The sequence below is a fragment of the Methanocorpusculum bavaricum DSM 4179 genome (assembly GCF_000430905.1).
Classification (GTDB): domain Archaea; phylum Halobacteriota; class Methanomicrobia; order Methanomicrobiales; family Methanocorpusculaceae; genus Methanocorpusculum; species Methanocorpusculum parvum.
Map to the genome: position 1 here is coordinate 1 of NZ_AUMX01000002.1, position 57,671 is coordinate 57,671.

Consider the following 57,671-nt stretch of genomic DNA (forward strand, 5'->3'; position numbering starts at 1 on the left):
ATTTCCACCGCGGGACGCTCCGCGCCGAAGTCGCGTCCCCGCACCCCTTAATCAGAAAAAAGGAAAGAGATGTGGGGGAGCATATTTGCCAACTGTCAAATTCAGGTCAAAAACAAAAAAAAGAAGACGGGAAAAATTAGAATTTTGGTTTTGTTTCCACTGCTTTTGCGAGCAGATGGATAGCCGCCTGGAGATCTTTTAAGTCGATGACCTCGACCGGCGAATGGATATATCGTGCCGGAACCGACATCGGAACGCTCGGGATCCCGCCGCGTTCAAAGTTGATAGCGGATGCATCTGTGTTGCCGCCGTCTCCAACCTCGATCTGACAGGGGATGTTATATTTCTTTCCGGTCTTGACAAGCCAGTCGACGATCCGGGGATCAGCGAGATGACCCCGGCCGCTCGCCGACGCCATACCAATGACAGGTCCCTTGCCCATATAGACGGGGGCCTTGCGCCGCTCGACACCCGGCGAGTCTCCCGGGATCGTCACATCCGTGGCGATGGCAACGTCAGGATCGAGAGTGTAGGAACTCGTCTTCGCTCCCTTCAGCCCGACCTCCTCCTGCACCGTGAACACTGCATAGACGGTGTTTGCGGTCTTCATCTCCTTCAAAGCGCCGATCAGCATCGCACACCCGGCGCGGTTGTCCATCGCCTTTCCCGTGACCGTGGTCCCGGCAAGTTTTACATACTCACGGTCCATCGTGACCGAAGTTCCGACCGTAATGCCGAGAGCCTCGACCTCATCGGGCGATCTAGCGCCGACATCGATGAACAGATCGGCCATATCGATCGGCTTCTTCTTATCCTCCTCGGTCATCACATGCGGCGGTTTATTGCCGAGAACGCCGTAGATTGGTCCCTTCTCTCCGTGGAGAATGACTCTTTGTCCGACCATCACCGGATTATACCAGCCGCCGACCGCGACAAATCTGATGAATCCGTGATCGTCCACGAACTGGACCATCAGACCGATCTCATCCATATGGGCGGCGAGCATGATCTTAAAGTCGCCGCCTTTTTTCACCGCGATCAGATTGCCCATCTTATCTGTTTTGATCTCATCCACATAATCTGCGATCTCGGCACGGATGATCTTTGCAATCTCCGATTCTCGGCTGGAAATGCCGTGTGCGTTCGAGAGTTTTTCAAGTAATGTATTGATTTCGGTAAGTTCCATTTATTTCACGACCGTTCGTATTCTGTCAAGAGCGATTCTTATATTTTCCTGGGACGTTGCATAGCTCATACGGGCGTATCCGACACCTTTCGAGCCGAATGCAGCTCCCGGCGTGATGATCACGCCCGCCGCCACGATCTTCATGACCGTGTCGGGTTCAAGTTTCGGGAACGCGTAGAATGCTCCTTCCGGCATATCCACGGAGATCCCCATCTCCCGAAGTCCGCCGATAAGGAGATTCCTGCGTGCTTCATATTCCTTCTTCATTACACCTATCGAGGACTGATCCCCGGTGTATGCCTCGAGCGCCGCATACTGGGCGATCGAGGTGGGGCAGGCAAGCGAGTACTGCTGGATCTTGACCGCCTGATCGATGATCTCCCGTGAAGCCGCCATAAATCCGATCCGCCATCCCGTCATCGCATAGGTCTTGCTTGCTGCGTTGATCGTAACGACGTTGTCGCCGAACGTTCCGGCGCTGACAAACTCCGTATCTCCGTAACAAAACTTCTCGTAGACTTCGTCGGAGAGGACAGTGACCCCGTAGTCCGCTGCGGACTCGACGACCGCTTTTATCGTCTCTTTCGTCTCGACCGCGCCGGTGGGATTTGCCGGGCTGTTCAAGATCATGACTTTGGTATTTTTGTCGGAGAAGTGCTCTTTCAGCGCCTCAACATCCAGATGGAGATCGGGTTTCAGGGCGACCGGGTCGGGAATTCCGCCGGCGAGCGTTGCAAGTGAACCGTAGGATACAAAACCCGGGTTATTGAAGACGACCTTCTGTCCGTTCTCGACGAGTGAGAAGATAGCTGCGTGCAGTGCGCCCGATCCGCCGGCTGTGATCAGGATGTCTGCAGGTTCGTAGGAGAGCCCGTTTTCCGTTTTGAGTTTTCTCGCTACTGCGGCACGGAGCTCATCGATACCTGCATTGTTCGTATATCCTGTTTTGCCTTCGGCAATGGCCTTGACCGCGGCGTTTTTGATATTATCCGGTGTGTCGAAATCCGGCTGGCCGAGACCCATATTGATGGATCCGGGAGCCGCCGACTCGAACATCTTTCTGATACCTGAGATATCTATGGCTTTTACGCGTGATGCAAACTCTGTCATACTACTCGATATTGGTGTGCCGGCGTTTCAGATCGGCTTCTTCGATCTTTTTCATATCCATCAAGGTCGAGATGACGGCGTCCCCGAACATCAGCGAAGAGGTCTCGAAGATGGTTCCAAGCGGGGCAAAGGACCGGTGCTCGCCAAGCATCTGACGGATCTCATACTCATGGGCATCGCAGGTGACCGGATCGCGCTGGGTCTCGATCTCAATAACATAGTCTGCGATATGGCCGATACGCGACTGCGGATTGGATGAGATCAAAGCGACCTTGGCGCCAAGACCTTTTGCGGTCTCGGCGATATCCCCGATGGTTTTTGTGTTTCCCGATCCGGAAAAGGCAACGATCAGATCATCTTCACCGATCGCCGGGGTGATGGTCTCGCCAACGACATAGGCGGTGAATCCTGTGTGCATCAGACGCATCGCAAAGGATTTGGCAACCAGTCCGGATCTTCCTGCTCCCATCACATAGATACGCTCTGCAGTAAGGACCGCATCGAGAAACGCATCCACCTGATCTGAAGAGATCTTCTGAGCGATGGCATCGATGCGTGATGCCATGAGACTCATCATGTTTTGAACGGATACTCCATACTTCATTGTTGAATAGCTATTGGCTGTGAAGATACATGAGCGTGTTGGAATTGGAAAGTATATCCTGCGGCGCTCTGCAGAATAAAAAAAAGAAGGGATGTCTTACCAGATGTCGTAATGGACGTGGCCTTCTGGGTCCATCCTTTCAGGATGAGACTCGGGCGGCATTCCTCTGCCGATCGAAAGGATCGCGACAGGCCGGATATGCGGGGGCAGATCCAGGGCTCCTTTGACCTCCTCTTCGTCGAATGCGCCGATCCAGCAGGTGTGCAGGCGAAGAGCATGGGCTGCAAGCATCATGTAGGTGGCGGCGATCGTGGCATCCTGGACGGCGAAGAGGATGCCTCTGTCAGCATACCTTGACATAGATCTGATGTAATTTGCGCAGACGACAAGAGCCGATCCTGCGTCCGGGATCTGATGCTGGTTTCCGGCAGCGTCTCCGAGAAGTTCGAGCTGGCCGGCGTCCGTGACGATGACGAGGTCCCATGCCTCCAGATTTCCGGCAGACGGGGCGGATGCTGCGGCCTGGAGGAGGTAGTCCTTCTCCTCTTCTGTCAGGCAGCCTGCTTCATACTCGCGGACCGAGTAGCGGGCCGCAAGAAAATTCTGGAATTCAGATAAGTCCATGTTCGTTCAAAACCGCATATGCGCCGGCGGCAACGGTTGTTATCGGGGTCATTGCCTCGCCTGCTTTGTCGGACGCAAGACCGAACTGGTTCGATTCGGCAAGGCCGATGACCGCGAGCAAAACGGCAGCCGCCTGATTGAACTCTTCCGCTCCGGTCATTTTTGCCGCGGCTTCGCAGTCGCTTGCGAGAACATCGGTCAACGCGATCAGAATGGTTTTTGCGCCGGCTTTCTCCTCTTTTTTCAGCGAGGGGATCGTTACGAACTGGTGGGCGATCATCATGATGTCGAGTTTGAGCCGCTCGGCGAGATGATATCGCAGAAGTGCATCTTTTGGCGTAAGGGTCATGATGTATTTGTTTTCCGTGAGGGAATAAATAGCATCTGATTGTGTACGCCGATGATTCGGACCGGATGAAATACTCCATCCGGAAATATCGGAAAAATGCGGTTCAGACAGTGTTTTTCTGCCAAAGTCCGGTGATCCGTTCCGGGTGCGAGTAGACAGTGAACCTGGGCGGCCGGGTGAAGCAGATGAGCGTGATCCCGGATCGTTCGGCAAGAGCCGCTCCGGCGATCGTCGCCGCTGCCCGCGATATGATGATCGGTATGCCGGCATTTGCCGCTTTGGCGACCATCCCCTGCGGCATCCTGCCGGTACATCCGAGAATGCATTCACAAGGCGGCAGCTGATGTATCGTCATATAGCCGATGACTTTGTCGACCGCGTTGTGTCTGCCGATGTCGTTTGCATTGAAGACTATTTTTCCCTGATAATATAAGACTGCACAGTGCAGAGCTCCGGTCTTATCCCACTGTTCGGTGTTGATCGCCTCGCGAACGGCAAATATCTCCGCAGGCGTTATCAGGCCGCCGCCCTTTACGTTGGTCTCGGACTCGCGGGGACAAAAGCCGCCAGCTGACTCCATTTTTCCGCAGACCCGGGCTGTCTCTTCCGCCTCAACAAAAATATCCCTCCCTCTGACCTCAATCGAGCGGATCGTTTTGGTGATCCCTGCGGCGATAAAAAATCCGGCCCCGAGCTCTTCGAGCGACTCGGGTGTTGCCGTATTTTCCAGATATTTTTCTCCATTCAGATACAGGGTGACCATATCCTCGGAGACGACATGGTCGACGGATCGCGTCACCGTGCCGTTATCATACTGCCAGCCGGAAAGAAGGATCCCGTCTTCGCTTTTTTCCGCGGGTTCCGGTTCATCTGCGGGAAATCCGCGGATGCGTTTTGGATGCGAGTACACGGTGAACCGGTTTTCCCGGGTAAAGCCGATGAGGGTCACACCCTCCTCTTTTGCGAGCATCGCTCCAGGATATGTCACCGCGGTCCTTCCGATGATCACGGGGATCCCGGCATTCACTGCCTTCATGACCATGCCTTTCGGGAGTCTCCCGGTGCATCCGAGAACGCATGTTCCGGGCGGGATTTTCTGCAGGGTCATGATGCCGATGAGTTTGTCAACGGCATTGTGCCTTGCGATATCGCTTGCCACGGCGATGATTTTGTGATCATGCCATAATGCGGCGCAGTGGAGACCTCCGGTTTGTCTCCAGACATCCACGTCCATAGCCCCCCGAACAGCGAAGATCTCCGCTGGAGCGAGGAGCAGATCCGAATCGACATGACCTTTTTTTTCCGCAGGAGCAAACCCTTCACGCGGCCCGGTTCCGGGAAAAACTTCGGCTTCCACAAACACGTCTCTATCGGTGACCTCGACCGAGATGATCTTTTTCGCGACCCCGGCTGCGATGAAAAATCCTGCGCCGAATTCTCTCAGCATATCGCGGCTTGCCACGATGTGTAAATACTCGCGGTCGTTGAGATGCAGGACGATCTCCTCTTCCCGCGCTGCCGTGTCGCTGATCTTTGTGATGTTTCCGTCGTTCCAGAGAACTGCGGGCAGCTTTCCGGTCAGGCCGGCGGGATCGTATTCTTTTTCTTCCGGGTTCATGGTGGTTCCTGAGAAGTATGTTTCTCCCTTTTTCAGGGCTGGGTATCCAGTTGTTTGGTGTGAGAGCTAATAGGATTTACGCGCTGGAGATATCCTCTTTTCTGGATTTTGATGTGAGGTAAAGGTGATTTGCCTGTCTGGAAATTCTGTAATGTCAAATATTATATAAAAAAAGAGTGTGGTCAGAGTGCATTGACCAGGGATTTTCTGGTGATGAACCCGATGACCTTTTCGCCTTCAGCGACCGGAATGGTGCTGATATTTTTGGCAAGCATCATATCCACTACTTTGGAGACAGGTGTATTTATCTGCGTAGTAACGAGGGGTGTTGACATGATGTCGCCTGCCGTTACGTTTCGGAGAGCGTTGTCGAAGTGTTTGTCGATCTCGCTTTTCAGTTTTACGAGAACTTTGGCAATATCCGTCTCAGTGACGATGCCGACGGACTTGTTTCCGTCCATCACAATAAACCGGGTCGCGCCGTTGTTTGCCATTCTGCGGTGAAGCTGGACGAGGCGGTCGTCCGGCGTGATACGCGGCGCGATCTCTGTCAATGTATCAAGCGGACCTTCGGGTATCATGTGTCTTAACAGATCGCCTTTGGTGACCTGGCCGATAAGCCGGTGTTCTTCATCCCAAACAATGACGATCTTGTATCTTTGGAGAAGCGGGACGAGCAGTTCGGCGTCCTGATCCTGATAAACCGAGGTGAAGTCCTCTTTCGTAACGCTTGCAACACGGATCTGGGATGCCGGGATATTGCCGGTCTTTTTACTTCCCATCTTTTCTGCGATGGTCCGGCGGGAGGCTGTCCCCACGACAACACGGTCGTTTGTTACAACGATCGGATCAATTCCTTCGCCAAGCATCTTTGAAAGGGCTTCCGGGATCAGTGCAGATTTTGCAATCGAAACGGGCTTGGACATTACGTCTTTTACGGTTAGTTTCTGGTTCATGTTTGCTTCCTCCTCTTTGAAGAGTGTATTCAATCGCGTGGCAGAAAACATCATCTCTCTCCGCAGTCATCCGCCTGCAGAGGATGTTTTCGGGTATCCACCAGATGAATCATCTGCATCTGTTTTCAGACGTCATCCGGTGAAATGGTTTACATCGTTCCAGTCAGCGCTTTTACCAGGTCGAATTCGGTCACAATCCCGCTGAGCCGTCCTCCGTCCATAACGGGGAATGCTCCGATCCCGCGGTTCAGCATCTCTTTTGCTACTGCGTTGATAGGCATGTCGGTCGAGACCGTTCTGATGTCGGCTGCAGTCATGATATCGCGGACGGGGAGGCTGAGGACCTCATCAACGGTCCCTGTCTGCATCTCGGAAAAGACCCTGCCTTTTCCAAGATAGCCCATAATGTCCGTCGCTGTGATCATACCGAGCAGTATCCCGTCTTTAACCACGGGAAGACGCCGGTATCCGTCGTCAACGATCTGTTTTGTAACATGACTGAGAGGCAGATCGGGTGCAACCTTCTTTGGGCATGCGGTCATGATCTCGTCGACCACCAGATCCGATTCTTTCCCGGCAAGCATCCGCATCAGATCGTATTCGGTGACGATCCCTGCGAGTGTTGTGTCGGGGTTGAGAATGGGAAAACCGCCGTGTCCTGTTTCCAGAAGGATGGAGGCTGCTTCTTTGATGGTCGTTGCCGGTGAAAAACCGGTCACACTTTCGGTGGCGATCTCCCGCAGGCTTTCATTCAAGGCGGCCAGAAGATTTCCTTTATGCTTGTTTGCAATAAGGTTGTATCTGCTGCCTCCTCCCATCATGTCGATAACATCAGTGATCGTTACAATCCCAATCAGTTTCTTGGTTCCGGGATCGGTGATCGGCAGGCGACGAAAGTTGTGCCGGCTCATCATCTGGATCCCCTCGATTATCCTCATGGTGGGAGGTACCGAGATGACATTCAGACTTGCGATATCAAGAACGCTGTTCTTTTTTGTTTTGGATTGTTTTGCTGGTGATGTCATGTTTTTACCAACGCTAAGGTGGTATAATGAGTTAATGCTCTGTCATGACTTAATAGGCTTATGATACGAGTATCTTTTTTCCATCGCAGGAAAAATTCGTGAACGGAATGCAGATATTTGTCCATTCCTGATAAATATTTTTCGGAACATCCATTCACAGTAAAGATCTATGAAGGCATTGCAAGGTATAAGGGAGACGGGTCCGGATCCGGCCGTAATGTTCTGTCGATATTTCTCCGGGTCATAGCATGAGGTTTATATCTCAGTAAAGGGGAATATACTACATAATCCAATTTAGGTGTTTTAATGGTAGCATTTCCTCGTCTCAGAAGCTTTTTCGGAAAGCTGTTTGGCAAAAAACGTTCGCGGGTGGGTATCTACGGCCCCCCGAATGCGGGTAAAACCACACTTGCCAACCGTATAGTTCGCGATGTGACCGGTGAAGCTGTCGGTCCTGTCAGTGAGATCCCTCATGAGACCCGTCGTGCAAGAAGAAAGGAGGGCGTTGAGATCAATTCGGGAAGCAGCAAACTGCTCATCGATATCGTTGACACTCCCGGTGTCACAACGAAGATCGATTATCACGAGTTTCTGGAATATGGTATGGATCAGGACGAAGCCGTGGCCCGTGCCCGTGAAGCAACTGAAGGTGTTGCCGAAGCAATGCACTGGCTGCGTGAAGATATCGACGGCGTGATCTATGTCCTCGACAGTACCCAGGACCCGTTCATGCATGTGAACATCATGATGGTGGGTATCATCGAATCGCGGAAACTGCCGGTGATCATCGTTGCAAACAAGATCGATCTGCCGGACGCATCTCCGCAGCGGATCAAGAGCGCGTTCCCCCAGCACCCGGTGGTCCAGATCTCCGGTCTTGAGGGCAACAACATGGAAGAGCTTTACGCGAAGATCTCCGAGGTTTTCAGGTGAGGTAGATGATTCAGGGAGTTCAGATCGATATGCTGTCTGCAGAGCGTCTTTCCAAGATGACGTCGTATGAAAAGATACGGCTGATCCTGGATGATGTCCGTCAGGGCAGTGTCGTCGTCCTCGAGCAGGGTCTCACTCCGGAGGAGCAGGGGAAACTACTCGAGACGACCATGATGGAGATCACCCCCGGCGGCTTTTCCGGGATCGAGATCGAGACATATCCCTCGATGGGCGGTGACAAAGGATTCTTTACGAAGGTATTCGGAAAGAAGAGCAATGCTCCGCGTCTGATGGTCATCGGCCCGGTCGATCAGCTGAAAATGCTATCCCGGGAAAAAGACAGACTTATTGCATGGGCCTCGGCAGCACAGTAATCTATGCCGCATAAATGTACAAAATGTGGACGCGAGTTTCGTGACGGATCGGTCGAGATCCTTCGCGGATGTCCGAGTTGCGGCGGCAAAAAATTCCTCTACGTAAGTGACCGTGTAAAAAATGCGGATGTGTTGGAGGAGAAGTCTATCGAAAAGATCGCTGAGGAAACGAAGCAGGAAGTGCTCGAAGTAAAACACCAGGGTCCGGCCACCCGCCCGACCGATATTTTAGAGCGTGTCGAGAGTGTCAGGATCGTCAGCAAAGGGACATATGAACTGAATCTCGAACGGCTGGCTGAATCTCAGGATATCATTATTGGCATGGGGGATGACGGCAAGTATATGCTGGATCTTCCTTCCATGTCAAAGAGAAAAGCCGATCCTAAAAAGAAATAGGATTCCATATATTTTTTCTCAGATCACTTGAACTGAATTTTTTTACGGCGCAAATCGTTGCCTCATTTTAGACACTGATGTGAAATAATCAGTCGAATTGTATAAAAAAAATCTTAAAAAAACAAAGCGGGCCTAAAGGGATTTGAACCCCTGACCTACGGATTAAGAGTCCGTCGCTATTCCTGACTAAGCTATAGGCCCTTGTTCTTGAGTCGTTTGACCTAATTAGATACGTCATGGGAATATTTATAGATTTTCTTATGATATTTCTGCTGCAGTTCAATCTCCATATCCTTAATAACCAGCCGATACTAATAAGATACGTATGGTTGAGACTGATGGGACTCAGACCGTATCCCAGAAAAATAAAAATAAACAAATAAAATATCTCATTCTGGGATGCGGCAGCATTGGGTATAACGTACTTGAAGAACTCAGCGAGTCAAATGACAACATTCTGATCGTTGATTCTGATGAAAAACGCATCGATGATCTGCGGGACCGCAGGCATCAGGCAACCGTCGGCGACATCAGCGATCCGCTGATCCTTACGAAACTTCCTGAACCGGAAGTCGTATTTGTTCTTTCATCCGACAAGGATGCAAATCTGGCCGCAGTTCAGAACATCAGAAAGGCATATCCGAATGCAAATATCATCGCCCGCGCCGTTGACCTCTTTTCTACCGATCAGCTTGCCGACAACGGCGCCGATGTTGTTCTGTATCCGCAGAAGGTCGTGGCCAAGTCTGCCGTAAACCATATGGCAAATCTCATCGCATCGAGAAATGCCCAGAAACTATACTCTCTTCTTTCTTCATGGTCCGGCACGCTTGGCATCATCACGCATAAAAATCCTGATCCGGACGCGATCTCCAGTGCTATGGCGCTGTCCGTGATCGCTCACGATGCCTCGAAAGGCAAACTTGCGACCCGGATCCTTTACGAGGGAAATATCGGCCATCAGGAAAATCGTGCGTTTGTCAACCTCCTTGAGATCAAAATGGAGCATCTCACCAAAGAGATCCTTGCCGAGTGTGACTACCTGGCGCTCGTGGACTGTGTTGCGCCTGGAATGAACAACGATCTGCCGGCAAACACCAAGATCAATATCATCGTGGATCACCACAGCGCTGAGGGTGTGGTAAGGGAGTATAAACCCGAATTCCTTGAATCGAGGCCCGATGCCGGAGCAACGGCATCCGTTCTCACTCAGTATCTCCAGGAGCTGTATCTCCCGATCGACACGAAAGTGGCGACCGCTCTTTTCTACGGGATCCGCGCAGACACCCACGAGTTCCAGCGAAATATCTCATCTCAGGATCTGTATAATGCGGCCTTCCTTCTTCCTCACGCAGACCGCGCTCTCCTAGAGATCATCATGGCCCCGTCGCTTTCTCAGGAGACGCTCGATGTTTTGGGCAATGCGATACAGAACCGCGAGGTAAAGCACGGGTATCTCTTCTCCAACGTCGGTTATGTCAGAAACAGGGATGCCATCCCGCAGGCTGCAGATATGCTCCTGACGCTCGAAGGGGTCACAACTTCCATGGTGTATGGTATCACCGATACCCACATCACCCTTTCTGCCAGAAACAAAGACATCCGTCTGCATGTCGGCGACGTGATGAAGGATGCTTTTGCCAGGATCCCTGGCGCTTCAGCCGGCGGGCATGCGACAATGGCGGCTCTTTCCATCCCGCTGAACGCGTTTTCCCTAGTCAAAGATAAAGAGGAGCTCCTTTCTATGGTCATCGACCCGATCCTTTCCAATTTCATGAAGATCGTTGGTATATCCGAGGCTGAGGGAGATGAAACCTGAAGACTGGGAACCCTGTTATCTTCGGATCCTTGCATACTTCGGCTTCTCCCGTGAGGATGATGAACGTTCGGCTGAGCTTCTTTCGGCACTTTTGCCAAGGAACGATATTGCACTTCTGAAGGATACGATTCGCGGGAAGGATTGTATCGTCTGCGGAAACGCTCCGTCGCTCCCTCTCGATCTGAAAACTGCGGATCTCACAGGAAAAGTTGTGATTGCGGCAGATGCAGCGGCCCGTGTACTTTTTCTTCGGGGCATCCGGCCGGAGATCATCCTCTCGGATATCGACGGGATGGATGATGATTTTTTGACCATGAACGATGCCGGCACCATTCTGGTTCTGCATGCGCACGGGGACAACATTCCGCTTGTTCAGTCCTGGGTCCCGAAGGTTCGCGGGCCGGTGGTCGGGACAACACAGAGCACGCCCCTTGCCAATGTCTATAACTTCGGCGGATTCTCCGACGGCGACCGGTGTGTGTTTGCGGCGCATGAGCTTGGAGCTGCGTCCGTTGAGCTTATCGGCTTTGATCTTGATGATGCCAATGTCGATCCGGTGAAACACGGAAAACTGATGATCGCCCGCAAACTTCTCAAACTGGCTGGTCATGATGTCTGATGCGGTGATCATAGACGGGTATGTGGATGAACCTGCATGCCTGGGCGTTCCCCCGTATATCTCTCCCTACATCAGGACAACTGCGGGTGTATTGAAGGAGCACGGCTACTCTGTCAGGTATGTGACGATCGACGAACTGCGCAAAGATCCTCTGTCTGTTCCAAAACTGCGGGAGGCATCCGTTGTTGTGATGATCGCAGGTGTCACTGTCCCGGGGAAGTATCTGTCCGGAACGCCGGCCACGCTTTCCGAGCTCCAGCAGATCGGCTTCATGCTGCGCGGCCGGTCGGTCTCTCTTCTTGGCGGCCCGATCGGGTTTGGCTACTCGCCGCAGGGGGGGGCGCGGGCAGTAAAAGAGGCTGTTTCCGGATGGACGGCAATGCTGAAGGGGGAACCTTCTGCTGCTCTCGATGCATATCTCTCGGGCGGAGAGCCGGATGGTATCCTTTCGTATCCTGAGTATGACAGATGGGCAGTCCTCGGCGCTGATATCATTAGCCAGCATCCGTTTTTCCCCCATGTCATGTGCGAACTTGAGACAGCCAAGGGGTGTTTCCGGTGCATAACGGGCGGCTGTTCCTTTTGTACTGAACCGCTGTACGGGATGCCGCGTATGCGCGAGGCTGCCGGAGTATGGCGTGAAGTATCTGCACTTGCACGGGCGGGAGCCCGGCATTTCCGGCTTGGCCGTCAGCCCGATCTGCTTGCATACGGGACGTCGGGCACCGAGTATCCGCGACCCGAGCCCGACAAACTTCGTGCGCTTTTTACCGGCATCCGCGAAGCAGCGCCCGATCTTTTGACGCTGCATATCGACAACATCAACCCCGGGACGATCGCCCGCCACGAAGAAGCCTCCCGCGAGGCACTTCTTGCAATCGTCGAAGGACATACCGAAGGGGACATCGCGGCATTCGGCGTTGAGTCGGCCGATCCTGTCGTGATCGAGGCAAACAATCTGAAAGGTTCGCCTGAAATGATTTTCCGCGCTGTCGAGATCGTCAATGAGGTGGGCGCCGTTCGAAGAAACGGAATCCCTGAACTTTTACCAGGTCTCAACTTTATCGGAGGACTTGCCGGCGAGACTGCGGAAACCTTTGCGCTGAACAAAGCATTTCTGGACAGGATCCTGGCATCAGGTCTGCTTGTCAGGAGAGTGAACATCCGCCAGCTCATGCCTTTTGAAGGGACCCGCGCTTATGAGAACAACTGTCTTGGCATGCATGACAAACTCTTCCATCAGTTCAAGGATGATGTCAGAAGCACGTTCGATACTATTATGCTCGAACGGGTGTTTCCCCCTGGGACCGTCCTGTCCAATGTTCTTGTCGAAGTCACGGGTCCGGTTTCTTTCGGCCGTCAGATGGGGACGTATCCTGTCCTTATTGGGATCCCGCAGCAGCTTTCCTGCGGAACTCTTCTGAATACTGCGGTCGTCTCCTATGGCGCACGCAGTCTAACTGCCCTGCCGGTCCCGATACAGATCAATACACTGCTTGCTTCAGCCCTCAAATGGATCCCCGGCATCTCTAAGAAACTTGCGCAGAAAGTTGCTGCAGGCAGACCGTTTGCCGGTGTCAGCGATTTTAGATCGCTGGTTACGTCAGAAGAGATCGCGCCGTTTCTGCCGCTGATGGAATTTTAAAGATCTTTTTCCAGAATGAGCCTGGATATGTCAGGGTAGAAATAGTTCTCTTCTCTCTTTTTGATGGAAAATCCGTTTTTCAGATAGAAGGATACCGCAGCGCTGTTTGTATCTGCCACCGTGAGGTGGACTTTATTCACACCGTGTTTTCGCAGCTCGGAAAAAAGCCTGGTTGTGAGCCGGGTGCCTGCTTCTATTCTTCGAAAGTCGCTTTTGACGCCGATTCGAATGAGTTTGCCGACTTTTGGATCGTTAAAGTGGATCCCTCCGAGGATATAGCCGACGATCTCCTGCGTATCTGTTCTTTCTGCCACAAAAAACAGATCCGGAAACAGTTCTTCGATGTGGCGGAAGAGGATATGTCCCCCCATTCCCTCGAAAAGCACCGAGTCGAGACGGCAGAGGGCAGGATAATCTGCTGAAGTGTAGGGTCTGACCCGGAACGGTTCCATGATTTTGTAATGTTTGGCTTTCAGATGTGTTGAATTTATCTTTGTGAGCATGGTTTTGGGTGGATCTATGGGGATTCAGGGGGTCTGCACCCCGATGGACCTGGGAGGTGTTCATCGGGTGGCTTTTTCTGAAGATCCGGCAGTTCATGTCTTAAGGATCCGGCCGCAGATTTGGCTTTTCGCCGGAGAGACAGACTCATACTTTCCGGAAAATAGGAAATTACTTATGTTCGAACGCAGATATCATTCAATACTATGAAGTGGCAGATATCAGAACTATTTGGGATGAGTGTTTATTCCGATAAAGCAGTGTTCCTTGGAAAGGTGGAGGATGTTGTACTGGATGTTACTAATAAAAAGATCAGCGGCCTCGCTCTTTCCAACGTGAATAAAGATGTAATCGACACGAAGAATTATCAGGGTGTCATCATCCCCTACAGAATTGTCAAAGAAGTTGGTGACATCATCATAGTCCGCCACATCCCGGGAGCTTTCAAGGTTGCCGGGGAGCCTTTATTTGGAGCGTAAGATATCCTGTATGAAAGATCGTGAGATTTTTGCCGATCTTTCTACCACTGTCCCTTTTGTATTGCGGCTTGACGGCAGGTCGTTTCATCGCTTTTCCAAAGACCGGTACAAAAAACCCTACGACAAGGTCTTTTCCGATGCGATGGTCAAGACTGCTCGCGCCCTCATCACCGACAGCGGTCTCTCTCCATCGTTTGCCTACACGTTTTCCGATGAGATCAGTATCTATGTCCCGGCGCCGGTATTCGACTGTCGGGTTGAGAAGCTTGTCTCCGTCTCGGCATCGTTCGCTTCATCGGCGTTCACGCTGTACGCAGGGGCTGAGCAGCCTCTGGCATTCGACTCGCGTGTGATCCCGATGGAGGAAGGGCTGTTTCCAGATTATCTTTCCTGGCGGCAGGCCGAGGCATGGCGAAATCATATGAATGGATATGCGCAGAAACTCCTTTTGGACGAGGGAGTTTCACCAACGAATGCGCAGAAACAACTGGACGGAATGAACGCCGCCGCTCTGCACGAGTTTGCTTTCTCCAGGGGCGTGAATCTTGCTCTGACACCTGCATGGGAGAGGCGCGGGATCTGCATCTATCGGGATACGGTGATGCGTGAAGGGTATAATCCGATCACTGATGAGCATGTTTCGGTCACGCGGATCGTGCCGGTCGTTGATGAAGAGGTGCCGCTTTTCAAAACACCGGAAGGGACGTCCTGGGTCCTTGAAAAGATCCGCTGATCCGATTCTCTTTTTTGTGATTTAACTATCCGTTTGGAGTCAGAGACGCAAACTAAAAAAAATCAAAGATAAAAACATAGCGAGGGATGGATTTGAACCATCGGTCTACGGGTTATGAGCCCGTCGGGATTTCCTGACTACCCCACCTCGCTTTACAAAAGCTTCACACATCATCTCTGTGTGCCTTAAAATATAGGTGGCTGCTGCTTAAATAGATTTGCAAATTATGTTTCCATATGATGATATGGATGCATCTCTTATCTACAAATACAGATGAAATGCTCACTTCTCTTCGATCTTTCTCACAGGCGCGCCAGTGCCGGTGATTCGGCTTATCCGCACTTTGGAATCAGTGTCTTCGCTGTACTTCGTGTATGAGCGTGTTTACTGATCTCCACCCTACCCTCCAGGAGCTGCTTCTCTCCGGTCTTGAATGGGACGAGCTCCGGCCCGTTCAGACTGAGGCCTTTCTTTCGGTGGCCGGCGGGGCCGACACCCTCGTTCTTGCGCCGACTGCAGGAGGAAAGACCGAGTCTGCATTTTTTCCGGTTATCGATGCGATCTTAAAGCAGCCTTCGGAGAAACTGTCTGCGGTCTACATCTCTCCGTTAAAAGCCCTCATCAATGATCAGCTGGACCGGATACTTTTCATGTGCTCCCGGACCGGGCTCGATGCTTCGGTGCAGCATGGTGACATTTTGGATCGGGACCGTTTTGATTTTACCGGGCCTGAGCATACCGACATCCTGCTGACCACTCCCGAGTCTCTTGAGGTCCTCATAAGCGACTCAAGGGCCAGGGAAGCATTCAATGAGGTCAGATACATCATCATCGATGAGATCCATGCCTTCATGGAGTCTGACCGCGGTGTCCATCTTCTTTGTCTGATGGACCGTCTGGAAATGCTTGGGACAAAACCGATCATACGGATCGGTCTTTCGGCCACCGTCGGCAATCCCGAAACGCTTCTTTCCTGGTTCTCCGGACCCGGCAGGAAAAAACATCTCGTCTCGATCCCCTCCCCCTCCTCAAAAAAACAGTTCATGTTTGCGGTTGAGCAGGAGTTCTCCCGACAGGTGCATGCGATAGCAAAAGCAGTTTACGGAAAAAAAGCCCTGGTCTTTACCGAAAGCCGCAGCCTTGCCGAGCGGCTGGTCGTCCCCCTGCGCGAAGAACTGCCGCTGGTGTTTCTTCATCACTCCTCCGTGTCGCCGGAGGATCGTGAAGCGGCTGAACGGTCCTTTGACTCTGCCGGCGGGACCTGTGTGATTTGTACAAGCACGATGGAGCTTGGCGTTGATATAGGGGAACTCGATCTTGTCGTTCAGTATGGAGCGCCGCGTTCGGTCTCTTCGTTTCTGCAGAGGCTTGGCCGGACCGGCAGACGAGGGATGCCGGCCCGCATGCTTTGCATCGTTTCCAATGCCTGTGACCTTCTGACTGCAGTATCCGTGATCGAGGCTGCGATGGATCATAAGGTCGAGCTGCTGACCCCTCCCTCATGTCCGTATCATGTTCTTATCCAGCAACTGTTTCTTCTCTTAAAGGGGAAAAACGGGATGAGTCTTCGAAGCATCATCAGTGCTTTATCCGCGCTGACTCCGTTTAAGGAGATGTCTCCAAGTCATTACTCTTCTATCCTGGCGCATCTTACTGCACAAAAGTATCTTGTCCGCTCCGGTGATCTGTATCTTGCGGGATCTCGGGCGGAGCTGGAGCTTGGCCGATCCAACTGGATGTCCCTCATCTCTGTCATTCGTGATTCCGGAGGGTATCTCGCGGTGCTTCCAGACGGCACGGTGATCGGCACGCTCGATCCGCGTTTTGTCGGCGGCGATCCGGGTAAGACCTTTTCTTTCACCGGAAAAACCTGGCGACTCCTTCACCGAGATGATGTACATAAACGCGCCCTTATCGAGCCGGCATCCGTCAGAGGTGAGGTGAAACGTCCGTTCTGGAGCGGAGGGGAGGGGGGGAGTTATGCAAGCGGTCTTGTGTGCCAGTCGGTTGCCGCAGTTCTCAGCCGCGGCGTTTCCCGGATCCCTCTTCCCCCGGCAGAGAAGGCGGTGATCGCCGATCTGATCTCTATACTGCCTGATGATTTTTCGCCCGGGAAGATCCACATCCGCGCAGAACCGGAATTGAACGGATATTCAGTCGTCGTATCCACATTTCTCGGCACGCGGGCAAATCAGGTGCTTGCGCATCTTCTGAAAAATCGGCTCGAAGGAAAACATGCCGTTCGTTATACGCAGTTTGCGATCCGGATCTTTGACTGGGAATCACCAAAAGCCGGAGAATATATTGCCGGCATCCTGGAGGAGCTTGGCTGTATGTCTGTTATTCCGATTGCAGAAGAACTCCCCCGTCTTCCGGAAACCGCCTGGAAGTTCGGCGAGCTGCTTCCCGAAGAGCTTCGACTGGAGATGGCGGCTTATGATTATTATGATATTCCGGCTCTGCTATCTGCATTGTCTGCGTATCGGTGCCGGAAATACTATAAGTAATTTTTGTTGTCTTTTTTTGGGAACTGCTGGTATGATATATTATGGTTTTGCTCCTTTATGGGCGGAATTAATTTGGGATGAGGAGGTAAAATCGGATATTTTTCTGTTATTAGAATCAAAAGCATCATGGAGTCTTTTAATCTGCCTATACAGCATACTTAAAACGGTTCGATCCAGAAATGCTCTCATTTCTTGATTGTATGGGGTGTGTGAAAAATATTTCCTCGAAATAATTTCTATTTCGTTGAAAATCGCCGTATTTATGTGGGCAAATCCCACTCGGTGTTGCGCGTTTTTTTTATCGCGCATTGGGGGAAGAGTGATAGATTTTCTATTCACATTCAGAGATAATGTTCATGTACGATATTTGAGGAGTACAAACTTTATAAATAAACAGCCCTGATACTATGTTTGTCATAAGGGGATGGTGAATTGGTAGAAGATGATGTCATAAAAGCGATCCAGGATCGATTAGTTGCCTGCGGTATGCGGGAATATTCTGCGAAAGTTTATACTACGCTCTTTTCCGTTGGAATCGCAAAAGCAACCGAACTCCATGAACTGACCGATATTCCCCGCGGACGCATTTATGAAACTCTTGATGATCTGAGCAAGCAGGGATTTGTTACTGAATTTGGTACAAACCCGGTCTACTATCGTGCTGATGATGCTGAACGGACCTATCTGAGAGTACTCAGTCTGGAAATGCAGAGACTGGATAAACTGCGGACATGCCTGCTGGATATACAGAATCTTCACCGTCCCTATGAAGTCTCCGGCATAACCGAGTTCCACACGCCAAAAGCGATTTCTACGCAGGTGGAACTGAAACTCAAACGGATCAAGTCGGAACTGCTCGTGGTCTGTAATGATAAAGGGACGCTGCATAAGTATGCAGACATCATTGCCGAGACGGCCAAACGCATTCCGGTGTATCTGGTTGTGTTGAATGATGATATAGCACAAGCCGCACCGATAAAATGCTATATGACGACTGATACTCTGCAAAGGAATCTCATGCAGGTTTCCTTCTTTACCGGCAAAGAAACCCTTCCGTTTCTGATCTACTTCTATTGCGACCGGAGTTCGACGATGGGGATCCTGAGGTCAAATAATGAAGAGTTTGCTTTCTCCACAGAGTCTGATGTCTATGCTGAGTTCGTCGTTAAAAATTTCCTCAAAACGATCAAACCAGTAAAATAGCTGACATCACGTTATCTCCGTGAGATATGCAGTCCGGGGGCAAACCTTCTTTTCTGGGACATACGTGAACATATCTCCCGTATCGCTGAAGATGGGGTAATGATACATCTGATCAGATTTGGATGCTGATAGGACGATGCTCTCCGTTCTATGATTCACCGGTCACCACCTCTTTTGACGCGCAGATCCCATTTAACCCGATGGAAACGATTGAATCATCTCCTGCCTGCGGTCTCTTTTGTATCGTCTCGATTTTCAGTGGAAAAATGATCCGCGATTATCATGTGCGCCTATCAGGTCGGTGCATATGTGAGGTATTTCTGGAAAACAGCCGGATCCTTTTTTCTCATGTAAGGATACGAAAGATTTCATTCTCTTCCGTAAGAAAAAATGACCGTAACGTCTGTTTTGTCGTGTTTTAGATGAATTAATTGCAGATTTTCCAGGTGTCGGGACTTTGATCACCCATCTTGATAGGGGTGGATATCTGCATTTTATTTGTTTGAATCATTATGGCACTATGTCATATCTCTCATCAATAAAGAGGAAACATCGATAATCTAATACTGTTTTTCTTAAACTAATTTAATAGATCTGCTCCTTGATTTCCGAACACTGTTTTTTGCCGGTCACGTGAATAGCTTTATATTTCGTTCCCAACAAAACAAAATCGTTGCCGAATGGGCAGCGGAGTCACCACGCATGATAACTATTATCGCTAAATGTACCGCTAAAAAAGACACTGTCGACGATTTGCTAGAATTAGCTTTGGAACTGGTTCAATCCAGCAGAAAAGAGAAAGGAAATGTATCGTATGATTTTTATCAGGACATAACTTCCCCGGAAAAGTTCACGTTTATCGAATGCTGGAAAGATCAGGCTGCAATCGACTCTCACAATGCAACCCCGCATTTCAAGCATTTTGTGGAAAAGACGGGTCAGATATTTGCCGGACCTCTGGATGTGGCCCTTTTCAGAAAGCTGACATAACATCATCATCCCTTTTTTCAAATCGAAAAATATCATTTTCACTCTCATTTGCAATCATTCAATCTGTTTGGTTGAAAATTATTGTTATTGTCATTTTTATAATGATATTTTCAGTAATTTGATGTGATTTGCGTGTCCGGATTTTTGGTTACATCATTCTTTTATTACGGTACTTCATAAGAGTTATCCGTTGATTGGTTATTTGATCACATGTGGCAGGAGTGATTGAAGGGCATCAATCGACAGAACCATACAAATCTATTGGATGTGACACGAATGAAAAAAACAATAAAAGGACTTGCAATGAAGCGGATCGGCGAGATCGGCTGGATTGAAAAAGAAGCTCCTAAGTGCGGACCTCTTGATGCAATTGTTGCACCGCTCGCGGTTGCACCGTGTAGCTCTGATGTTCACACAGTTTGGGAAGGAGCTCTTGGAGACCGCCACGACATGATTCTCGGACATGAAGCCGTTGGAGAAGTCGTGGAAGTCGGATCCATGGTAAAAGACTTCAAACCGGGTGACCGTGTAATCGTTCCGGCAATCACTCCCGACTGGCTTTCCATTGAAGCACAGGACGGCTTTGCCCAGCACTCCGGAGGCATGCTTTCCGGCTGGAAGTTTTCCAACTTCAAAGACGGTGTTTTCGGGGAACTTTTCCATGTAAACGAAGCAGATGCAAACCTTGCAATTCTTCCAGACTCTATCCCGGTAGCTGAAGCATCGATGATCGCAGACATGGTCCCGACCGGATTCCAGGCAGCGGAACTTGCCGATGTGAAGCTCGGCGACACGGTCTGCTGTATTGGTATCGGCCCTGTCGGACTGATGGCTGTTGCCGGTGCAAATCACATGGGAGCATCCCACATTCTTGCGGTCGGCAGCAGAAAAGACTGCGCAAATGCAGCCCGCGGATATGGAGCGACCGACATTATCAACTATAAGAACGGCGATATTGTCGAGCAGGTTCTGGACAAGACCGACGGCAAAGGTGTGGACAAAGTCTGTATCGCAGGCGGCGATGTCAACACCATGCAGGAAGCAATCAAGATGGTCAAACCCGGAGGAATCATCGGTAACGTCAATTACCTTGGTAAAGGCGAGTTCGTGACGATTCCGCGTATCGAGTGGGGCTGCGGTATGAGCAACAAATTCATCCACTGCGGTTTAATGACCGGAGGCAGACTGCGTATGGAGAAACTCGCAAGCCTCGTAGAAGTAGGCAAGCTTGATCTCTCGCCATTACTTACCCACAGATTCAAGGGCTTTGACAAAATCGAAGAAGCACTCCTTTTGATGAAGGACAAACCAAGTGACCTTATCAAACCGGTTGTCACCATCAAAGAGTAATCTTCATGAGTGGTAAGCCCAATAAAATTCATATTTTTTTAGTAACTATCCTCATCAAAACACCCGTAAACCAGGAAATGATATCATGAAAGTTGGAATAATCGGAGGGACCGGGAATATCGGCGAAGGTCTCGCACGTCGAATTTGTATTGGTGGAAAATTCGATGTGGCAATTGGATCTCGTGATCCGTCAAAAGCGATCGTTGCTGCAGACGGAGTTACCTGCTGCCTCAATGACCGGTGTTGTACCGGAGGTGTCTGCAATGGCGGGACAAATGCAAGTGTGTGTGATGCTGATATCATCATTCTTTCAGTCCCGTTCGACAAAATCGAGTCGACTATTGATGCAGTCGGCAAGGATGTATTTGAAAACAAGATCGTTGTTTCACTCATCAACCCGATGCTTCGGTTCCCGAAAGAAAAGTACTTCCTGCCGGACCGCCCGGCGGAGGGATCCGCAGCTCTTGCAGTAAAAAAGATGCTGCCGGAGTCGGCAAAACTCTGTACAGGGTTCAACAATGTTGCATCAGGAAAATGGATGGAACTTGATGAAGAGCTCGACTACAGTGTTTGTGTATGCGGAGATGACAAGGAAGCAAAGAAGGTCGTCATGGACCTGGTTTCCAGCGTCTCAAAACTCAAGCCGCTTGATGCGGGACCGCTGGCAGTTTCAGGGATAATTGAAAGTATTACGCCGCTTGTAATTACCCTTGCAATGAACAATGGTCTTAAAGACGTAGGGGTCTACTTCAAATAGCAGCTCAAGACTGAATGTGTCTGTCAAATTTCTCTTAGGTAAAACCTCTCTTTCCGCTAGGAAAGGCCCAAAATGAGCGCAAGAAATCCGCTCATTTTTTCTTTTAGTCTTAATCGGTGAAAAGTAAATTATGACTCCTATATACTCAAGTCCAATGAAAGTTGGGGTTATCGGCTGCGGCAATGTCGGATCAATTTTAGCCGAGCGGCAAACATCGTTCGAAATCGTTGCCGCCTATGATTCTATTCCCGAGCGTGTCGCTGCATTTTCTGACAAATACGGGGCGAAACCGTTTTCCGATATCGACGTTTTTCTGCAGGAGCCGCTTGATATCGTTGTGGAAGTTGCTTCGATCGATGCCGTAAAAGACCTTGCAGAGAAAGTTTTGCTTGCCGGCCGTGATCTCATTCTTCTCAGCGTAGGAGCTCTTGCAGATGACGCGTTTCGAGAAGAGCTGCTGGCTACCGCAAAATACCTTCATCGCAGGATCCATATTCCATCCGGGGCCATTATGGGTCTGGATAATGTCCGTGTCGGGAAAATATCCCGGGTTGATAAGCTTTTTTTGAAAACTACAAAACCGCCCCGTTCGCTGCATTCCGATGCACACGTCTCCCAATGTCTTTTCTCCGGAAAAGCCCGTGACTGTGTAGCCTTATATCCGAAAAATACGAATGTTGCCATCTCTCTCTCGCTTGCATGCGGAAGAGAGGCCGATGTCGAGCTTTGGGTTGATCCGAAAGCCGAACAGAATATGCATGAGATTTTTTTCGAGGGAGAGTTCGGCGATGCATATATTCGGATATGCAATCTTCCGGCTCCGGAGAATCCGGCAACCAGCTATCTTGCTGCACTGTCTGTGTTGAGTCTTCTGGAAAGTCTGGAAAGTCCTCTGGTAATCGGTGCATGATACGCGGACTTTATGTGGGGAGGTTTCAGCCTTATCATAACGGGCATAAAGCTTTCATTCAAAAAATCGCAGAGGAGGTTGATGAGCTGGTCATAGGAATCGGCAGTGCCCAGATGAGTCATACCGTTCGTCATCCGTTTACGGCAGGAGAGCGGATTTTAATGATTGCGAGAGACCTGACGCCTCTGGATATCCCCATATACATCATCCCGCTTGAGGATGTTGCGCGGAATGCATTATGGGTTTCACATGTGATATCGATGTGTCCTCCGGTAACTCAGATTTATACCTCCAATCAGCTGATCTCTCAGCTGTTTTTGGAAGCAGGCCGACATGTCGTGTGTCCGTCAGGACTCTGTCCTCATAAAGTGCTTTCAAGTGAAATGTGGTGTTCTCTTGTACAAACAGGTAATGACTGGAAATCGTACGTTCCGTTGGAAACCGTACGGGTGATCGAAGATGTCGGAGGCGTCGAGAGGATCCGGAGTATAACCCAGACGGATGAATGCTCTGAACTCACCACTATGGTCCCTCAGACTCAAACATCTTTTGTCTGATTGGATCTATGTTCTGCTTTCGACATCCCGATCATCTCCTTTTACCGCATACATCTCTGCTGCCGCCCTCGCGTTTGCGATATTCCTGTAGCATTCATCGATCTCAAAACCGATGAACGGGATCCCGAGACGGATCGCCGCGACCGCAGTATTGCCTATCCCCATGAACGGATCCATCACCAGCCGGCAGTTTTCCAACCCGTGATCTTTGATGCACATCATGGGCAGCTGGACCGGAAATGTCGCCGGATGCGGCCTGCTTTCCCTGATGGTCTCATAGGGGATGAACCATGTGTTTCCTCTGTCCCTGATATCCCGCTTCTCTCCTCCCCAGCGGTTCACATTGCTTTTATCCTGATACGGAACGCCGTTTGCCAGCCGGTCGATTTCAACAGCGCCTTTTTTCGTGAAGTGAAAGATGAATTCATGACAATCGTTATGATAGCGTTTACTGTTTATCGGTTTGTAATGCCCGGCCGCTACCCCCTCTTCAGGGAGCGCGATGGATTTTATCCAGTGGATCATATTCTGGAGCACGAATCCCTGCTCTCTAAACGTCTGAGCCACGTCAATAGGTATCCATGGGTCCTTCAGGCTTCCGCCGACATTCAGATAGAAAGATCCCTGATCTGAGAGGACACGCAACGACTCCGCTGCAACCGTTCTCATCCACTTCAGATAGATATTTCGCGGGATCGTATCATCATATGTCGTGTAAGCTTTCCCGATGTTGTACGGGGGCGAGGTGACAATCACATCAACACTCCCGGCCGGCAATCCGGCCATGCCGTCGACACAGTCTGTGTCGTAGATCATGTTGAGTTCAGTCATGTTTGACGATCGCGACTACGGTGATTTCATATGTCATAGTTTCCCCGGCAAGGGGATGATTTGCATCCACGATGATCTTTGTATCAGTGACATCAGCGACCGTGACTTTGCATAACCTGTCGAAGACTTCGACGGTGATGATATCTCCAGGTCTTGGTTCGTGGTCAAGCCGGAGTTTTTTTCGTTTTATCGGGATGACGAGGCGTTTGAGGTATTTGCCGTAGGCTTTTTCCGGAGGCAGCACGACTGTCGCCGTTTCGCCCTCATTTTTTCCAATCAATGCTTCTTCAAAGGCGGGGTTGATCTGTTTTTTTCCCAGTGTGAAGGTGACAGGTTCACCTGTACGGGTATCTTCGAATATCTCTCCGTCCGGACGTTTGCTGATAAAGTGGACCTGCAGCGTATCCCCGGATTCTGCGACAGACATACCTATCTGTATGGCTGAAGGAATACTTTAATGGTTCGCGTTCGCAACATACAGTATGGCCGCATCTTCGTTCTGCCCGGCAGCAATGCGGTAAAAAAAGGTTAAGTGGCTGAGATCAGGGGGATGACGAGTTTTTTATACACGCCGTCGCCGCTCTGATGCAGGATCCTGAACTCATAAGTCCCGGGTTTATCCACTTCAACGGTCCAGATGTAGTTTCTTCCGTTCTCATCAACGGTACTGTCATTTCCGACGATATTGATCCCTTCTGAATCAAGGGGTCTCCATGCAAGGCTATGCGGACTCGTGATGATGACAGTAAAGCTTTTTTCGCTGTTTTTTTGAATCGCGTATGAGTCCATTTCTACCTTCTTCTATTGGTTTACATCATTAAATGTATTATAATTGAAAATTCGGATCGAATATTTATATATTTTTTGGTTCAATTTCCAAAGAATATTTTGAAAAACCCGAAATACGTTCAGATTTAAACACGCCGGATATGTATCCGTTCCGCATCTCACATTAAGTAAAAGAGCTTGGATTTCAGATCAAAATAGAAAATAAAGAACGCCGAGGGGGAGATTTGAACTCCCGAGGTGTTGCCACCAGTGGCTTTCGAGGCCACCGCCCTTCCGGACTAGACTACCTCGGCAGGCATCTATACGATACGTTACTGTATGCGCGTAGTAAGCATACGTCTTTGTATGTAAAAAATATATGGGATTGGTTGCCGGATCTACATCTGACCGGCGCCTTTGGAGATCATCATGTCATCGACGCGGATGAGGAGCATGGCGGTCTCCGAAGCGCTCTGGATCGCCTGGCGTTTGACTCTCTTTGGTTCAACAACGCCCTGCGCTTTCATATCAACAACGGTCCCGGTAAAGACATCGAGGCCTGCGTACTTCTGACCCATTGCATGGGCCTGACGGAGATCGATGACTTTGTCGACCGTATCGAACCCTGAGTTTTCGGCAAGGGTCTTCGGGATGATCTCGAATGCTTTTGCATATGCTTCGATAGCCAGCTGGACACGGCCGCCTTCGGTTGCTGCATACTCACGCAGTCTGAAGGACAGTTCGGTCTCGACCGACCCGCCACCAATAGTATAGGATCCGTCTTCGATGACATCCTGGACGACACGTTTTGCATCTTCGATCGCGCGTTCGAGTTCGTCGACAAGGTGCTGGGAGGATCCGCGGAGGAGAATGGTGACTGCCTTGGCGTTTTTGCATTCCGAGAGCTTGGTCATCTCCAGATCGTCGAGCATATCGAGTCTGCCTGCAGATCCGATCACTTCCGGTGCGAGGTCTTCGGGTTTGTTGATTACCTGTCCGCCGAGTGCTTTTGCCGCGTATTTCAGATCTTTTTCCGGAACGAATTCAAGGGCATAGATGCCGTTTTCGCCGAGGTAATACTGTACCGGGTCTGCGATGCCTTTCTGACAGAGGACGACGTTCACACCGTTCTCAACAAACTTTTCCGCCATTGCCTTCAGTGTTGCGCGCTCTGCTGTGGAGAATGCCGAAAGCTGTTCTGCGGACGTGATCTTGATCTTTGATTTGGTCTGGGTCTTGGTGATCTCAAGCGGACCTGCGATAAATGCTGCTTTGACGCCTTTGATCTTCTTGGGCATCAGTGAGTCGAGGCGGGTCTTGTCGATCAGAACACCTTTGATAAGCTCTGCACTCATCGTGTCGCTGCGTTTTGTTTTGACAAGGATGTCGTCTTCATTGACGAGCGTCTTTTTACCGGTGGTCTCTGCAACACCGGAAACTGCCTCAACGACCACATCACATGCATGATCCATGATGTTTTCGATGGATTTTCCGGTCATCGCTGTTTTGGCGATCTGTTTCAGCATGGCTTTGTCTTTTGGCGTGACCTCGATCGAAAGTTTTTCGAGGAGTTCAAGTGCCTTGAGCATACCAAGGTTGTATCCCTTTGCGATCACCGACGGGTGGACACCGCTGTCGATCAGATGTTCTGCCTGTTCCATAAACGAACCGACCAGAACCACGGCGGTCGTCGTTCCGTCACCGCACTCATCGTCCTGGGTCTCTGCGACCTCAACGACAAGTTTTGCGCCCGGGTGTTCGACATGGATCTGGTGCAGGATCGTTGCTCCGTCGTTGGTAATGACGATGTCGTCACTGCCCTGGGTGACCAGCATCTTGTCCATTCCGCGGGGACCAAGAGTTGTTCTCACTGTGTTGCCGAGGACCTTTGCTGCCATGATATTGGAGCGAAGTGCTTCCTGCCCTGGGACGCGCTCTACGTTATTACGTAAAATGACGACCTGCTGACCTGAGTTGTTTGCCATAATCTCTATTCTCCTGTACTAGTGTGTTAAAAAAGTGGATTGGACTTCTATATAAATATGATGTATTGGGTGCTGGCTGTTCAGTCGATACGTTTAATTGTAAAGAGCGAGTAGACCGGAACGCCCTCTATTTCCCTGACACCGCGCTTATCAAAGATGACACATATGCCGACCGGGGTGGATTTGTGACGGCGCAGGTAATTCACTATCTCAGTGAGAGTGTTGCCGGTGGTGATACAGTCATCCACGATCAGGCAGCGTTTCTGAGAGACTTTGCTGAAGTTTCCGGAGATCGATCCTATTTTACCTTCGGGGTTGTGTTTCGACGGGTGATAAATGGCAAGATTCAGTCCGTCCTCTGCGGCGATCATCGTTGCGAGGGGCACGCCTGATACGGATATCCCGATGACCGTGTCGATCCCCTCTTCCTCCTCATTCGCCGCTTCAAAGTTGGCCAGCATCATGGATGAGATGCCGCCAAGAAGTGTGGAGTTCGAGCTGACGGTCGTCCAGTCGATATGCACATCTTTTGGTGCCGCAATGCCGGCTTTTCCCTGCGTCAGAAGCCAGGTGACGGTATCGACCGAAAGACTGAGTTCATCAGCTATCTGGCCTGAGGAGTGACCTTCGGAATGAAGGTCCTTTGCTTTTGTCATGAGCTCTTCTAAGGAAGACATATGAAAAGTAATCGCTTTCCCCGCTATATATGCTTTTGTGATGCACTCATCCTGAAAAATGCGGTCAGCGGACCGGAAATATGGGAAACTTACAAAACGTGAGACATCAAACAGTTCACGCAGATATGTCGGCAAAATATGTGACCACTTCATTTCAGAAAAAAGTCACGCCGTATCTCACCACGTTCAACGATGCTGAAAAAAAGCAGTTCTACCTTGATGCAGATGAGGCTGTGAAAGAGCTTGTTTCCATGGGAAAAGATTCCAAACAGGTCCTCTGGGTCATGCAGAGTATAGGATTGTATTTGTATGGAAACGCCGGAAAGAACTTCTATGTCGATTACCAGAAGATCGTTCTCTCGGATACCTGCGTGCTCTGGTCGATGCAGCCTCCGGGGGGCGGGTGCATCCATCTCTTCCAGACTCCGGAAGGCAAACTGCTCATCGATGCAGGGTATGGAGTCAATTATGATGACTGGCTGAAAACGCTCGCAGATCTTGGTCTTGGTGATTTTTCTGATGTAAAATATGTCCTCTGCACCCACGGAGATGCTGATCATGTGGGCATGACCGGACATATGCCGGTCCCGCCGTTTGTTCACCCTACGACCAAAGAGATCCTTGAGAACGGCTCGCGCTCATTCGCCTCCACAAATGATCTCGTGCTGTTGGAACATGTCTATACGACGACGGTCAATACCTTCTCCCAGCTGGCATTTCCCAAAGAGTATATCCTCAGTAAAACCGACCCTCTGCGGATGAGGGGGATCTTTCCGGTCATTGATGAAATCAGGTTTGCCGGGCTCAGGTTCGAAGTATGGGAAAGTCTCGGCGGCCATCTCGCAGGTCAGCTCTTTTTTTATGAATCGGAAGTTGGTCTGCTCTTTACAAGCGATGCAGTGTTAAACTTCGCGACCCTCACGCCCTGGCGGCTTGTTTATGGTTCGATCCCTGATTATCTGATCACCACGGTCAATATCAACAGTGAGATCGGCAGATATGAACGGACGGAACTGATGAAACTTGCCGGGGAACTGGATGCTGAACTGAGGAAAAAAGGCCAACGTCTCAGGTTATGTTGCGGACACGGCGCGGTGTCGGTTCTTGATGAAGCCGGCCGTCTAAGTGTTTCTGATCCTGTGATCCATTATTCAAGGAGAAGACACACCGAACGACTTCACGACCTTTTCACGAAGGTCTCATGGCGGATAAAGCGGCGGTTCATCTGAGCCGTTTTTCTTTTTCTGTCCCTCTTTGGATAGGGGCCGACCCGCACACCGGACAGTCGGGCTGTCCAGGCGGGATCTCTGCGCCGCACCCTGAACAGATCAGTTTCCAGACCCGCTTTTTTGCTCTCCTCTGCATGATGGATCTGAAAGGGATCTTCAAATGCCTGCAGACGTTCTGGACCGCAAAGTCATCGGTGACGACCGTTCCTTCTAGTGTCAGGCCAAGAGCGATGACCGAGATGTCGGTGTCGGAAAGGACCCGTGCATCTCCGCTTTTGAGTGCCGCATTCGTTGCCGCAAACAGATGCTCCGCCTCCGGTTCAGTCACAACAAGGCCTTTTTCCGCCAGGATCTCGTAACGCATCTTTGATGCGAGATCCTTGAGCTCGCCAACCACCTCCGGTGTGGTGAAAAACTCTCCGTCAAGGTTGTAATGGCCAAAAAAATAGGATGAATCCAGAATATATTTCATTTTCGAACGGCTTCGGCGATGACCACGGATGCAGTGATCCTGCTGGAGGCACGCTCGATCGTGTCAGAGGATGCAATGTCTAAAAGACCTGCCTGCATGAGTTTGATGTATCCTCCCGAGGCAAAAACGCCGTGAACGCCGGCGGCTCGTACAGAAGCGGCTCCCTGCTCAAGCAGCATTCCGGCCGCCTTTGCCATTGATCCGCCGGTCGCGATGATGTCGTCGACGATGATACAGTCCCGCCCTTTCGCCTCGAGATGCTTTGGCGCCATCGTGACTTCCGATCCCGAGAGCCGCGTCTTATCCAGATGATCGCAGTCCCATTTTCCAACAGCCGCCACGCCTTTGGCAAACTCCCATGCCCCCTCATCCGGAGACAGGATCAGCGGATTTTCCAAGCTCATTGTATTGATGTATGCGCCGATCTCAGGAGCGATTGTCAGATTTTTTGCCGGACACCGGAAATGTTCCAGGATCGAGGTGTCATGGATATTGATGGTAAAGATCCTGTCTGCTCCTGTCGAAAGGGCGCGTGCCATCGCCCGTGCAGATACAGGCTCGCCGTCATTGAACTTCTTATCCTGCCGTGCGTATCCCATATATGGCAGGACAAGAGTCGTCTCCTTTCCTTCACAGGCATCTAGCAGAAGAATGGCCTGGAGAGCTGACTCTGCATCGACCGTACTTGCAATGATGATCATCTGATCATCCTCATCCATTATCCGTATGGACTGTTCACCGTCCGGGAACTTCGTGTATTTTACTTCCGATAAAGGACACCCGAGTTTCTTGGCAGTGCGTGCCGCGAGAACCTGGCTTTTTTCGGTATAGACTACTTTCATGATAAGACTCTAACAACTATCTCTTACTGAAACTACTTAAAGCATAATCAAGTACAAATATTAGCATCTTTAATCGAGGTATGGAACACAAATATGGAACACGATGATAATCCCGGACAAAGACAAAATGAAACTGTTATGGGGACAGTTTCGGATGTAAATCCGGCGCAGGTCACGGCAGAGATCCCGGCGCGGGACACTCCTCCCGTGAAAGAGGCGTATGCCTCTGACGCATATGATGCCGAGCTTTTCGGGGGCGTTCGGTTTGACACGACGGCAGATCTCGTCATCCCCCCGTCGCTGATCGATCAGGTCATCGGTCAGGAACACGCGGTGGACGTCATCAGAAAAGCCGCCACCCAGCGCCGGCATGTCATGATGATCGGAAGCCCGGGTACCGGAAAGTCAATGCTTGCTAAGGCGATGTCTGAACTTCTCCCAAAAGAGGAGATGCAGGACATTATGACCTACCCGAATCCTGAGGATAACAACAACCCGATCATCCGTGTTGTTCCTGCGGGGAGGGGAAAAGAGATCGTTGCTGCACATAAAGAAGAGGCACGAAAACGCGCCTCCTCGAAAAACACCATGCTGCTTATTCTCATCATTGGTGTTCTGGGTATCGCCCTCATCTCAGGTCAGCTTCTGATGGGTATCGTCGCGGTGGCATTTATCTTTCTTGCATTCCGTTCGTTCATGCCCAAAGAAACTGCCATGGTCCCCAAACTCATCGTCTCCAACAAACCCGACTCAACAGCACCGTTCGTGGACGGCACCGGTTCCCACGCAGGAGCGTTGCTCGGTGATGTTCGTCACGACCCGTTCCAGTCGGGCGGCCTTGAGACTCCCGCACACGACCGTGTCGAAGCGGGCGCGATCCACAGAGCGCACAAAGGTGTTTTGTTCATCGATGAGATGAACACCCTTGAGCTTTCTTCGCAGCAGAGTCTTTTGACTGCTCTGCAGGAGGGCGAGTTCCCGATCACCGGCCAGTCAGAACGTTCTTCCGGCGCAATGGTCCGAACAGAGCCGGTCCCCTGCCGATTCCTGATGATCGCCGCAGGAAATCTCGATGCCGTCCAGCACATGCACCCGGCGCTTCGCAGCCGTATCCGCGGATACGGTTACGAGGTCTACATGAGTGAGACCATGAACGATACGCCTGAAAACAGGGCAAAACTCGTCAGGTTCGTTGCGCAGGAAGTTAAGAATGACGGAAAGATCCCGCACTACGATCCTTCTGCCGTATCCGAGATTTTGCGCGAGGCAAAGCGTCGGTCCGGCAGAAAAGGTCACCTGACGGTGAAGCTGAGAGATCTCGGCGGTCTTGTGCGTGTCGCCGGCGATCTCGCCATCCAGGAAGGCTCTCCCGTGACATCCATGCATCATGTGGTCTCGGCTAAACAGATCGCCAGATCCGTTGAGGATCAGATCTCTGATGAGTACATCCGCCGGACCCGGGATTATGATCTGACGATCGTTTCCGGCAGTCTTGTCGGCAGAGTCAACGGACTTGCCGTTGTCGGGAACGATGCAGGATCGGTTCTTCCAATCACGGCAGAAGTTACCCCATCACAGGGTGCCGGCATGGTGATCGCCACCGGCCTCCTGAAAGAGATCGCTCAGGAATCCATCAAAAACGTGAGCGCTCTGATCAAGAAGTTCTCCGGGACCGATATCCGCAAAGTGGATATCCATGTCCAGTTCATCGGAACCTACAATGGTGTTGAGGGAGACTCGGCATCCGTTACCGTCGCAACGGCCGTAATTAGTGCTCTTGAAGACATCCCTGTCCGTCAGGATGTGGCGATGACCGGTTCCCTCTCGGTTCGCGGAGATGTTCTGCCGATCGGCGGTGTCACCTACAAGATCGAGGCTGCCGCCAAGGCAGGTATCAGAACGATCATCATCCCTCAGTCGAACCTCGCCGATGTCCTCATCGAAGAGCGGTACACTGATATGGTCACCATCATCCCGGTGACCAGGATCGAAGAAGTCCTCAGATATGCCCTCGTTCCCGAGGACAAAGTGGCGTTTGAACAGAAACTTCTCCAGATCGGCAAGCATATGGACATTCCGAAAATGCCGATGCCTGCTGAAAAAGCCGAAGCATAAATCTGACCCTCCATCTCATTTTTTATTTTTGCAGAATCCTTTTGCACTGTCTGCATGCTTTTCAGGCTTTCAGAATGCGGAACCCGGCTGTTCGCGCTATCCTAAGATATATCTAGCCCCGCGTCGTATTTTATTTCGTTTACGTGATGCTATGACAAAATATCTGTTCAACGAAGGCATTGTATGGGAAGACCGCCGTAAGGGTTCGTATCTGCTTCCTTACATCATCCTCTTTATCCTCCTTGCAGTAATAGCGATCATGATCTGGCTCACTGCGCCGATCGCTGCGTTTATTTCGCTCCTGCCGCTCATCCTTCCAGCCTGGCTCATCTCTCCCGATCTTCTGACGCGGATCCTTGTCTCGGCTGTGTCCGGCGCGGTCGCGCTGATCATTCTCATCTCCGGTCTTGTGGATCTCAACCGCCCGCGTCTGTATCTCACACCGCGGAGACTCTGCCTGATGGCAGGCCTCGGCTCCTACAAAGAGGTGCGTTTTGACAAGATCGATGCGATCCAGGTAAAAAAACATACGATCATCATCTCTGCAGGCGGAACCAAAGTGATACGGTTTGGCCCGATCGCCGATCCGTATGCCACCAGAAATGCCATCGTCGGGCTCATCACATTTGAGATGAAACCCCCTGAAGACGAGACGATCGTTTTTGATAAGGCTGTCCCGATCCTCAAAGAAGATGATGATGTCTTTGACGCGGACGTTGTCAGCTCCTGATCCATTTTTTCTTTTTTCATTTATTGGTCCTCGAAAAAACAGAAGATATGTTATTCTTCAGGATCAAATACTATCCAGTACAACCATGGAAAAAATACGATATTATGACATCCGGTACGTCAGGGGGACCGTCACCTCCATCCAGACGGAGAATCGGGTGATCGAGAATGCCGGCACCTCCTTTTACGGCAAAGCTCTCTTTCGGGTCTTAGGTGAACACGGCTGGGGATACTACTGCGCCTCCTCCATCGACATGGATGATAAAAAAACAAAAGCTGCATGTCTCGAAAAAGCTGCAGCTTCATCGAGGCTTGCCGGTGTTCACGCGGAAATCGCCGACGTTCCTTTTGGAACCCCGCGCTCATGGTCCTGTTCTGCAAAAGAACAGGCGGAAACACCGCTTGAAGAAAAGGCGCGTGAGCTCCTCCTTCTCGAAAGTTCGGCAAATATCCCTGAGATATGCAGCACATCCGCACGTTACTCCGAGCAGTATCAGGATGTCATATTCGAGGATTCAAACGGCTATGAAGCAGCATCCTCGGTCTGCCGCACTCTGTTTACGGTTACCTCGGTTGCGAGCCGCGGAGCCGATATGCAGATGAACTATGAACAGGAGGCAGTTGTCGGCCCGCTGCCGCTTGCAAAGTATATTCCTTTCGGTGAAAAATGTGCAAAGCGCGCAGTTGAGCTTCTGGATGCCTCGGCCGTCGCAGGCGGACGTATGCCGGCAGTTCTCGATCCTGCGATCGGCGGCGTATTTGCTCACGAAGCGGTCGGTCATGCAAGCGAAGGGGATGCTGTCAGAGACGGTGTCTCAGTTCTTGCTGAAAAACTGGGTGAAAAAGTCGGGTCATCAGTTGTCACGATCATCGACGACCCGTCCATGCATGGATACGGCTACGAGCCGTTCGATGCGGAGGGGGTCGCCTGCGGTCCGACCGAGCTGATCAAAAACGGAGTTATGAACAAATATATGCATTCAAGAGAAACGTTGGCGGCCGTTGGCCTCGACACAGGAGACGCCGGCCATGCCAGAGCCGAACCTGGTATGCAGCCGCTGGTCCGCATGAGCAACACCTATATTCAGGAAGGCGACTCCTCGTATGATGAGATCGTCGCCGAGTGCAGAAAAGGTGTCCTCCTTATCGGATCCCGCGGCGGCCAGGTCGATCCGGGCCGCGGGGCCTTCCAGTTCAATGCAAAGTACGGATACCTGATCGAGAACGGCGAGACCGGAAAAATGATCCGTGACGTCTCCCTTTCAGGGAACATCCTTTCCGTCCTGCATAACATCGCGCTCTGCGGCAAAGAACGCAAAATGTCTTCAGGCATGTGCGGAAAAGGGCAGTCTGTCCCTGTCTCGGACGGAGCTCCTTATGTGTATCTGACCGATGCATTAGTTGGGGGCAGCGGCAATGTCTGAACCCGATATCGATAAGATCCTCTCGTATGGCGAGAAGTTAGCCGATGAAGCGGAGGTGTTTATGCTTGACTACACCGACATCTCCCTTGAACAGCGTGAGATGGCCGTGTCATCTGTATTTGAACATGCAGGCCGCTCCCTCTTTGTGCGGGTAGTTAAGGATAAGCATATCGGGATCTCGGGCACCTCGGACATCGCAAGATGGAAGGACTGCGTCGATGCGGCCGTCTCGTCCGCCGGACTTTCCGAGCAGGTTCCCGGTTGGACCGGTTTCCCCGAAAAAACCGCACTGCCGAAAGGAAGCGACCCGTTCGATCCGGCCGTCACCGTGAGCCCGGACCTTGCAGCCGAGTATCTTGATCGGATGAATGCCGGGGCGGCGATCCATCCCGAGGCGCGGATAGTCACCGGCGTAGTCTCCCTTTCGAACGGCAGCGCGACGATCGCCAACTCCGGCGGGGTGTATTACATGCGCAAAATGTCGGGCATCTCGCTTGGCATGGACGCGATTTGCGACACCTCGACCGGGTATGAGTATGATTCAAGCCCGTTCCTCGACCGTATCAACCCCGAAAAGATCGGCGAGGATACTGCGTATTGGGCCAAATCCTCCAGAAACGGTGTCGACGTTGAGACGAAAAAATATGCCGTCGTCTTCTCGGAACATGTCGTGGATTCCCTTATTCTGGATCTGTTCACCGAGGCTGTGAACGGCAAAAACGTCCTTTCCAAAAAATCGGTGTTTGCCGGCAAACTCGGAGAAGAGGTGGTCCATCCTTCCGTCTCGATCAGTGACGTCCCTATGGATCCTGCGGGTTTTGCCTGGAAGAGATTCGACTCCGAGGGGACGGTGACGCATGATCTTTCCATCGTGCAAAACGGTGTGCTCTCTGCATTCCTGTATGATGTCAAGACCGCTTCCCAGGCGAATACCGCCTCGACCGGCCATGCCCACCGTGCCGGAAACGGAGCCACGTTCATCCACCCGCACTGTCTGAAAATCGACGCGCCGAAAGCTGATGTCATGGACAAGCCCTGTCTGTATGTCCGTGAAGTCATCGGAGCGCATACCGCGAACTCCCTCACAGGCGAGTTCTCCGTAGAAGTGGCAAATGCATTTTTTGCCGAGTCTGGAAGATTCACCCGCCCGGTCAAAAAAGCGATGATCTCAGGCAACATCTTTGACATCCTTCGAGGCGGTGTCAGCATCTCGGCGGAAACAAAGACCTTCGACGGGGCGATCGTTCCTAAAATGCGGATCGAAAATATGCAGGTCATCGGATAGATAGAGGATAATTATATCCCTATTCGTGCAGATAGTATCAATCATATACATGTCAGACGATCATTCAATGGTGCGTGTCCCCACGTACATCCCCTCGGTCGATAAAATACTTGGCGGCGGCGTCCCGATCGGCTCAACGATATTACTGCTCACAGAGCCCGGTGCAGGGGGACCCGAGTTCCTCTTCACCTCTCTGGTGAATTACTGCCGGGAGATCAAGGGTGATCTTCCGGCGACCAGCGGCGCCACAAGGCCTGATATGATCTACTATATTACGCCCAAGACTTCCCGGACGCAGTTCGTCGAAATGATGAAACAGCAGTTCAGTTTTTTGAACACCATCGATTTTGAAGGGGAGATCCTGGATAAATCCGTGATCCATATGGATGTGGGCGATGTCTATTTTGCCAGGACCATCGTTCCGCTTTCCTGGTATTCAACCAAAACGATTCCTGAACATCTCATGGATCTGCCGCCGTATGATGATTACGGCGGCCTTGCCTATCTGACAGGGATGGTCGAGACAACCAAGGAAAACAGTGTGGTGTTTGTTGACTCTCTCACTCCGTATCTGCCCTACTTCAACGATTATGAAAAGTGGCAGAATCTGGTTTTCCTGATGTACGGTCTCTCCCGTGCGGCAAAAAAGCGAAAGATCACCTTCGTGATCCTGCTTACCTCCGACATTCTTCCCGAGAGCCGGGAGATATCTCTTGGGAATGCCTTTGATGCGATCATTCATCTGGTTTGGCAGAAGAGCCGGGAGTCGATGTCAAGACAGCGGCAGATGTACATCGAGAAATTCATCAGTGTGCTACCTCTGCTTTCGTCGAGAGATATTGCCACCTACAATGTTTCCATATCGCCGGAAACCGGATTTGAGATATCCAACCTCAGGAGGGTAGCATAAGTATGGAGAATGATCCTCAGTCACGCGTCATGATCCCGTCCGGCATCCCAGGTCTGGATGAGATGATCGGCGGCGGATTCATCAAGGACTCGGTTTTTGTTCTCATCGGCGAGACCGGTACCGGCAGAACGATGTTCTCTCTTCAGTTCCTGCATGAAGGACTCCTTCAAGGCGAAAAAGTGATGTACATCAGCCTGTTCAACCCGGTCGAACAGCTGACAGCCAGCTTCCTCTCGATTTACCCGGATATGAGCGACCGGATCAACAAGGACCTGTATATAATACAGTTGCCTCCGGAGATTTTTTTGACCTTCTCGTCCCGTCATGGAAACAATGTGGCTGTCATGATAAAGGAACTCGGTATAAGCCGTGTTGTGGTGAATCCGTTTTCTGTTCTGGAAGAGACCCTGGTCACCTCGACAGGATTTCGATCGACCGATCTGAATCTGGTGTATTTGTCGCTTCGTTCCACTGGAGCGACCACGATATTGCATGTTAACTCAGACCAGACGAATGTCTTTTCGAGCAAGTATGGTTTTTCCGAGGTATTTGCCGACGGAGTCGCCTGCATGTTCCGGGAGTTTCCGGATAATGATCATATGCGCCCGTACCGTATGCCGTTTGTTCTTCTCAAATCCCGCGGCAGGATCACCAAAACCGCCAAACTGATCAAGTATGACGAGTCTGGTCTGTTTACTCTGCACTCTCCGGTAAAGTAACCGACTCTTTTTTTCACACCGTCAGCTAATGCTGGACATATATTATTAAATGAATAAAAATCAATCTAGTATCATCTATGCAGCAGGACGGAAGTGATCTGAGCAGTACAAACGGGAGCCGCCCGGTTCCCAGAAGTTCGCTTCCAAGAAAGAGAAGGAGCAGAAAAGAAGGCTTCTTTACGCCATCGGTACTTTTTCTCATGACCGCCGTCCTCCTGACGCTGGTCAGTCTTCTGCTGATAATGACCAGTGTCTCCGGCCTCTTTTCTGATGATTATCCGCCGCCGGGAGTTATGATCATCACTCCCTCTCCGACGGCGCCTGTTCCGACTTCCACGGTCAAAACCAGTATCCCCTGTGAATCCTGCGGCAAAGTATACGATGCATCCGATCCATTGCATAGCATCCAGCCGGTTTTCACCGAAACAGTGCTTGGAAATGCCACACTTCTCTACTCGAAAAATATAACATATCCATACTACTCGGTTAACGGGCACACGACTCTTAAAGCGGTTAATATCTATCCGGTGACCGTTTTGGTCATTGAGTACTTCGTTCCTGATGTCACGGTCAAAAAAGTACTTGTCGACAAACAGACTATCGAAAAAGGCATCCTCATCGACACGACCTACAAGACGGTTTATGTGACCTACCCGGATCCTGATGCAAGGTTTGAGATCAGGGTCTATGACGAATCAGGCAGCCTGGTGACTGCCCAGGGATTTGCCGGGCAGTATGATACCGGCATGAAAGACATCATCACCTTCTACCGTCAGGGAAATTACACGATCGAGATGACAGGCAAACGCATAGATTTTGCCGTTTCCATTATCGAAAAATAAGATTGTGTTCAGATAATGATACCGAAGAAGGAGAGAATTATCAAAAGGGCCGCTCCAAAGATCCCTCCGACCGCACATACGATGACCTGCGCCACAGATAGGTCGCCGATCGGGGCAAGATTCAGCCATGAAACGATAAAGAGAATTACCACTCCGCATACGGCGTTGATCAGGAGTTTGAGTCCGTTTCTCAGGAAGAAAAACAGTATCGCGCAGATCACGACCGCGATTATGATCATAATTACTGTTGCAAAAATATCCATATAAATAGATGCACCTGACCAGAATATAAAGGATTGGTTGAAATCTTTGGAAAGTCAACGACAGATATATTATCTATCCGGCATATGTATCCATATTCTTTGTGTGGTGTATTACTTTGAGATCTGCGTATATAATGCTGATTTTACTCCTTGCCGGTGCTTTCTGTATCGTTCCTGCCGGCGCTGATGTGTCGCTCGATATCCTTCAGCCGTCTGCACACGAGACCGTGTTTGCTGAGATGAGGGATTTTTATGTGTATGGAACGTTTGTCAACACCGGAGAGCCTGCTGACGTCAGGGTGCGGGTGTATGACTCTGCCGGCGGACTTATCCGCACACTGCAAAGCCATGTAGATTCTACCGGCGAGACCTCTGCCTCCTCTGTTGATATGAGTAGGATCCCGGAAAAACAGCAGTGGGGCGGGATTCTGGCAGCGGAAGGGATCACCGAACCCTATGGGCATGCAAACGGTGCAAATAAGGTCCTTGTAAGTAAAAAATGGGGATATTATCTCGCCTATGTTCAGGGAGGCGTGACCAGTGCCGACTCAGGGATGTATTTCGACGCTGATGAAAACGGTGAGCTGACTCCTTATTCCAGAGATCTTACCGCAGGGGTATACAGGATCGTTGTGGATGTTTTGGATGCAGATGGAAACATGATCCGGTTTATTGACGGCGGCGGCAATCGGGTGGATTCCATCGAACGTACGGTTTCGTTTGGTCTCACCCATGCTTCTCTGGGGATGTTTCGCCCCGGGGAAAACCGGGATAATGTGGTCAGTTATGCACGGCAGAATGGTCTGCGTTCCTACATCGACTGGTTCCCTGGCTATTTCCAGATACCTGACGGTTCTGCCGGATACCAGATACCGGCACTTTGGCAGCCGAACAACGGCATCGAGGTCGTAAACCGCCTCGGCGGGACGATCCTTGATACACCGGTTTCTGCAGAAAACACGCTGATCATGTACAATATCGGCAGTTCGAGCACGACCCTGCAGGTGGAACTTGCTCAGATCCTTCTTGCCGGTCTGGAAGACAGTGACAAAACGATCTATACGTATTATGATACCGGCGAGATCTCCTACACATGGGTCGACAGGGCCACCGGAGAGGTGAAGACATGTTCCGGGGTGCTCACTAAATACCCGGATACTTCCGCGAATGATTTCCGGGTGATCTATACACGCGCAGACCGCTCATCTGAGCCTATTCCCGAAAACACCGTCTCGCTTCTGCCGAACCTGACGAAGACGATCGATGTGACGCCGTATGACGTTACGGTGAGCCGCGGCGAATATCTCGCATTGTACGGTCTGACACGTCCGATCCAAACGGATCTTTCGGATGCAGGGACCCCGTACAGATACACCGTTGACGATCAGATCATGCGGTTCATCTACACCGCAGGCGGTGTTGAGTATACGTTTGACGGCCTGTTGACCCGGGTGTTCGTAAATCCCGACGGGTCGCTCTATCCTGCGGCGCAGACGAACTATGAGTTCGGCCATGTGTTCACTGCAGAGCAAACGGCAGAGATGCCGGTCGGAACAACCGTCTATACCGTTCGCGGGTATGATGCCGCCGGCAGATATGTGGAAGATACCAATGCAAACATCACGATAACAGTACTGCCGGCAGCAGCTTTCCCGCAAGACACTGCTCTGCTGATCTCCATTCTTCTTGCAGTTCTTGCGACATCTGCCGTCATCGTTGTGATTCGAAAACTCTGATATTTTTTTGACGGCCTGAAAAAAGGTTATGCGAGATAAGGTTTTATCTCTGTCAGTATATGATCCAGCAGGCATTTTGCTTCAGCAGGATCCAGTGATTCGGTGAAGACTCTCACAAGCGGCTCGGTTCCCGACGGCCGGATAAGCGCCCATGCGCCGCCTTTGATGATCCTGATCCCGTCACGGTCATCGATAGGGCAGTCAGCAAAGCATGTCCTCATGTGAGCGACGATCTCTTTTGCCTGGGTGGTTTTTCGTTTCTCCTGATACATCGTGAATGCCGGGAGCTCTTCGATGAGTTTTGAAAGAGGCCGGGTCTTTCCTGCGACAAATCCGAGCATGGTCGCGGCGCTCATCCCGCCGTCTCTGCAGAACTGGTGCTTTGGATAAATGATCCCGCCATTCCCTTCGCCGCCGATGATCACCTTTTCACCCCGCGCAATCATCTCGCGCATGGTTCGCGCCACATAGATGCTGCCGACTACTGTGTATGTCGTCGTGCAGTTGTATGCTGCGCCGACCGCTTCCACGATACCGGATGTGCTGACCGGTGTTACGATCACGCTTCCTGGGTTCTTCTCGCAGAAGTAGGAGGCGAGCAGCGCAAATGTGATGTTTCCATCCATGAATGTGCCGTTTTCGTCCACGAAGATCGCACGATCGGCATCTCCGTCATGGGCGACGCCGAATGCCGCCCCGGTTGCACGGACCATGGCCGAGAGATTTGCGAGTCCTTCCGGACTTGGTTCCGGCAGTCTGCCGGGAAAGAGGCCGTTGAACTCGGCATTGATTGTGTGGACGCAGCATCCGAGTCTTCGCAGGATCTCAGGCGTGGTCGCTGCCGCAGGCCCGTTTCCCGGGTCTACTACAACAGTCACGCCTTTCCCGCAGTCTTTTGGGAACTGTGCAACGATTGCATCGACATATAGTTTACGCGCCTGCGGCTCTTCCGTGGATCCGCCAACTCTGTTCCACTGTGAAACGGCCGGGGTGTTTTGGATCATCAGTTCTTCGAGTTGGAGGGTCCGCTCGTCGCCCATCTCGGTCCCGTCAGCTTCGATGATCTTGATGCCGTTATACTCGGGGGGGTTGTGTGATGCGGTGATCATGACCCCGCCGTCGAGATCGTGGTGCAGAACAAGGTACTGCAGACCGGGTGTTGGAATGATATCGAAGTCGACGACGTTGCACCCGCATGCCATAAGTCCTGCACGGACCGCGGATGCAAGCGCGGGTCCTGAGGTCCTGGTGTCGCGGCCGATACCGATTTTTTTGCCTTCGCCAAGCATGGTCCCAAATGCTTCGGCGACCTTCAGGGCAAAAACCGGGGTCATATCGACGCCGGTCACGCCGCGAACACCGTTTGTGCCGAAATATTTCTTTTCACGTTTTTCAAGTGCCATATGTACAAACCGTCTATCTAAGAATATGGGCGGTCGCTGATAATAAGGATTGAGAAAAAATCTGATCGTTGTGAGGATCACTGTGTTTCATCTTCCTCATCCTCTTCCTCATCTCCTTCTTCCTCTTCGTTTTCAGCACCGTTTCGTCTGCTGTTGAGCATGACATTTGCGGATTCACCGAGTTTTCGCATGATCTCGCTGATCTTGTCTTCGATGTCGATCTCGTCGTCGATCTCTAATGAGGTCCCTTCGATTTCAAGCAGGAATCTGGCGACCTCGCTTGATTCAAAAAGTATGTCATCCAGTTCATCCAGCGTGAAAAATCCGCACATGGCTCCGTAGAAAAAGGTCGCCCCGGATTTTCTGACCTTGCGTTTGAATGCGGTTCGCGCCTGATTGACCGCCTGCGGGCTGTAGGGCTCTTCCATGAAGGGGCAGAGTTTTGGGAGGTTCTCGCCGATGAATGTCATCTCGGCGCCGTAGGGTGTTTTGAAGTCGGAACACAGGCGTGCGATCGCCCATTCACGTGCGGTTATATAGGTCCGTTTTCGTAAGAAGATGTTGACTTTTCTGTAGGTTGCCCCGTCGACTTTTTTGAATTTCTGATATTTGCTGATCTCTTCACTGCGGTCAGGTTCTTCAAAGAGGCCGTTTTGCATCGCGGCAGTGTCTTCTATAAGGGGTTCTTCTTTCTCCATCGCTGTAATCAGAATATAGGGGCGTTATGTGTATTTTAGGGTTTGCCGGCACAAAATAATGTCCCGGTTTACGTATAGCATCATATGGTTTATTACTGGGGTGTGCGAGGTATGTTCAAGTGGAAATACCGGGTTTGTGTGTGTTCGATCCGGGGTGGAAGCGGGCTCACGTGATTAAATGACTGCGTATGTCCTGTTAAAAAAAGCGGTGTTTATTCCCCGTTTGCGAGCGGGAAGTAGCTGCGGTATGCGTTTCTGCGTTCATCGAGGTCGGTGTGGATGTATATCTCGGTCGTCTGGATGGAGTTGTGTCCGAGATTTTCCTGAACAACCCGCAGATTATGCGAGCGTTTGTAGAGTTCACTTGCATAACTGTGTCGGATCTTATGCGGCGTGATCCCTTTCGGCGCATAGAGGCTGAAGATGTGCTGTACCGTTCTGGGGGAAATACTGCGTCCGTTTCTCCCTTCGAAGACGGGACCGGTCTTTTTTCCGTTCAGATGCTCCCGGATCTGACGCAGGGTGTCTGCATCGCAGAACACGATCCTGATCTTTCCTCCTTTTCCTCTGACGCGGATTGTCTCTTCCTCAAAATCTATATTTTCGGCGCAGATCCCGCAGATCTCGGAGATACGCATCCCTGTAGCATAGATAGTCCGAATGAGCAGAGCGTCCCGGGGATTTGTCAGTGAACTGATAAATACCATCACTTCCGGGTGTCGGAGGTATTTGAGTTCCCGATCCTTGAGCTTTGGCCGGTCTACTTTCGTCATCGGGTTTGATTCGGTAATGTCCTGACTGATAAGGTACTGGTAAAATGAACTGAGCGCCGAGTCGTACTGGCGGAGACTTGCCGGGCTGAGTTGCCGTTCGTTTCGGATCAGGGTTAAAAAATCCCCGATCTCGTATGAATTCGTTTCTATCTCTGCCCCCATGCTCATATCGTCCAGTTCTTTGCAGGATGCAGGCGGCACTCCTTCATTTTCCTTCAGATATGTCGCGTAACGTGCAAACAGCCTGAGTGTCCGGCCGTATGCCTGGATCGTATTCTCCGCATAGTTCTTTGTCTGAAGGCTGCTGAGATATCTCGGTATCCAGATGCTGAAGGTTCGTTTTGGGGGTGCCATGCTGAAGGTTCGTTTTGGGGGTGCCATGCTGGTATGTGTATCTCTTGGCTCTCTGTGCAGATAATGATTGCGCATAATACCTATTATGCGCAATAAATTGAGGTATTTTTGCTGGCGAAATTCGCCATTATGTGGGTTTGATTTTAAAATAAAGCCTAATTTGAGGTTTTTAAATTGTTGTGAAAAATATGTGCCGTCCACGAGCCATTCTGCGGTCCTTCCAGGCTCTTCTTCGTTCAGAAGAAAATAACGGGCTTTTGCCGGGTCGTGATCGTCTGGACGATCAATCATACTGCCGATGTTTCAAAAAGGCATTACAGCGAAGCTATGAAGGCGATATTTTTCTGCATCCTGAAAATTTTTTGGAGCCTGTCTTCTGCCCTCAGATTTTTTGTGTCTCCGTCTGCTGATTTGATTTTTCGGATCGGTATTTTTGGTGTCGTTCATCTGCCTGAGTAAGATCTCCGCATCCTGTATCTTCCTTGCGTTTTTTCTGATGTTTGGGTGCGGTGTTTGGGCTTTGGCACATATCTGTATCCATCCTGACGTTGCCGTCTTTATCAAAATATGTTTTGAAAAAAGCGGCAGCAAGGTGTTTGTATGGGTCTGATTCTGGAAGTAGTTGGTCAACCTCTTCCTGATGCGGCGTATAAATCACAAAAACCGTTGCAGAAACTTCTCTCTCAAAATAGGTATGTCCTGGTATTTTCCGCATCCCTGGTCGTTCTTTCCTGGGGGGTGTATAAATAAATTGATCTTCTGCTGCTATTTTGCAGTTATTTCGAGCCTTTCCACATTTATTTTGCATCCACCTCATTTTCAATAAACCATATGATGCTATATTGCATGTGTCTGCTCATTCACCCGTTATCAGCTGCGTTCCGTATATGAAAACCATTATAATATCTCCCGCTTCATCTAACGACGAACACCTATGGCCATTCTGAAAATCAGAGGCGGCGATCTCGATCTTGTCGAGTATGATTTCACCTCCTTTCATCCCGGTGAACATCTTTACAGAGAAATCCCTGTTGTACAACCCCCTGTCCCGCAAAAAGAATCATTCAAAGCCACAGTTCCGGCCCGCGTCCACCTGACCGTATTGGATATGAACCGTTTCTCTCCGGGAATGCCTGGCGGCGGCGGACTAGGATTTGCGCTGCAGCTCTACAGTAATGCGACGGTGTCCTGCACTCCTGAAAAAATCGTCATCGACTCCCCCCGTATCCTTCTGATCGAACATCTGGTTGCCGCATTCAAAGCGGTCACCGGATACGCTGGAGGATTTCTGATCAGGACCGAGGATCACGGCAAAGAACATGTCGGGCTCGGTTCCACCTGTACGACTGCGACAGCAGTCATCTCTGCCATGAACGAAGCAGTCGGCCGCCCGCTCACGTATGACGGGATCCGCCGGCTCATCGGTCACAACTATGTTGAAGAGACCAATGAACCAGGCATGATCGCGTTCGGATTCGAGACCGGTGTCGGTGCCGCCACCTCGATCTACGGCGGCATGAACGTCATGGGCGATCAGCTGACCCATGTATATCAGCACGCCTTCGCTGAAGACAAAAACGTCTTTATCATAACGCCCAACATCCACTCCGAAGATGACAACGCCGGTCTTGAGGAGTTCTCCCTTCTCATGAACCGTGCACGGACCCTTGACTACCGGGACCGTGAACTCAAAGCATACATGATCATGATGGACATGATCCCGGCCATCGAAAAAGGAGATTTAAAAAAGATGGGGGATATCATGTGGGAGATCGAGTTCCGCGGCTCGAAACGTGCCGAGGTCCAGCACCACACATTCATAATATATCAGCATATGAACGCTCTCAGGCAGGCGGGCCTTGAGTTCGTCGCCATGAGTTCGGTAGGTCCTTCTATCTGTGTGGTCACCGAAAAAACCGAATCGGAGATGCAGCTGATTCTGGATCCGCTCGGTCTGGAGATATCCGTTTCCACGAAGGCCGACAACATCGGGATCCGTCTCTCCCGACACTGAACATACGAAAAAACGCTCGGAAATATTATCACAGAGAAAAGTATTAACCCTCTTCTCTTCCAAGAATAGAATGTATGAATGTTAAACTTCTTGGAGGGGTGTTTGTCGTTCTTCTCGCCTGCGTGTGTGCCGCCGGGTGTGTCGGGACCCAACCGCCAGCAGAAACGGCTCCGGATGCCCTCGTCGGCACCTGGGTCGGCGTAGAAAACGGTCTGCTCGTTTCCTATGATATGACGCTCGTCTGCAATGCGGACGGGACCGCAAAACTGACCGGCAGCTTCAGCGGCGGCGGTATGAGCAAAAACCTGAATGCAAACCTGAAATGGGAGTATGTATCAGGCAACCAGTATGTTGGAAAGAGCGGGGACAACTCCCTTGCGATCTATCTGACCGGCGATACGCTCACTATCACGGTGAACCCGATGAAGATGGGCATTGCTGACTTCGATATCGATTACGATATCAACATGAAGCGTTCCACCGGCGCTGCACCAACAGCGACCCAGACGTCGGCAGCGACGCCTGTTCCAACCACTACATCGCCTGACGCAGTCGTCGGAAACTGGAAAGGTTCTGAAGACGGCGTGGTCTCCTATGATCTTACTATGGTCTACAAAGCTGACGGTACCGGAACGATCGCCGGAACGTTTGACGTGATGGGCCAGAAAAAGTCCTTTACGAAGGATGTAACCTGGGAGTATGTGAATGAAAACAAGTATCAGGCCAAGTACGGCTCTGAGGTCCTGCCTCTCCAGCTCGTGGGTGCGGATCTTGTGGTGACACTTGTCCCGTCCAAACTCGGTGTCGAGGGAATGGACAACCCGCTTTCGATACCGACAAAAAAAGTATAACCCCATCTTTTTTTTATTTTACCCAAACTCTTTTCGTCTCTGACTCAGAATAGAAAGTATCTATGGGTAAGGTTCTGACAATCATGTTATGTCTGCTCTGTGTTGCCGGCGGAGCAGCGGTTGGATTGAATTATGATCGTATCTCTCCGTATCTCCCGGCATTTCTGCAGGATATCGGCTCAGGTCCGGATGAGACCCCAATCCCTACCCCGACGGTAATGAAGACCCCCTCCCCTGCAAAAACCCCTACCCCGACTGTCACAAAGACTCCCACCCCTGCAAAAACTCCGACTCCAACGGTCACAAAGACTTCCACCCCTGCAAAAACTCCGACCCCGACTGTCACAAAGACTCCCACCCCTACAAAGACCCCGACCCCGACTGTCACAAAGACACCTACACCAACGCCAACACCGACCCCGCTGCCTGAGGGAACGAAAGAGATCGTCGGCACATGGATAGGCTCAAAGACGATCAACCTTTTCATCGTCAAAGCCTCCGCAGACTTCCGTGTCGTTTTCCGTGCAGACAACACCGCCCGGGTCACCGGAGTGCTGAATGCTCCGGGGTATGACAATGTCCCGTTCGACCGGGAGATCACCTGGTCATATCTTGGCAGCGGCAGGTATCGGGGAGCCTACGGTTCCACCTCGATCATCTTCGTCGTCAAAGGTGATGTCATGACGATGACCGTCAATCCCTATAAGCTCGGGCTCACCGACAATAAGATCCTTGACATGGACATCGACGCAGAGCTGCGAAAAACAGCTTTCTGATCTACTCACCGATCTCCATGGGAACAAAGAAAATACCGGGGGTCATCAACCCAAAAATGGTATAATCTGACTTTGACAGTTGCAAAAATATCCTTCCTTCAGACATCCCGTAAACGCAACAAAAGAGAAAACTAGTCCCCGTGAGCCGTCAATTTAATTTTACCCAATGAAAACCAACCGACGCACAGAGACACTCAGTATTACGCTCCCCACATATCTTTTCCGATTCGCCCTCCCCTCCTCAGAAAAAAGTGTTCACCTCCCTCACCGCCTACAAACTCAGCGACAACTTCAGCATCAAACGTGCTCATTCCTGGCTCATGCAGCCGGAAACCAGAGAATACTACGATCTCCCGCCGTTCACAGGAAAAACGCTGTATCGTCTTCTCGAAACACTCGGTGAAAACAGTGCATGCATCATATCGGGATTACAGGAGAGAATATTTTCCCGCTGTCAGTTCGAGCACACCGACGTAAATATCGACTGGACAAGCCTTGTTCTTCACGGAAGTGCCTCACCTTTGGGAAAATACGGCTACAGTCGTGACCATCGACCGGATAAACAGCAGATAACTCTTGGGATCACCGAACTTGCTCACCCGATCAATCTACCGATCGGCGTAACGGTGAAAGCCGGAAATGTAAATGACGTCACCCATTTTCGGTCAACGTTTCTTCAATCCCAGAAAAAACTCACCGAAGGTTCCCTGATCATCTTCGATAAAGGAGCCGGATCAAAACAAAATCTGGAACTCATTGGAGCATGCAGGCATGACTATTTGACCGCAAAGAAACTGAACACCAGTGACGATAAGATCATCAAAACGTTTTGGCAGAGGGATCCGATCAAGATCAATCCGAAGGAGGCAGAACCAAACCACGGCATATACGGGATAAAGATCGTGAAACCCGGCAGTGTAACCTATTTCTATTTCTCGGAGGGGCTCGAGGCGCAGAATCTGGATGCACTGTCACGGAAAGTGTACCGGCAGTTCATGGAGGCGGAGGTGATTCAGGAGTGTATTTCCCGAAACAAAAAACTGCCAAAGAAGATCGGGATCGCAAATCCGCTCGTGAAGATGACCTATTCGGTTCAGACAAAACTCGTAGAGATGTCGGAAGAAGCGGGGTGAGCCGCAAGGCTCGCCCTTAGCAGAGCAAACCGAAGGTTTGCGTGTAGCGGGTTGGACGCGGAACGCGGCCGACCTCAGCTGAGGCGGGGTGAGTCGATAGGCTCGCCCTTAGCCAAGCAAACCGAAGGTTTGCGACCAAGGCTTTGCCTTGCGACCGAGGTGCTTGCCTTTCTGCGGGAGCGGGTTGGACGCGGAACGCGGCCGACCTCAGCGGAGCAAACCGACGGTTTGCGTGTAGCGGGCTGCCCCGCAGGGGCGGCCTAGCTGAGGTCGTCCGCTTTCAGCGTCCAACCCGCTTCAGAAAAACATATCCAGCGTAGTTTTTCTGGATTTGGTCGGATCGAACTCGTCCCAGTCCCAGCCGAGCGCGTCGAAGATCCGGTTGAGTGGTGCCTGGATCGTTTTTTCGAGCATCGTTTCCCAGTCGATCTCGAATGCTCCTGCTGGGATCTGATCCGGGTACTCATAGCAGAGCACATCTGTCTCCGGATATTTTTCAGGCATATTTGTCCGCTTGATGTACAGCCGCTTGGGCTTACTGCCGCGTTTGAAGTCTGTTCCAAGATACGTATTCGAGTAGATCGCTCCCCTTCCGTGTGAATCCAGGTGAGCATAATCGGCAAGAGACTTGTTTATCCCGCTTGGAATGCCTGCCTTTTCGAGCGGGCATCTTCCTTCACGGTAGAAGTTCAACACCTCCGGGAGATACTTTTTCACATCTTCCCTGCCGTCTCCTTTAAGGATCATCTCCAGAACACGCTCCTGTACTTCGCGGGTGATCTGCGCGGAATCCGATCTCTTCATCTCAAAGCCGGTGATATCGATCTTATCGACATCCTGCCCCTCTTTCCAGATGAGATGACCGGCATACCGCTTCTTTGCCCCGCCCTGGAAAAATCTCCGGTAGATCTTCTCGAACTTGATCGAGAAGAAGTTCATATCCGCGCCGAGCGTCTCCTCTGCAAACGACTGGTAGCTTGCGTTGAGTTCCTCCTCGATCTCGCGGGCGACCTTCATCGTCTCTTCGAGAGACAGGGGAGGGATCTGGACAAAGCAGGAATCCGTATCTCCATAGATCACCTCATACCCGCGTTTGGTGATGACTGTTTTTGTATGCTGGATGATCGCACGGCCGACCGATGTCACGGCAGCCCCGATATCCCTGTCATACAGCCTGAACCGGGAAAAACCCGAGACCCCGTAGTACGTGTTCATGATGACCTTCAGCACATTCTGCTGCATATCATACAGAGTGTACTCGTCCGATCCGAACGGAAAACTGTTCCTGAGTTTTTTCCGCTCGTCACGTTCGGTCATCAGCTCGCTGATGATCGACCGGGTCAGTCCGTCCGGGGATCTTTTGAATCTGATCCCGTTTGGGGCATGGATCTCGCCGTCAGGTGATTTCGTCTCCGGTGAGGCGTTCAGTGTCATCATCGCCATCGGATAAAGGGATTTCAGATCCAGAACGATGACGTTCTCTCTGACGCCTTTGCTCGGAGCAAAAACGGTCGCTCCCTCAAACTCCTCCCCTGAAGCGTTTCCTTTGGACGGCAGGATGAATTTGCCGAACGCTTTTCTGAGGATATAGATATCGATCACATTCGAAGAGTTCAGCGTTTTGTCCAGAGGACAGCCCACATATCTGGCAACTTCCTGATAGAACTCGATGATGTTGTTCTTTCTGTTGATCCCGACGCAGAGCTCCACATCCTTGAAGTTGTACTCCACCATCTTCAGGGGATCATTATCCCAGAGATCACCGAGAGTTCCGGTATACCGCACTTTGGTCTCGCCAAGTTCATCTTCGGCGACGGCGTCCAGACGATACGACTCCTTCTGACTTCCCTGCATCTTTTTGTAGGCAGCAAGAAGATCGAAGATGACCCGCCCCCTCATTGCATTTCGCTCGGTCATTCCGGGCATCCGGGCAAAAACCTCGGAACGGAAACCTAGGGTCTCGGCCCGTTTGAGGATGTACTCGGCGTCGAAGTCGATGAAGTTCCACCCGGAGAGGATGTCAGGATCCTTCTCCCGGATGTAGTCGATGAAGCCGGAAAACAGATCGCGTTCGGTGTCATAGGAAAAGATCGAGTGCGTGTTGGAAAAACATCCGCTTGGAAGCGGCGCCGCTTTATCATACGCTCCTTTGGTCTTTCCGTTCAGCACAAAGGTCGTATACCGGTCGTCGAACGAGTCATGACAGGTTATGCAGGTGACCGGGTCGCGTTCGGGTTCGGGAAATCCGTTTCTGTCATCACACTCGATATCGCACATGCAGACCCTTGGCCTGGAGATCACCGTTGCCGGTGAAAGTTCCGTGTATGAACACTCTTCAGACGGAGCACAGACGCCTCCGGTGAGGCCGGTGTCGATCAGAAACCTGGTGGCGAACGGGATGTCGGCTTCGAAATGGTGATAGTTTTCCCTGACGTTTCTGACATCGCCGGGTTTTTCCGTATAGATCCGGCGAAGAGGTTCACCTTTGATGGAGATGCCTTTGTCCTTTGTGACCTCGATCTTTTCCGCGCGTATCTTCTCGGCCTCACCTTCCCTGACCCAGAAGTAGGGGCGAAATCCGGTGACTTTCAGCTGATGGGGGGTCCCGTCCGCTTCCCGTCCGAATATGTGAACGACCGGGCCGCCGGGCGCATTTGAGTATTCGGCCTGATTGATGGCGATCTCCATCTATACTCTCCTGCAGAGTCCCTGGAGAAACGCCGCAGCTTCGAGAAGTTTTTCCAGTTCCCAGGGATCGAACTTCAGGCTTTCATCGATCTTTGCGCCGGAACGTGTTACGACGGCCGGAAGACCCAGTGCGCAGCCTTCTATCCCGTAAGCGCCGTCTGCCGGAAGAGAGCAGGTGATCCGCTCGCCTTTTTCGATTCGCTCCATCATCGAGACGATGTGGTATGCCGGACCAAAAACCGTTCCGGCTTTTCCTTTGATCACCGGCATCGAGGATCCGCGAAGTCCGGTCAGGATCTCCTCTCTTACGGAATCAGGGATGTCGATGTCGAGAGCGGAGAAGAGCGGGACCTGATGTTCCCCGTGTTCGCCGAGGACCTGGCCTTCCGCTTCGATTCCGAGAGCTTTGAGCGCTACGGTAAACCGCCGGCTGTCAAGAAGGCCGCCGAAGCCGACGACCTGACTCTCGTCGAGGCAGCTTTGCTTGGCAAAGTACCAGGTAAAGACATCCATCGGGTTGGTTACGACGATGAGTTTGCCGGAGAATCCTTTCAGAAGTTCCGCCGACTCCTTTGCGATCGGGAGATTTTTATCAAAAAGATCGGCACGGGTCCTGATTTTGGGCGAACGCGAGTATCCGGCAGAGAAGATACAGTAGTCGGCGTCTTTCAGGTCGGCGGTATTTGTGGATACGGGGATATCGATCCCGTGGGTTATATCGAGTTTCTGGGCATGCTGCAGGGGTTCGCTGATATCAAAAAGGACGAGTTCGTCGGCAAATTTTCTGAGGGCTGAAACATATGCGACCTCTCCGCCTATTCTGCCCACTCCAAGGCATGCAACTATGGTCATCTGCTGTAGTATTGGTTTTGGTTGGCTTTAATGCTGGCGACACTGTCTGACCGGGCGGCAAATCCCGGCGGCGATCCCTTTTTTATCCAGGCATCGCCCAAAGGATCCGCCCGCGTTTTTTTGCACGATATATTTATTGCATCCCGCTTCCCACACTAGCTTATGGCTGAACGTATCGCTGCAGAGGTCCGGTTTTGTCCGGTTCAGGAGTCGGAACTTGGGCGGATCAACGAGTTATGCAATATTCCCGAGATAGCAGAGCATTTCGAATCAATCCCTCCGGTTTCGATGGAGGCGACGCTGGCTTTATGGTCGTACATCCAGTCAGGTCTCGTCTCGCTCTGGTGTATGCATTACAAGGACCGGATAATCGGCGGAGCAGGCTTTTATTCCCAGCCGCCCGGGACCCGGCTTTCGCATAGTGCCATTTTTTTTCTGTACATAGAACCCGCGTACTGGGGTATGAGCATCGGGACAAAGGCGATGAAGTTTCTTGAAGATGAGGTCAGTAAACGCGGTTTTATCCGAATAGAGTGTATGGTCGCCGACACCAATCCGCGTGCCGTCTGTCTGTATGAACGGTTGGGATATGAACTGGAAGGAACCAAAAAAATGGCGTTTTACCTTGACGGAAAATATACCGATCTGAAGATCATGGGAAAGATCTTCTGGGACAATCTGACGGAAGAAGGACTTCATCACCGATAAGCCGGTATTTTTACCGGCCGCTTGTTTTATTATACTCTATTCCCTTTATCTATGTGATTCAGATGCGCAGCGATGATGTGAAATCAGGATACACCAGAGCACCCAACCGGTCTCTTATACGCTCACTTGGGATATCGGATAAAGAGATGGACAAACCCTTTGTCGGGATCGCCAACTCCTGGAACACGATCGTTCCGGGCCATACGCATCTTCGCATGGTCGCCGAACGCGTCCGAGAGGGAGTTGCGGCAGGAGGCGGCACGCCTTTTGAGTTCAACACGATAGGCATCTGCGACGGGATCGCGATGGGACATGAAGGCATGCGGTACTCGCTTGCCTCGCGGGAAAACATCGCGGACTCCGTTGAACTCATGATCCAGGCGCACCGGTTCGATGCTCTTGTCTGTATATGTACGTGTGACAAGATCGTTCCGGGTATGCTTATGGCGGCGGCAAGGTGCAATATTCCGGCAATCGTTATCACCGGCGGGAATATGCTTCCAGGCCATCACAAAGGCTGCGAACTTTCCCTCACGGATATTTTTGAAGGCGTCGGCAAGGTGGCTGCCCACAAGATGACCGAGGAGGAACTTCATGAGCTGGAAGCCGCGGCAATGCCAGGGTGCGGGAGCTGCCAGGGATTATATACGGCAAATACTATGGCCTGCATGACGGAAGCGATGGGAATGTCCCTTCCCGGCTGTGCCGCGATCCCCGCAGTGGATTCAGCAAAACTTCGGCTCGCCTATGAAAGCGGTTTCCGTGTCGTTGAACTGATCAAAGCTGACATCAAACCCCGTGATATCATCACGAAAGAGTCGCTGCAAAACGCCATCGCCGTAGATATGGCGCTTGGCGGTTCAACGAACACCGTTCTCCATCTGATGGCGATCGCCCAGGAAGCGGAGGTCCCGCTGACCCTTGATGATTTTACCAGGATGGGAGGGATCGTTCCGCACATCTGCTCGATGCAGCCGGGAGGTCCCCACTCGATGCAGACGTTATATCACTCGGGCGGCATCCCTGCGGTGTTCAAACAGATCCGCCCTCACCTTGAAGACTGTATGACGGTCTCGGGAAGATCGGTGTTTGCGATCGCCGACGGCGTGAAGTATGTGGATGAGAACGTTATCCACAGTCTTACGAACGCTGTCCACAAGGCCGGCGGGCTGAAGATCCTGAAAGGCTCGCTTGCGCCGAACGGATCGGTGATCAAATCGTCGGCAGTGATCGATGCGATGTGGAAGCATGAAGGACCGGCGCGGGTGTTCGACGGGGAGAATGAGGCGATGGATGCGATCCTCACCGGAAAGATCGTTGAGGGCGACGTGATCGTCATCCGGTATGAGGGGCCGAAAGGCGGACCCGGTATGCCGGAGATGCTTTCCCCGACCTCGGCGCTGATGGGTCTTGGCTATACCCATGTAGCTCTCGTAACAGACGGACGCTTTTCCGGCGGAACCCGCGGTCCGTGTATCGGTCATGTCGCTCCGGAAGCAAAGGCAGGCGGACCGATCGGTCTGGTCCGTGAAGGGGATATCATAAAGATTGATCTGTATGAGCAGACGCTGGATCTTCTGGTAGATGCGACGGAACTTGCAGAGAGAAGAAAAGCGTGGGTTCCAAAAGAGCGTCAGCTGAAAGGCGTTCTTGCACGCTATGCACGCTACGCCGGTCAGGCCGATAAAGGCGCCGTTTTGGAATAATCCTCTTTTTTTCGGGCATTCTGCGGAAGAATGACGCGGGTTTCCAAACGACCGCATGATGCCAAGTATTATCCCCTTCTTCTCATCAAACTGATTATGCAGACTCAGGTCCCTTTTGCCGAACTTGAAAACCGGATGCTCCGTTTTCATGCGCAGATGGACCGCAAGCATCCTGAATGGACATTTGCTGCGGTCTTCGGCAAGGTAAATCTCTATTACTTCACCGGCACGATGCAGGACGGCGCGCTTTTGATCTCACGGAATGAAGAGCCGGTTTTCTGGGTGAGAAACAGTTATTCGCGTGCTCTTGACGAGTCTCGATTCGCTGATATCCGTCCGATGGAAAGTTTTCGCGATGCGGCGGCCGCGTCACCCGTTACCGGCGAGACCCTCTATACTGAAACCGAGCTGATCTCGTATGCGCATCTGCAGAGGTTTCTGAAGTATTTCCCGTTCAGACACATCGCCTCAGCAGACAGAGAGTTCGCCGACGTCAGATCAGTCAAAAGTCCGTATGAACTGGCGCTGATGAAAAAATCCGGCGATATCCACCGTCACGTCCTGGAGGAACTTGCCCCGGGCATGTTGAAAGAGGGTATGAGCGAAGCTGAACTTGGCACCGCGCTGTATCAGGTCATGGTGCGTGAAGGTCATCAGGGGATCGTACGGTTTGGGATGTTTGATACGGAAGTCCGGATGGGTCACATCGGATTTGGCGAGAGTTCTCTGTATCCGTCATATTTCAACGGAGCGAGCGGAAACCGGGGTATCGGGCCGTATGCTCCGGTGCTTGGAAGCCCTGACCGGAAACTGGCGTCCGGCGATCTGGTGTATCTTGATGTGGGGTGCGGATATCACGGATATCTGACAGACAAAACGATGACGTACGTGTTTGGAAAACCGCTGCCGGAACCGGCGGCCGCTGCCCATTATCAGTGCGTTGAGATCCAGAATACGGTTTCTTCGATGCTGAAACCGGGTGCCGTCCCGTCAGAGATCTATCAGACGATACTGGATGATCTTGATGAGGAGTTCAAACAGAACTTTATGGGCTATAAAGACCGGCGGGTGAAATTCCTCGGTCACGGGATCGGGCTTTTGATCGACGAGATGCCGGTGATCGCAAAAGGGTTCGACGAGCCGCTTGTCGAGAACATGACGCTCGCTGTAGAACCGAAGGCCGGCATAACCGGCGTCGGGATGGTCGGCATCGAAAATACGTTCATAGTTACCCCGCGCGGCGGGGAGTGTATAACCGGCGGGAATACCGGACTCATCCCGGTGAACCGGCAGGACTGATCCTGTGACGGTCGGTATCCTCACACCCGTTTTTCAATATGATTTCACCTTTTTGCTCTGATCAAAGATTCTTTACCTCGGTCCGGCTATCCTATTTATTAAGTAGTCAGAACTCTCACTAATATACACACTATCATGGAACGTGACAACCAACCGATCAACCTGAAAGATGTCCTTGTCGAGATGAAGGACATCAGCGAACTTATGGTTGATCTGGCTTATTCCGCGGTGCTTTTCGAAAGCAACGCCATAGCTGATGAAGTCATAGAACTCGAAGAACGTATGAATGACCTTGTCTACCAGGCACGTATCACCAGTATGATGAGTGTACGGCGTATAGAAGAGACCGAACCGATGAGCGGCCTTCTTCAGCTTGCCGAAGCCTCTGAGAGGATATCCAACCATGCGGCTGATATCGCAAAAAATATCATGCGGCACGTCTCCTTTCCGGCAAACCTGCGCAGAGCTCTCCCCGAGGCGGAAGAAGCCACTCATCGGACCGTCGTTGCCGCCGGAAGCCCCCTTGACGGCGCACGTCTCGGCGACATCAAGCTCCAGTCAGTAACCGGGATCCGGATCATCATGATCCGGAGAATGCGTCAGAGATTCTACGATCCTGACAAACACACGGTCCTCCGCTCCGGCGACGTCCTAGTCGGACGAGGTCCTGAGTACGGATTTCCCGAACTCTGCGAACTGGCAGGTCAGCCGGTCCCCGGTGATGATGATCTGACTCCGTCTCCGATCAGCGATCTCGACCGTGCGGCCGCTCTCATGATCGAGATGAAAAACATCAGCGAACTCTCCGTCGGCCTTGCATACTCGGCTCTGCTCCATGAAAATCTGGATCTGGCAAATGAAGTCGTGGCGCTCGAAGAGGAGCTCGACGAGATGCGGCTTCGGCTCGATCTGTGGACCCTCGAAGCGGCCAAACGCACCGAGGATGTCGCAAGTCTGCGCGGAATGCTGTATATGTCTTCGTTTGCCGAGTCGATCTCGGACGCGGCAAGCTCGATTGCTGATGTCGTTCTTCGGGAGATCGAAGTGCCCGCGATCCTCAAACGGATCGTTCGGGAGTCTGATGAGATCATTGCGTGGGTCACGGTCCATGAAGGATCCACTCTTGACAAAAAATCCCTTGCTGAGTCTCATGTAGGTACCGTGACCGGAATGGTCATATTTGCCGTAAAACATGAAAACAGATGGATCTATCGTCCTGGGCGAAACGTCTGTCTGTATGCCGGCGACCTTCTGGTCGCCCGCGGCAGACGTGACGGTGAAGAAAAGCTCTATGGTCTCTGCGGTGCAGATACCGATGAAATAGAGGATTTTGAAGAGGAATAATACTAATGACAGATATCGTATACCGGCTTGGTCCGGGTTGTGAAGTCGATGACATCGTTGAAGGCAGCATGTACATCGGCAAAGTCCAGGGTTTTGCGACCTTTGGCACCTTCGTTCAGTTAAATGACAAAACCAAAGGTCTTCTCCATAAAAGCAATGTGCTGACCGATAAACAGGAACGCGATTCGATCATCGTTCTCGTCAATCAAGTCCGTCCCAACGGCAATATCGATCTCCGGGAGGTCATCCTTCAGGAAGGAAGCTATGAGACCCAGCTTGTCGCAAAAAAAGTCACGCTTACAAAACTCTCCGATCTCGCATCAAAAATCGGCAGAAACGTGACGATCGAAGCTGATGTCGTGCAGATCAAACAGACCTCGGGTCCGACCATCTTCACCATCTGTGATGACTCAGGCGTCGAGGATGCGGCGGCTTTCACCGAAGCAGGCGTCCGGTCCTATCCTGAAGTAAATCTCGGCGACATCGTCAGAGTATTCGGCGAAGCCACCCGCAGAAACAACCAGATGCAGATCGAGGTCTCCGGCATGCAGGTCCTCAAAGGCGAGGAAGCCGACAACGTCCGCGGCCGGATCAACCGTGCTCTTGAAGCCCGCGCCGAACCTCCGGAAGTCAGCCCGATGGTCAAAAGCGATGTCATCGAAGCTCTCTGGCCCGAGATGCGAAAACTTGCAAAGATCGTCCGCCGTGCCGTTCTCACTCAGCAGCCGATCATCATCCGTCACCACGCGGATGCCGACGGAATCTGTGCTGCTGTCTCTGTCGAAACAGCCGTGACCCAGTTCATCCGGGACAATGGCGGAGATCCGGATCAGGACAACTTCCTTCTGCGCCGCTCGCCCTCGAAGGCTCCCTTCTATGAGATAGAAGATGTGACCCGCGATCTGGACATGATGCTCAAAGACAATGTCCGGTTCGGTCAGAAACTTCCGCTCATCCTTCTCATGGACAACGGATCGACCGAAGAAGACATGCCGTCATA

The 57,671-nt window shown here is 51.4% G+C and carries 56 protein-coding genes and 3 tRNA genes (1 of these 59 running past the window's edge); 33 read left to right on the forward strand and 26 right to left on the reverse strand.

Annotated features, from left to right (window positions below; genetic code table 11):
* Positions 1-136: 136 nt before the first annotated feature.
* The 8 genes from H575_RS01830 to H575_RS01865 form a co-directional block, all read right to left on the reverse strand.
* A complete protein-coding gene (locus tag H575_RS01830; RefSeq protein WP_042697083.1) occupies positions 137-1,186 on the reverse strand; it encodes a M42 family metallopeptidase in 1,050 nt (349 codons plus the stop codon).
* A complete protein-coding gene (locus tag H575_RS01835; RefSeq protein ID WP_042697085.1) occupies positions 1,187-2,296 on the reverse strand; it encodes a pyridoxal phosphate-dependent aminotransferase in 1,110 nt (369 codons plus the stop codon). It abuts the gene before it with no gap.
* 1 nt (position 2,297) lies between these two features.
* Positions 2,298-2,900: a 6-phospho-3-hexuloisomerase gene (gene hxlB / locus H575_RS01840; protein WP_042697087.1), complete on the reverse strand. Its 603-nt coding sequence runs from the start codon at positions 2,898-2,900 to the stop codon at positions 2,298-2,300.
* A gap of 96 nt (positions 2,901-2,996) precedes the next feature.
* Complete coding sequence (locus tag H575_RS01845) at positions 2,997-3,524, reverse strand: nitroreductase family protein (protein WP_042697090.1); 528 nt, start codon at positions 3,522-3,524, stop codon at positions 2,997-2,999.
* Positions 3,511-3,873, reverse strand: coding sequence for a hypothetical protein (locus H575_RS01850; protein WP_042697093.1), 363 nt, complete (start codon positions 3,871-3,873; stop codon positions 3,511-3,513). Before H575_RS01850 ends, H575_RS01845 begins: the two co-directional genes overlap by 14 nt.
* Before the next feature lie 103 nt (positions 3,874-3,976).
* Positions 3,977-5,491, reverse strand: coding sequence for a formate dehydrogenase accessory sulfurtransferase FdhD (fdhD, locus tag H575_RS08860; protein WP_052319906.1), 1,515 nt, complete (start codon positions 5,489-5,491; stop codon positions 3,977-3,979).
* A 182-nt stretch (positions 5,492-5,673) separates the two neighbouring features.
* Complete coding sequence (locus H575_RS01860; protein ID WP_042697650.1) at positions 5,674-6,447, reverse strand: CBS domain-containing protein; 774 nt, start codon at positions 6,445-6,447, stop codon at positions 5,674-5,676.
* Between the two features lie 149 nt (positions 6,448-6,596).
* Positions 6,597-7,472, reverse strand: coding sequence for a CBS domain-containing protein (locus H575_RS01865; RefSeq protein WP_052319907.1), 876 nt, complete (start codon positions 7,470-7,472; stop codon positions 6,597-6,599).
* Between the two features lie 306 nt (positions 7,473-7,778).
* On the opposite strand from H575_RS01865, the gene H575_RS01870 reads away from it, so the two are divergent.
* Genes H575_RS01870 through H575_RS01880 form a run of 3 tightly spaced genes read left to right on the forward strand, consistent with a single transcriptional unit; the run spans position 7,779 to position 9,175 of the window.
* On the forward strand, positions 7,779-8,405 hold the full coding sequence (locus H575_RS01870; protein ID WP_042697096.1) for an Era-like GTP-binding protein: 627 nt from the start codon (positions 7,779-7,781) through the stop codon (positions 8,403-8,405).
* A gap of 5 nt (positions 8,406-8,410) precedes the next feature.
* On the forward strand, positions 8,411-8,779 hold the full coding sequence (locus H575_RS01875) for a DUF2073 domain-containing protein (RefSeq protein WP_042697098.1): 369 nt from the start codon (positions 8,411-8,413) through the stop codon (positions 8,777-8,779).
* Positions 8,780-8,782: 3 nt separating this feature from the next.
* Positions 8,783-9,175: a Zn-ribbon domain-containing protein gene (locus H575_RS01880; RefSeq protein WP_042697101.1), complete on the forward strand. Its 393-nt coding sequence runs from the start codon at positions 8,783-8,785 to the stop codon at positions 9,173-9,175.
* Positions 9,176-9,302: 127 nt separating this feature from the next.
* Here the strand turns inward: H575_RS01880 and H575_RS01885 are convergent.
* Positions 9,303-9,376: transfer RNA gene (locus tag H575_RS01885), tRNA-Lys, on the reverse strand.
* Positions 9,377-9,500: 124 nt separating this feature from the next.
* Between H575_RS01885 and H575_RS01890 the strand changes: the two genes are divergently transcribed.
* From H575_RS01890 to H575_RS01900, 3 genes are read left to right on the forward strand one after another with little or no spacing between them, the layout of a single operon-like run.
* Positions 9,501-10,994, forward strand: coding sequence for a DHH family phosphoesterase (locus tag H575_RS01890; protein ID WP_042697105.1), 1,494 nt, complete (start codon positions 9,501-9,503; stop codon positions 10,992-10,994).
* Positions 10,984-11,613: a 6-hydroxymethylpterin diphosphokinase MptE-like protein gene (locus H575_RS01895; protein WP_042697108.1), complete on the forward strand. Its 630-nt coding sequence runs from the start codon at positions 10,984-10,986 to the stop codon at positions 11,611-11,613. The genes H575_RS01890 and H575_RS01895 overlap by 11 nt, the downstream gene beginning before the upstream one ends.
* On the forward strand, positions 11,603-13,258 hold the full coding sequence (locus H575_RS01900; protein ID WP_042697110.1) for a radical SAM protein: 1,656 nt from the start codon (positions 11,603-11,605) through the stop codon (positions 13,256-13,258). The genes H575_RS01895 and H575_RS01900 overlap by 11 nt, the downstream gene beginning before the upstream one ends.
* Here the strand turns inward: H575_RS01900 and H575_RS01905 are convergent.
* A complete protein-coding gene (locus tag H575_RS01905; RefSeq protein WP_042697113.1) occupies positions 13,255-13,761 on the reverse strand; it encodes a GNAT family N-acetyltransferase in 507 nt (168 codons plus the stop codon). The genes H575_RS01900 and H575_RS01905 overlap by 4 nt on opposite strands.
* A 204-nt stretch (positions 13,762-13,965) precedes the next feature.
* Here H575_RS01905 and H575_RS01915 point away from each other — a divergent pair, with 204 nt between their 5' ends.
* Both H575_RS01915 and H575_RS01920 read left to right on the forward strand, forming a co-directional pair.
* Positions 13,966-14,238 carry a PRC-barrel domain-containing protein gene (locus H575_RS01915; RefSeq protein WP_042697121.1) on the forward strand — a complete coding sequence of 91 codons (273 nt, stop codon included), beginning with the start codon at positions 13,966-13,968 and terminating at the stop codon, positions 14,236-14,238.
* Positions 14,239-14,248: 10 nt separating this feature from the next.
* Positions 14,249-14,971, forward strand: coding sequence for a tRNA(His) guanylyltransferase Thg1 family protein (locus H575_RS01920; RefSeq protein ID WP_042697123.1), 723 nt, complete (start codon positions 14,249-14,251; stop codon positions 14,969-14,971).
* Between the two features lie 77 nt (positions 14,972-15,048).
* Here H575_RS01920 and H575_RS01925 read toward each other — a convergent pair.
* A tRNA-Met gene (locus H575_RS01925) sits at positions 15,049-15,123 on the reverse strand.
* 222 nt (positions 15,124-15,345) lie between these two features.
* On the opposite strand from H575_RS01925, the gene H575_RS01930 reads away from it, so the two are divergent.
* The 7 genes from H575_RS01930 (at position 15,346) to H575_RS01965 (ending at position 23,245) form a co-directional block, all read left to right on the forward strand.
* A complete protein-coding gene (locus tag H575_RS01930) occupies positions 15,346-17,478 on the forward strand; it encodes a DEAD/DEAH box helicase (RefSeq protein WP_052319908.1) in 2,133 nt (710 codons plus the stop codon).
* A 432-nt stretch (positions 17,479-17,910) separates the two neighbouring features.
* Complete coding sequence (locus H575_RS08865) at positions 17,911-18,681, forward strand: TrmB family transcriptional regulator (RefSeq protein ID WP_052319909.1); 771 nt, start codon at positions 17,911-17,913, stop codon at positions 18,679-18,681.
* Positions 18,682-19,383: 702 nt separating this feature from the next.
* Entirely contained in the window at positions 19,384-19,671 is a 288-nt protein-coding gene (locus H575_RS01945) for a putative quinol monooxygenase (RefSeq protein WP_042697130.1), read from the forward strand.
* Between the two features lie 276 nt (positions 19,672-19,947).
* Positions 19,948-21,021 carry an NAD(P)-dependent alcohol dehydrogenase gene (locus H575_RS01950; RefSeq protein WP_281166563.1) on the forward strand — a complete coding sequence of 358 codons (1,074 nt, stop codon included), beginning with the start codon at positions 19,948-19,950 and terminating at the stop codon, positions 21,019-21,021.
* A gap of 85 nt (positions 21,022-21,106) precedes the next feature.
* Positions 21,107-21,778 (forward strand): NADPH-dependent F420 reductase, encoded by a 672-nt coding sequence (npdG, locus tag H575_RS01955; protein WP_042697133.1) that lies wholly within the window; start codon positions 21,107-21,109, stop codon positions 21,776-21,778.
* Between the two features lie 154 nt (positions 21,779-21,932).
* Positions 21,933-22,688, forward strand: a complete 756-nt coding sequence (gene nadX, locus H575_RS01960) for an aspartate dehydrogenase (RefSeq protein WP_042697135.1) — start codon at positions 21,933-21,935, stop codon at positions 22,686-22,688.
* On the forward strand, positions 22,685-23,245 hold the full coding sequence (locus H575_RS01965) for a nicotinamide-nucleotide adenylyltransferase (RefSeq protein WP_052319910.1): 561 nt from the start codon (positions 22,685-22,687) through the stop codon (positions 23,243-23,245). The genes nadX and H575_RS01965 overlap by 4 nt, the downstream gene beginning before the upstream one ends.
* Before the next feature lie 6 nt (positions 23,246-23,251).
* Here H575_RS01965 and H575_RS01970 read toward each other — a convergent pair whose 3' ends face one another.
* From H575_RS01970 to H575_RS01995, 6 genes are all read right to left on the reverse strand, one after another.
* Positions 23,252-24,076: a DNA-methyltransferase gene (locus H575_RS01970; RefSeq protein WP_042697137.1), complete on the reverse strand. Its 825-nt coding sequence runs from the start codon at positions 24,074-24,076 to the stop codon at positions 23,252-23,254.
* Complete coding sequence (locus H575_RS01975; RefSeq protein ID WP_042697139.1) at positions 24,069-24,503, reverse strand: FKBP-type peptidyl-prolyl cis-trans isomerase; 435 nt, start codon at positions 24,501-24,503, stop codon at positions 24,069-24,071. Before H575_RS01975 ends, H575_RS01970 begins: the two co-directional genes overlap by 8 nt.
* Positions 24,504-24,604: 101 nt before the next feature.
* A complete protein-coding gene (locus H575_RS01980; RefSeq protein WP_042697142.1) occupies positions 24,605-24,865 on the reverse strand; it encodes a hypothetical protein in 261 nt (86 codons plus the stop codon).
* A 209-nt stretch (positions 24,866-25,074) separates the two neighbouring features.
* Positions 25,075-25,158, reverse strand: a tRNA-Ser gene (locus tag H575_RS01985).
* Between the two features lie 84 nt (positions 25,159-25,242).
* Positions 25,243-26,829, reverse strand: a complete 1,587-nt coding sequence (gene thsA, locus H575_RS01990; protein ID WP_042697145.1) for a thermosome subunit alpha — start codon at positions 26,827-26,829, stop codon at positions 25,243-25,245.
* Between the two features lie 80 nt (positions 26,830-26,909).
* Complete coding sequence (locus H575_RS01995) at positions 26,910-27,506, reverse strand: orotate phosphoribosyltransferase-like protein (RefSeq protein WP_042697149.1); 597 nt, start codon at positions 27,504-27,506, stop codon at positions 26,910-26,912.
* Between the two features lie 125 nt (positions 27,507-27,631).
* Here H575_RS01995 and H575_RS02000 point away from each other — a divergent pair, with 125 nt between their 5' ends.
* Positions 27,632-28,735 carry an MBL fold metallo-hydrolase gene (locus H575_RS02000; protein WP_052319911.1) on the forward strand — a complete coding sequence of 368 codons (1,104 nt, stop codon included), beginning with the start codon at positions 27,632-27,634 and terminating at the stop codon, positions 28,733-28,735.
* Here H575_RS02000 and H575_RS02005 read toward each other — a convergent pair.
* Positions 28,728-29,207: an NOB1 family endonuclease gene (locus H575_RS02005; protein ID WP_042697152.1), complete on the reverse strand. Its 480-nt coding sequence runs from the start codon at positions 29,205-29,207 to the stop codon at positions 28,728-28,730. The genes H575_RS02000 and H575_RS02005 overlap by 8 nt on opposite strands.
* Positions 29,204-30,049, reverse strand: a complete 846-nt coding sequence (locus H575_RS02010; protein WP_042697156.1) for a ribose-phosphate diphosphokinase — start codon at positions 30,047-30,049, stop codon at positions 29,204-29,206. Before H575_RS02010 ends, H575_RS02005 begins: the two co-directional genes overlap by 4 nt.
* Positions 30,050-30,142: 93 nt before the next feature.
* Between H575_RS02010 and lonB the strand changes: the two genes are divergently transcribed.
* The 7 genes from lonB (at position 30,143) to H575_RS02045 (ending at position 38,073) form a co-directional block, all read left to right on the forward strand.
* Entirely contained in the window at positions 30,143-32,164 is a 2,022-nt protein-coding gene (lonB, locus tag H575_RS02015) for an ATP-dependent protease LonB (protein WP_245554481.1), read from the forward strand.
* Between the two features lie 151 nt (positions 32,165-32,315).
* Positions 32,316-32,894, forward strand: a complete 579-nt coding sequence (locus tag H575_RS02020; RefSeq protein WP_042697160.1) for a hypothetical protein — start codon at positions 32,316-32,318, stop codon at positions 32,892-32,894.
* A gap of 85 nt (positions 32,895-32,979) precedes the next feature.
* Positions 32,980-34,317 carry a TldD/PmbA family protein gene (locus H575_RS02025; protein ID WP_042697162.1) on the forward strand — a complete coding sequence of 446 codons (1,338 nt, stop codon included), beginning with the start codon at positions 32,980-32,982 and terminating at the stop codon, positions 34,315-34,317.
* Entirely contained in the window at positions 34,310-35,602 is a 1,293-nt protein-coding gene (locus tag H575_RS02030) for a TldD/PmbA family protein (RefSeq protein ID WP_042697166.1), read from the forward strand. Before H575_RS02025 ends, H575_RS02030 begins: the two co-directional genes overlap by 8 nt.
* Positions 35,603-35,651: 49 nt before the next feature.
* The gene (locus H575_RS02035; protein WP_143744990.1) at positions 35,652-36,512 is read left to right on the forward strand and encodes an RAD55 family ATPase; all 861 of its coding nucleotides are present in this window, start codon (positions 35,652-35,654) and stop codon (positions 36,510-36,512) included.
* Between the two features lie 2 nt (positions 36,513-36,514).
* Positions 36,515-37,231: a KaiC domain-containing protein gene (locus tag H575_RS08870; RefSeq protein ID WP_052319912.1), complete on the forward strand. Its 717-nt coding sequence runs from the start codon at positions 36,515-36,517 to the stop codon at positions 37,229-37,231.
* A gap of 77 nt (positions 37,232-37,308) precedes the next feature.
* Entirely contained in the window at positions 37,309-38,073 is a 765-nt protein-coding gene (locus tag H575_RS02045) for a hypothetical protein (protein ID WP_042697174.1), read from the forward strand.
* An 8-nt stretch (positions 38,074-38,081) separates the two neighbouring features.
* Here H575_RS02045 and H575_RS02050 read toward each other — a convergent pair whose 3' ends face one another.
* The gene (locus H575_RS02050; protein WP_042697177.1) at positions 38,082-38,336 is read right to left on the reverse strand and encodes a hypothetical protein; all 255 of its coding nucleotides are present in this window, start codon (positions 38,334-38,336) and stop codon (positions 38,082-38,084) included.
* A gap of 134 nt (positions 38,337-38,470) precedes the next feature.
* Between H575_RS02050 and H575_RS02055 the strand changes: the two genes are divergently transcribed.
* On the forward strand, positions 38,471-40,072 hold the full coding sequence (locus H575_RS02055; protein WP_042697180.1) for a hypothetical protein: 1,602 nt from the start codon (positions 38,471-38,473) through the stop codon (positions 40,070-40,072).
* A 26-nt stretch (positions 40,073-40,098) separates the two neighbouring features.
* Here H575_RS02055 and glmM read toward each other — a convergent pair whose 3' ends face one another.
* The 4 genes from glmM to H575_RS02075 form a co-directional block, all read right to left on the reverse strand.
* Positions 40,099-41,475 carry a phosphoglucosamine mutase gene (gene glmM, locus H575_RS02060; RefSeq protein ID WP_042697182.1) on the reverse strand — a complete coding sequence of 459 codons (1,377 nt, stop codon included), beginning with the start codon at positions 41,473-41,475 and terminating at the stop codon, positions 40,099-40,101.
* Between the two features lie 77 nt (positions 41,476-41,552).
* Positions 41,553-42,173: a DUF5806 family protein gene (locus H575_RS02065; protein WP_081406619.1), complete on the reverse strand. Its 621-nt coding sequence runs from the start codon at positions 42,171-42,173 to the stop codon at positions 41,553-41,555.
* Between the two features lie 212 nt (positions 42,174-42,385).
* Entirely contained in the window at positions 42,386-43,300 is a 915-nt protein-coding gene (gene xerA / locus H575_RS02070; RefSeq protein ID WP_042697673.1) for a site-specific tyrosine recombinase/integron integrase, read from the reverse strand.
* A 382-nt stretch (positions 43,301-43,682) separates the two neighbouring features.
* Entirely contained in the window at positions 43,683-44,117 is a 435-nt protein-coding gene (locus H575_RS02075) for a hypothetical protein (RefSeq protein WP_042697185.1), read from the reverse strand.
* Between the two features lie 117 nt (positions 44,118-44,234).
* Between H575_RS02075 and H575_RS02080 the strand changes: the two genes are divergently transcribed.
* The 4 genes from H575_RS02080 (at position 44,235) to H575_RS02095 (ending at position 48,074) form a co-directional block, all read left to right on the forward strand.
* The gene (locus H575_RS02080) at positions 44,235-45,314 is read left to right on the forward strand and encodes a GHMP kinase (RefSeq protein WP_042697187.1); all 1,080 of its coding nucleotides are present in this window, start codon (positions 44,235-44,237) and stop codon (positions 45,312-45,314) included.
* 74 nt (positions 45,315-45,388) lie between these two features.
* The gene (locus H575_RS02085) at positions 45,389-46,165 is read left to right on the forward strand and encodes a hypothetical protein (RefSeq protein WP_042697191.1); all 777 of its coding nucleotides are present in this window, start codon (positions 45,389-45,391) and stop codon (positions 46,163-46,165) included.
* Positions 46,166-46,227: 62 nt separating this feature from the next.
* Positions 46,228-46,941 (forward strand): hypothetical protein, encoded by a 714-nt coding sequence (locus H575_RS09480; RefSeq protein ID WP_042697194.1) that lies wholly within the window; start codon positions 46,228-46,230, stop codon positions 46,939-46,941.
* Positions 46,942-47,192: 251 nt separating this feature from the next.
* Entirely contained in the window at positions 47,193-48,074 is an 882-nt protein-coding gene (locus H575_RS02095; RefSeq protein ID WP_052319915.1) for a transposase, read from the forward strand.
* Between the two features lie 297 nt (positions 48,075-48,371).
* Here H575_RS02095 and H575_RS02100 read toward each other — a convergent pair whose 3' ends face one another.
* Together H575_RS02100 and H575_RS02105 are read right to left on the reverse strand one after the other, a co-directional pair.
* Positions 48,372-50,762 (reverse strand): DNA-directed DNA polymerase, encoded by a 2,391-nt coding sequence (locus H575_RS02100; protein WP_042697197.1) that lies wholly within the window; start codon positions 50,760-50,762, stop codon positions 48,372-48,374.
* On the reverse strand, positions 50,763-51,614 hold the full coding sequence (locus H575_RS02105) for a malate dehydrogenase (RefSeq protein WP_042697201.1): 852 nt from the start codon (positions 51,612-51,614) through the stop codon (positions 50,763-50,765).
* 162 nt (positions 51,615-51,776) lie between these two features.
* Here H575_RS02105 and H575_RS08875 point away from each other — a divergent pair, with 162 nt between their 5' ends.
* From H575_RS08875 to H575_RS02130, 5 genes are all read left to right on the forward strand, one after another.
* The gene (locus H575_RS08875; RefSeq protein WP_052319916.1) at positions 51,777-52,322 is read left to right on the forward strand and encodes a GNAT family N-acetyltransferase; all 546 of its coding nucleotides are present in this window, start codon (positions 51,777-51,779) and stop codon (positions 52,320-52,322) included.
* Between the two features lie 62 nt (positions 52,323-52,384).
* Complete coding sequence (gene ilvD, locus H575_RS02115) at positions 52,385-54,028, forward strand: dihydroxy-acid dehydratase (protein WP_042697206.1); 1,644 nt, start codon at positions 52,385-52,387, stop codon at positions 54,026-54,028.
* Between the two features lie 96 nt (positions 54,029-54,124).
* Positions 54,125-55,327 (forward strand): M24 family metallopeptidase, encoded by a 1,203-nt coding sequence (locus H575_RS02120; protein WP_042697682.1) that lies wholly within the window; start codon positions 54,125-54,127, stop codon positions 55,325-55,327.
* A 135-nt stretch (positions 55,328-55,462) separates the two neighbouring features.
* Entirely contained in the window at positions 55,463-56,671 is a 1,209-nt protein-coding gene (locus tag H575_RS02125) for a potassium channel family protein (protein WP_042697209.1), read from the forward strand.
* A gap of 5 nt (positions 56,672-56,676) precedes the next feature.
* Positions 56,677-57,671, forward strand: partial view of a DHH family phosphoesterase gene (locus H575_RS02130; protein ID WP_042697213.1) — the 5' portion only. Its footprint extends 844 nt past the window's final position; 995 of the gene's 1,839 nt are visible here — the first part of the coding sequence; its start codon is at positions 56,677-56,679; its stop codon lies off the right edge, out of view.

Coding starts and splice junctions, on each gene's coding strand:
- lonB (WP_245554481.1), top strand. CDS start 30,143: ATGGAACACGATGATAATCCCGGACAAAGACAAAATGAAACTGTTATG.
- H575_RS02125 (WP_042697209.1), top strand. CDS start 55,463: ATGGAACGTGACAACCAACCGATCAACCTGAAAGATGTCCTTGTCGAG.
- H575_RS02005 (WP_042697152.1), bottom strand. CDS start 29,207: ATGAAATATATTCTGGATTCATCCTATTTTTTTGGCCATTACAACCTT.
- H575_RS02100 (WP_042697197.1), bottom strand. CDS start 50,762: ATGGAGATCGCCATCAATCAGGCCGAATACTCAAATGCGCCCGGCGGC.
- H575_RS01950 (WP_281166563.1), top strand. CDS start 19,948: ATGAAAAAAACAATAAAAGGACTTGCAATGAAGCGGATCGGCGAGATC.
- H575_RS02050 (WP_042697177.1), bottom strand. CDS start 38,336: ATGGATATTTTTGCAACAGTAATTATGATCATAATCGCGGTCGTGATC.
- H575_RS01890 (WP_042697105.1), top strand. CDS start 9,501: ATGGTTGAGACTGATGGGACTCAGACCGTATCCCAGAAAAATAAAAAT.
- xerA (WP_042697673.1), bottom strand. CDS start 43,300: ATGGCACCCCCAAAACGAACCTTCAGCATCTGGATACCGAGATATCTC.
- H575_RS02080 (WP_042697187.1), top strand. CDS start 44,235: ATGGCCATTCTGAAAATCAGAGGCGGCGATCTCGATCTTGTCGAGTAT.
- H575_RS02105 (WP_042697201.1), bottom strand. CDS start 51,614: ATGACCATAGTTGCATGCCTTGGAGTGGGCAGAATAGGCGGAGAGGTC.
- H575_RS01945 (WP_042697130.1), top strand. CDS start 19,384: ATGATAACTATTATCGCTAAATGTACCGCTAAAAAAGACACTGTCGAC.
- H575_RS01970 (WP_042697137.1), bottom strand. CDS start 24,076: ATGACTGAACTCAACATGATCTACGACACAGACTGTGTCGACGGCATG.
- H575_RS01875 (WP_042697098.1), top strand. CDS start 8,411: ATGATTCAGGGAGTTCAGATCGATATGCTGTCTGCAGAGCGTCTTTCC.
- fdhD (WP_052319906.1), bottom strand. CDS start 5,491: ATGAACCCGGAAGAAAAAGAATACGATCCCGCCGGCCTGACCGGAAAG.
- H575_RS01995 (WP_042697149.1), bottom strand. CDS start 27,506: ATGTCTTCCTTAGAAGAGCTCATGACAAAAGCAAAGGACCTTCATTCC.
- H575_RS02010 (WP_042697156.1), bottom strand. CDS start 30,049: ATGAAAGTAGTCTATACCGAAAAAAGCCAGGTTCTCGCGGCACGCACT.
- H575_RS02025 (WP_042697162.1), top strand. CDS start 32,980: ATGGAAAAAATACGATATTATGACATCCGGTACGTCAGGGGGACCGTC.
- H575_RS02000 (WP_052319911.1), top strand. CDS start 27,632: ATGTCGGCAAAATATGTGACCACTTCATTTCAGAAAAAAGTCACGCCG.
- H575_RS01880 (WP_042697101.1), top strand. CDS start 8,783: ATGCCGCATAAATGTACAAAATGTGGACGCGAGTTTCGTGACGGATCG.
- H575_RS01870 (WP_042697096.1), top strand. CDS start 7,779: ATGGTAGCATTTCCTCGTCTCAGAAGCTTTTTCGGAAAGCTGTTTGGC.
- H575_RS08870 (WP_052319912.1), top strand. CDS start 36,515: ATGGAGAATGATCCTCAGTCACGCGTCATGATCCCGTCCGGCATCCCA.
- H575_RS02065 (WP_081406619.1), bottom strand. CDS start 42,173: ATGGAGAAAGAAGAACCCCTTATAGAAGACACTGCCGCGATGCAAAAC.
- H575_RS01865 (WP_052319907.1), bottom strand. CDS start 7,472: ATGACATCACCAGCAAAACAATCCAAAACAAAAAAGAACAGCGTTCTT.
- H575_RS01975 (WP_042697139.1), bottom strand. CDS start 24,503: ATGTCTGTCGCAGAATCCGGGGATACGCTGCAGGTCCACTTTATCAGC.
- H575_RS02035 (WP_143744990.1), top strand. CDS start 35,652: ATGTCAGACGATCATTCAATGGTGCGTGTCCCCACGTACATCCCCTCG.
- H575_RS02120 (WP_042697682.1), top strand. CDS start 54,125: ATGCAGACTCAGGTCCCTTTTGCCGAACTTGAAAACCGGATGCTCCGT.
- H575_RS01860 (WP_042697650.1), bottom strand. CDS start 6,447: ATGAACCAGAAACTAACCGTAAAAGACGTAATGTCCAAGCCCGTTTCG.
- H575_RS01905 (WP_042697113.1), bottom strand. CDS start 13,761: ATGCTCACAAAGATAAATTCAACACATCTGAAAGCCAAACATTACAAA.
- H575_RS02030 (WP_042697166.1), top strand. CDS start 34,310: ATGTCTGAACCCGATATCGATAAGATCCTCTCGTATGGCGAGAAGTTA.
- H575_RS01830 (WP_042697083.1), bottom strand. CDS start 1,186: ATGGAACTTACCGAAATCAATACATTACTTGAAAAACTCTCGAACGCA.
- H575_RS02085 (WP_042697191.1), top strand. CDS start 45,389: ATGAATGTTAAACTTCTTGGAGGGGTGTTTGTCGTTCTTCTCGCCTGC.
- glmM (WP_042697182.1), bottom strand. CDS start 41,475: ATGGCACTTGAAAAACGTGAAAAGAAATATTTCGGCACAAACGGTGTT.
- H575_RS02055 (WP_042697180.1), top strand. CDS start 38,471: ATGCTGATTTTACTCCTTGCCGGTGCTTTCTGTATCGTTCCTGCCGGC.
- H575_RS01895 (WP_042697108.1), top strand. CDS start 10,984: ATGAAACCTGAAGACTGGGAACCCTGTTATCTTCGGATCCTTGCATAC.
- H575_RS01920 (WP_042697123.1), top strand. CDS start 14,249: ATGAAAGATCGTGAGATTTTTGCCGATCTTTCTACCACTGTCCCTTTT.
- H575_RS01835 (WP_042697085.1), bottom strand. CDS start 2,296: ATGACAGAGTTTGCATCACGCGTAAAAGCCATAGATATCTCAGGTATC.
- H575_RS09480 (WP_042697194.1), top strand. CDS start 46,228: ATGGGTAAGGTTCTGACAATCATGTTATGTCTGCTCTGTGTTGCCGGC.
- H575_RS01965 (WP_052319910.1), top strand. CDS start 22,685: ATGATACGCGGACTTTATGTGGGGAGGTTTCAGCCTTATCATAACGGG.
- H575_RS02075 (WP_042697185.1), bottom strand. CDS start 44,117: ATGAGGTGGATGCAAAATAAATGTGGAAAGGCTCGAAATAACTGCAAA.
- thsA (WP_042697145.1), bottom strand. CDS start 26,829: ATGGCAAACAACTCAGGTCAGCAGGTCGTCATTTTACGTAATAACGTA.
- H575_RS01980 (WP_042697142.1), bottom strand. CDS start 24,865: ATGGACTCATACGCGATTCAAAAAAACAGCGAAAAAAGCTTTACTGTC.
- H575_RS02020 (WP_042697160.1), top strand. CDS start 32,316: ATGACAAAATATCTGTTCAACGAAGGCATTGTATGGGAAGACCGCCGT.
- H575_RS01900 (WP_042697110.1), top strand. CDS start 11,603: ATGATGTCTGATGCGGTGATCATAGACGGGTATGTGGATGAACCTGCA.
- hxlB (WP_042697087.1), bottom strand. CDS start 2,900: ATGAAGTATGGAGTATCCGTTCAAAACATGATGAGTCTCATGGCATCA.
- ilvD (WP_042697206.1), top strand. CDS start 52,385: ATGCGCAGCGATGATGTGAAATCAGGATACACCAGAGCACCCAACCGG.
- H575_RS01850 (WP_042697093.1), bottom strand. CDS start 3,873: ATGACCCTTACGCCAAAAGATGCACTTCTGCGATATCATCTCGCCGAG.
- H575_RS02045 (WP_042697174.1), top strand. CDS start 37,309: ATGCAGCAGGACGGAAGTGATCTGAGCAGTACAAACGGGAGCCGCCCG.
- npdG (WP_042697133.1), top strand. CDS start 21,107: ATGAAAGTTGGAATAATCGGAGGGACCGGGAATATCGGCGAAGGTCTC.
- H575_RS08875 (WP_052319916.1), top strand. CDS start 51,777: ATGGCTGAACGTATCGCTGCAGAGGTCCGGTTTTGTCCGGTTCAGGAG.
- nadX (WP_042697135.1), top strand. CDS start 21,933: ATGAAAGTTGGGGTTATCGGCTGCGGCAATGTCGGATCAATTTTAGCC.
- H575_RS01930 (WP_052319908.1), top strand. CDS start 15,346: ATGAGCGTGTTTACTGATCTCCACCCTACCCTCCAGGAGCTGCTTCTC.
- H575_RS01915 (WP_042697121.1), top strand. CDS start 13,966: ATGAAGTGGCAGATATCAGAACTATTTGGGATGAGTGTTTATTCCGAT.
- H575_RS01845 (WP_042697090.1), bottom strand. CDS start 3,524: ATGGACTTATCTGAATTCCAGAATTTTCTTGCGGCCCGCTACTCGGTC.